Raw genomic sequence first — 56859 nt, forward strand, 5'->3', positions numbered from 1 at the left:
GAAGACGGGACGGGCCTTGGCCGTCTGGCGAGTGGATTGCTCCATGGCTCCGTCTCCTCTGCGGGCGGCGCGAGGCGCTACCCTGATATGCGGAGGTACTACATAGTGAAGTCACTTCACGATATGCCGGAGCGACCCGGTCCCGCCAGAGCTTCGCTCGACCGGCTCTTCGAGCTGACCGAGGTGCTGGGCGCACTGATGCAGCGCGGCATGGCCGATCGCGGGCTGACCCTCGCGCGTGCCGGCGTGCTGTGGGCCCTGTTCCACGACGGTCCGATGACCCAGCGCGCCCTGGCCGCCGCGCGCGGCGTCACGCCCCGCAACGTCACCGGCCTCCTGGACGCCCTGCAGGAGGAGGGCCTCGTCGCTCGCGAGGCGCACCCGACCGACCGCCGCGCGACGCTGGTCTCCCTCACTCCAAAGGGCCGCGAGTTCACCGCCGGCCTACGCGGGGGGCGCGACGAACTGGCCGCCCTGCTGTTCGCGGACCTCCCCCCGGAGCGGCTCGACACCTTCGCCGCAACGCTGGTGCTGGCCATCGAGCGACTCAAGGACGTCGATCCCACCGCTCACGCGTAACGTCCCCGCGAAGCGCTCCCGCTTCCGGGCGCGCTCCCAAGGTTGGGCATGCAATCTCAACACTTCAACTGGCTGGTCCTGTCGATCCCGCTGAACAAGGCCCTGTTCCAGGGCGCCGACAAGGCAGGCACATCGCAGGAGTTGTCGCGCTAGGCGGACGAGGCCGTCCGCGTTTTCCTGGCCGCGTACAGCCGCTAGACGCTGGGGGGAGTGGAACGAACTCGCGCGGGAGGCCGGCATCCGGGCGTCGCGCACCCACGATGCCCGGCACGCGGCGGCGACCCTCATGCACGAGCGGGGAATGGACATCCGCGTCGTGCAGCAGATCCTCCGGCACTCCTCCCTCGCCGTCCCGAAGCGTTACGCGCACGCGACGCGGAAGCTCGCGAAGGATGCCGCGCACCGGGTCGAAAACGCCCTCTGGGGACCGTAACGGCAACTGAGAGTGCTACTGAACTGGGCCTGAAGGGCCGTTCCTGGGATCGACACGGGGGCGGCCCTCCCCCTTTCCGTAGACGAGAAAGGTGCCCGGAACCGGACTCGAACCGGTACGCCCCCGAGGGGCAGCGAGATTCAAGCCAGCTGGAGCGTGATCCTGTTCGATTCGCCGGGGTTCGCGACCTCGAAGTCCGTCCTTGCCGTCCTTACCAGGAGGGCCCTCGGGGCGTCTGCGGGTCTTCAGGGCCGCCCGGGGTGCCCGGGTCGCCCTTCTCGCCCTTGAAGAGGGTCTTGTACTTGGCCGTCTTCTTCGTCAGGAGGGCGTCGAGGTAGCGCTCGAGGTTGTTCTCGAGGCACTCCTCACAGTCCGGGGAGCTCGGTGAAACCACCCATCAGTGAGCCGATGAGCCAAGAGGAGTCACCAAAGAGAGGCATTAGGTGGACCGAGGCGTATATGACGGGTCGTCAGCGGTCACATAGGTCTGCGACCTCCGCCACCTCCGGCGGCAGACCAGCCCTACGTCGAACGAAGGCACCTCATGCACAGAAGCACTCTGGCGGCCCCGCTCGCCGCACTCGTCACCGCGGGCGCGGCCCTGACGCTGGTGTCCGGCGCCCCCGCGGCCGCCGAGCCCAAGCCCGAACCCAAGCCCAAGACCAAGACGGTCGAGAAGATCGAGTGCACCCGGATGGACAACTGCCAGGCCCGCACCGCGGCCGTCCTGGTGAACCGGCACTTCCTGGTGAGCACCGATGCCAAGGGCAGCAAGTACATCTACACCTGCCGCAAGGGCGAGGAGCAGGGCTGCAACTCCCTGCTCTCGGCCCTGGACGTCATCGGCAAGTTCCGCTTCACGAAGGGCAAGAACGAGCACTACTGGTGCCTGCCCACCGATACCTGCCGCGCCCGGTACGTGGCCGCCGCCACCAACCGCAACATCCTGGTCTCCGTGGCCAAGCGCAAGGGCAAGGACGGCAAGATGCACAACGCCTGGGAGATGCGCTGCAAGGAGGGCCGCGAGGACTCCTGCAACCGCACCATGCGGGCCATGGGCTGGCTGTCCCAGTTCCGCTTCGAGGTTCCGGTCCGCTCCAAGGTGAGCTGAGCGAAGCAGTCGGACGGCCCGCCCCCGGGTCCGGGGGCGGGCCGCGGCGTGTTCGGCCTCGGCGGCCGCTCAAGCTCTCGGCAGCATCCCGAGCAGCCCGCCGACCATGATCACGCCGTACACGCAGAACGTGACCACGCCCGTCGTCAGCAGCGTGGCCCTGGGCGGCTGCCGGATGAGCTGGTACGCGATCAGGCCGGGAACGATGTAGCCGAGAGTCTGGTCGGCGAAGAACATCGGGTACTGCTGCTGCATCAGGACGTACACCGTGGTCTGGAGCACCACCCCGCACAGCACGACGGCCGCGAACAGCCGCTTGCCGTACAGGATCGCGAGCTGCTGGAGCACCCGGGAGCTCACGTACGTCAGAGCGGTGACACCGGCGACCATCAGGGCGAGGCGCAGATCCTTGTCCATCGCGAGGGCGAGCCAGCCCGGCGTGATCATGCCGCCGGGGGACAGGTTGGTCACCAGGTAGCAGACGAGGGACAGCAGGAGCCCCACCGCGATACCCACGGCGGCCGCTTCGGGGGCGAGAACTACAGGCATGGTGCGGGTCTCCTGGGAACCTGCCGGGGTCGGTCCGGGGATCGGGGCGCCTCGATGTCGTCGAACGGGGCCCTCGGCGGCGTCACACGGGATCCTCGGCGGCGTCGGCCGGGTCCTTGTCGCGGGGCAGCCGGTCGAGTCGTTCGAGGAGCAGCTCACCCTGGCCGTGGATGTTGCCGATCGCGACCAGCGACACCGGGGCGCCGGCCTCGTCCACACGGGCGATCAGCTCGTCGAGGATCTCGTCGGGATGGCGTGCGCTGCCGCCCAGATCGACCACTTCGCCTCCGTACGCGGCCGGGATGCCGCTGCGGGCGCTCTTGGTGGGATGGCCGATCAGGTAGACGGTGTCGGGTGCGATGTCCGGGACGATGCGGCCCATCTGCACATTGCGTTCGACGCGGTCGGGGCGGCAGTTGATCAGGACGTGCAGCGGACGCCGGATCGCGCCGGCGCCGAGCAGCTGCTCGATGTTCATGAGGGTGGACGCCGGGTCGTTGGCGGCGAAGACGTTGGCGAAGCGGAGTGAAGTGCCCTCGGGAGTACGGAAGTTGAGCACCGTCAGAACGCCTGGGTCCGGCGGTGCCGCGTACATGCCGCGCAGCGCGGCCTCCCGGTCCACGCCAAGCAGTCCGGCGACTTCGAGGGCGATGGCGACGTTCTCCTTGAAGGTGTACCAGTGGAACCCGCCCAGCTCCTCGTCGGTCACGGACTCGGGGTCCGCGACGACGAGCCGGCAGCCGCGGGCCGCCGCTTCCGCGCGCAGGATGGGCAGCCGCTCACGCTCGGCGGTCACGCAGACCCCGCCGACCGGCATGGACCGGCTGAGTGAGCGGGCCACGTCGTCGAGGGTGGGGCCCATCTCGGCGAGATGGTCCTCGCGTACGTTGCAGAGCACCCCGATGTCGGAGCGGATCAGCTTCTCCTGGTTGATCTCCTGGAGGTCCGGCATCACCGCCATGCACTCCACCACCAGGGCGTCCGGCGCGTAGGCGGCGGCCCGCCGCACGATGCCGACCTGCTCGATGATGTTGGCGATCCCGAACTTGCGGTAGACCGGCTCCTCGGTGGCGTCGGGGTGGATGAAGCGGGCGGCGCTCCCGGTGGTCTTGGCGACCGTGACGAGCCCGCCGCCGCGCAGTGCGCCCGCGCACAGACGGGTGATGGAGCTCTTGCCGCGGATCCCGTTGACGAGGACGCGGTGCGGCACCCGCTCCAGGTTTGCGAAGTGCCGCCGCTGTTCGACGATGCCGCCGGCGGCGAGAGCGAGCGCGGAGAGCAGCAGGATCCAGTAGAGGAAGCTCACCCGTCCTCCTGCCTGCTCAAGTCGTGCCCGCTCCGGTCGACCGGTTGCTCCGCTGCGAGCCGACGACGGATGAGATCCAGGTTGCGCATGATCGTTCCCACTTCGTCGGCGTGCCGCGGGTACAGGACGGTGCGCCGGTCCCCACCCGCAAGGGCCACCGCCGCCCGCGCCGCCTCGCGCAGCGGCCGCAGCACCACCAGATGCAGCCAGCCCATGCACAGCAGGACGGCGGCCAGCGCGAGCAACCCGGCCACCACACACCGGCGTTCGGTCTCGTACGAGGGCAGCGCCGACCAGGAAAGCGGCTTCTCGGTGACCACGCGCCAGCCGAGGCGGGCCACGGGGCCGGGGCCGGTGAGCGGTGCGTCGGCCGTGAACGCCGGCGCGTCGGCCCCGCGCAGCAGATCGCCGAGCGAGCTGTCGGTGGACCACTCGGTGAGTGTGCCGACCACGCCCTGGCCGGGCAGTGAGGCGAACGCCGTGAACCCGCGGTTGCCGCCGATGACCTTGGACCGGGCGTCGACCAGCCAGGCCCGCCCGATCCCGGGGTGGTCCAACGGCGCGCTGAGCAGCTCCGGTTCGAGCTCACCGACCAGCATGGCGCCGTTCCCGAGCGGTGCGAGCGCGGCGACCAAGGGCTCTTTGCCGGAGTGGTTGAGCTGCACCGTCGTAGGTTCGGCGAGCGAGGCGAGCAGCGGTCGCCAGTCGTACGCGGTAGGGGAGTCGCCCGCCGTGGCTAGTACAGCGCCCGTGGGGTCGAGCAGGTACAGCGCACGCCAGCGCTGTCCGTCCGCCGCGGCCTGCTCCAGGAGTGCGGACGCCTGCGCCGCATCCCGCCGTACGGCCGGCGCCAGGGAGGACAGGTCGGCTGCCGCCTCGAGGACAAGCCGGCGCAGTCGGTCGGCGGTGGCCTGGGTGCGATAGCCCTGGTCGCGGCCCAGCAGTGTGCGGGCCGCCTGCTCGCGAACCCGGTCCTGGGCGTCCGCGTGGTTGAGCAGCGGAAGGGTCAGCGCCCAGCCCGCGACCAGGGCCGTGCACAGCAGTGCCGTGGCTCGCACGCTGCCGAGCCCCTTACATGCCGGGGCGGCGGCAGCACGCGGAAGAATCGGTTCGCCTGAACGGAGCTCGGCCCGCAGGGACTCCAGCGCCTCCCCGATCCGCAGCGGTTCGCCCCACCCGCGGACCCGTACCGCTTGCGAGGTCTCTCCGCGGGCGAGGCGTCCGGACTCCTCGCCCAGGCGCAGCAGCGGCTGCTGCACCCTGCGACGCAGCAGCCAGGTGGTGAGCGCGGTGATGGCGAGCAGGGCGGCCGCGGCGGCCAGCGCAAGGCGCGCGTCGCCGCGTGCGGCGGTGCCGCGCGGCACGGACACGGCCGTCGTCAGGGTCAGCCCGAAGCCCTCTACGGTCTCGTCGCCTGCCACGGGAGCGCTGCCGAGGGCGAGTTGGCGATCCGGTCCGTCCGTCACGACGGGCGTCCGCCGGGCGCCGGCGGACGCCCGCAGCGCGGGATCGGATGCCCGTTCACCGGCTGCGGCGAGCACCTGACCCGCGGGGTCGGTGACGAGGGTGGTGCGCCCCGCCGCGTCCGGCGGCATCCGGAGAGCCCCAGAGGCGAGCAACAACAGCGGTCGCTTGCCCGGAGGTTGGAAGGTGGCGTGGGTGACGAGGCGCGTCTGCCCGTCGGGCAGACGGGCCAGGGCAGCCGAGGGGGTCGCGGGCAGCGGGCCCGTCGCGGGGATCGCCTCGCCGGTGGCGGCGAGCGTCCGCCCGGTGGCCGGGTCACGCAGCGCCAGACCACGCCATTTCTGATACGAGCCGCTGATGGCCGCGACCATCTCCCGAGGGGGCAGAGCGCCGAACATCCTTGTGGCGTGCGGGAGATCGCGTACCTGCTGGCGGAGTGCCGAACCGACCGTACCGGCCCCGTCCTCGGCGATGAACTGCTGCGCGTCGAGCACGGCCTGGGACACCGGGGTGTCGTCCGCGCGGCCGACGGTCACGGCGGTGAAGACGCAGACGCCGAGCAGCAGCGCCGACAGAAGGACGAGGGGCGGCCGCGCGCCACCGAGCAGCGGTACATCCGCACGACGGCCCAGAACACGTCTGCGCTCCGGGGTCTGGGCCATGGCTCCTGATTTCCGCACCGTCGTTGCGGCCAGAATCATGACCCACGCCCGCTGCGTTCATACGGACCTAATATGGCGTGTTCCGAATTGCAGGAAAGTTCGTCTAGTTGCCGCAGCGTACCGACAGACGAGTGAAACGGCCTACAGTCCGTCAAAAGTTATGAGCGATTTGATTTTGCCGATCTTTGTCATCGATTAGAAGGGGAGGGCCAGCAAGGAGAGGGAAGATCATGCATTGGCGGAAACGGCGTCCACTTCGGATCGCCTTGGCGGCAGGGTTCCTCACTGCTTCCGGGGCCTCGATCACCGGGCCGGCCGCTGCGGCCGCGGCACCCACCATCAATATCGCCGTGAGCGTGGCCAAGGACGGCAACGGCAATTTCACGAGTACGGACGGTCCGGGCCTCGACTCGGGTGCGAACAACGGGATCGTGCGGACCCACAGCACCGTGCAGTACAAGGTGGACGTCAATGTGAAGGGGGGTACCGCCAAGAACGAGACCTTCACGCTCGACGCCCCCGCGGGCACCGAATGGCGGCAGCTTCCCACGATCTGCACCGGTCCCGGCTCGAAGATCGACGGAAAGCAGCTGATCTGCAACCTGGGCGATCTCACGAATGCCTCCCGCAGCGTTCCCGTACTCCTTCATGTGACGGGCGAAGCCAAGAATGGCGACACTCTTCCGCTCTCCGCCACGGTCAGTTCCGACAATGCACCGGGAAAGACGGTGCACGCCAAGCCCGTCACCGTGTCCGCGGCTCCGAAGTTCGACCTGAGCAAACAGGGTGGCAGCCTCACCCGCAATCAGGCGGAAGGCCCGAACGGTGAGCCCGGGATGGTCTACCAGTTCCCGATCCTGGTCGAGACAAAATCCCAGGCCGATCCGGCGCATTCTCCCAAGCTGGGCTCCGAGGCACTGAGTTCACCGGTTTCGTTCACGGACGACATCTCGCAGATCCTGGACGGCAAGGCCTCGGCGGGCGCCCGGCTCTACGACTGGGGTCCGATGGCGGCCTGCGGCCCCTTCCCGGCGAGCCGGCCCGGCAGCCAGCCCGCGGGCCGCGACGGTGGCGCGGCAGGCGTTACCGAGTCCGGCACCTTCGCCTGTACGCAGCCGGCCCCCGGCCAGAACATCGGCGTCACCATCACCGGCGCCGACACCACCGCGGACCACGTGCCGACCCGGGCCACCAACGGCCGCGCGCTGCGCGCGAACTCCTCGTACGTGATCTCCGGCTACATCCGGATCTGGATCCCGCAGGACGAGATCAACGCGGCGGCCGAAGGCAAGCCCGGCGGCGTCGTCGACATCAAGAACACCTACTCCGGCTTCGACCCCAGGAGCGTCTCCGGCCTCAGCAACTACGGTTCCGGCACCGAGCCGACGGGCAACAACAGCGCCGTCACCAATGTCGTGATCAACGGCCGGCTGCTCCTGAACAAGCAGTACGAGGACATGGAGGGCGGCCCGGGCGGCACCGCCACGGACTACAAGACCGGCGACGGCTTCGTCACCCCGGACGAGACCTTCCGCAGCCGGATCCGGATCACCAACTCCGGCGTGACGCCCTACGATCCGGTCATGGCGTGCGACACCTTCGACAACGAGGTGCAGACCCTCAGCCCGGACGCGAACGGCGTCTACGCCTTCTCCCGCAACACCGGAAACCCCGTCAAGATCGAGTACGCCGCCGCCGACTGGGGCAGCCCGCGGGACATCCAGCAGGCCGACTGCAACGACGCCGACGGCCCTTGGTTCGACGATCCCACGAAGGTGCCCGGCGGCATCGCGGCCGTGGGCAAGGTCCGCTTCACCGGCACGCTCCCCGGCAGCCGGCAGGGCTACTACTACACGAACCTCAAGGTCGCCGACGGCGTCGAGGACGGCGCACGGCTGCGTAACTTCGGTGAGGCGAAGGCCCGTCAGCTGTGGGTCCACGACACCGGTGACCCGGACGAGGCACTGGGCCGCGCGGCCGACCGCCTCACGGTCACCTCGGTCCTGACCAGGGTGAAGAAGCGGGTCGTCGAGCCCGGCCAGACGGCCGAGACCGCCGTCGACCGGCCGAGCTTCCTGATCACCGCGGGGCGCACCGCGACCTACGCCCTCTACCCGAGCCTGACCTCCAAGGCCAACGGCACCGGCACCCACGACGTGACAGTCGTCGACACCCTGCCCAAGCACATCCAGTACGCGGGAGACGCCTCCGTCGAGCCGCAGAGCGTGCGGCCCAACCCGGACGGGACCACCACGGTCACCTGGGTCCTGAAGGACCGTAAGGTCAACGAGCCCATCGACCCGATCACGTTCACCGTGCGGGCCAGCTCCACGGCCCCCGAGACCACGGCCGTGAACGAGGTCGTGACCTCCACGCCCGCGGACAAGAGCCCGGAGGAGCAGCGCAAGTCGACCTCCGCGCTGCGTATCGCGCACGGTGCGGCGCTCGCGGTGGAGAAGGAGGCCCCGGTCCCCGTGGAGAAGGTGGGCGACGACCTCCATTACAACCTGACGATCGCGAACCACAGCCCGCGCCCGCTGCGCAATCTCGACATCATCGACGCCCTGCCGTACAACAGCGACGCTCGCAAACCCGCGAGCGATTTCCACGGCACCGTCGGCCTGGCCAAGGCTCCGGGCCCGCTCGGCGACGGCACCGTCTATTACACCCTCGCGGACCCGGCGGACATCGACCTCGACCCGGCGGACCCCACCAACTCCACTGGTGGGGCGACCCGTTGGTGCACGCAGGCCGAGCTCGGCACCACGGGCTGCCCGAAGGACCTGTCCAAGGTCACCGGCTTCCGTATCAAGTGGCCCGGACCGCTGGCGCCGAACGAGACCCACTCGTACGACCTGCTCCTCGCCACTAAGGGTGCGGTGCACGACGACGTCTACACCAACCGCATCGGCGCCCGCGCCGACGGTCTCGCGCTGCCGGTGCAGTCGGGGGACGCGACGGTCAGGGTGGTCGACAACGCACCGCCGCAGCCGCCGGTCCCGGTCACGATCCCGGTGCCGCCGCAGGACCCCGACGACCCGTCGCAGGATCCGGAGGACCCGCCGGCCAAGCCCGAGCCCCCGGCCAAGCCGAAGCCCCCGGCCGACCCGCCGGCCAAGCCGAAGCCCCCGGTCGTGCCTCCGGCCGACCCCGACGAGCCTCCGGCCCCCGGTGACCCGTCCCTGGCGGACACTGGTGCCGACACCAGCACGTACGCTCTCGGCGGCCTGGCCTTCGGCCTGACCGTCGCGGGCACCGCCCTCGTCGTCCGGGCGCGGCGCAGGGAGCGCTGAGATCTGTCGCAGAACATGCCTGTGGGGCCGGTCCGAAACCGGCCCCACAGGCATGTTCGCGTACCCGACGACGCCGCGTTCGGAGGCGATTCAAGGCAACACGCAACCGCGCGGGCTCGGCGAACCTCGACACGGATTCGGTCACAGTGGGAGCGGTGGGGGCGGCATGGTGGCCGGGGAGATCCCAGCACAGTCCGCCTGGGACCTCATGAAACACCGCCCCCCCAACCAGCGCCCTCGAATCTGGCACATTTCGACGTCCGCGTGACCGTCTCCGTCCGGGGTTCGCCTGGCTGCGTGGCCATGGAACCACCCTGCTGCTCTCGGAGGAGGGCCTCATCACCTCGCACCCGGGGGTGGGGTGGGCCGTCCGCGACCCGGAGCAGTCCGCAACCCGACCATTGGGCGAGCGACTGCGGCAGCGACTGCTCGACGGGGGTTTCGCAGTCGATGACCGCTTCCTCTCCGAGCCGGAGGTGTGCTCAGAGTTCGGGACGACTCAACGTACGGGCGGAGCATCGATGCTCCTCCGTGCCGGTCGGCAGGTGACGAGGCTTGCGTACCAGGTGAGTTGATCGCGCCTCGTCGAGCCTGGCCGGCTCGGTGACGATGCGAGCGGATCCCGTCTCCGCGGCGACTCCGACGGCTTGGAGGCCGACGGCCGCGGCCTGCTCCGGTTCGTGGACGCGGGCGCGGGCGCCGGCGAAGGCGACCGCCTTGCGTGCGAGGTAGACCCCGCAGTTGCGGCGGTACGTCGCGGGCCGTGTTGATGTACGCGGCATCGAGCCAGCTGCCCCAGCCGCTGCTGTCGTCGAGACGTTCGCACCCCTCTGGGGACCGTAACTGCAACCAGGAGTGCAACTGGGCAGGGCTGGAAGGATCGCTCCTGGGATCCACACGGGGGCGGCCCTCCCCATTTCCGCAGACAGAAAAGGTGCCCGGAACCGGACTCGAACCGGTACGCCCCCGAGGGGCAGCGAGGTTTAAGCTCGCCGTGTCTGCATTCCACCATCCGGGCAGGCCGCGGGATCGCTTGAGCGGAGTCCGAGCCTATCCGGACACATCCCCCGAACAGCGCAACGACAGACCGATGTTGTCTTATTTTATTGACGACTGACGGGGCGTCAGATGTGACGGGTGGTCGAGTGTGCATGGTGTGTGCGGTCTGTGCTCACCCGGGCGAGGTGCGCCGGCGCGTGCAGGATTGACGGAATTCCGCCCCCTGTCAGGTCGTCTCCGAGGTCGGGGCAGGTCCCCGGCTGGACCCGGCCGGTCTCGGACGGGTCCGAACGAGGCCCCCGGACGGCCCCGGACAAGAGCCCCGGACGGAGCCCGGACGGTCCCGGCCGGTCCCGCGCAGGGCGCCGGAGCGCGCCCCGCCCCGCGGCCGGGAGGACGAAGGACTCAGGGTCCGGACTCATACCTGGGGATGACTGCGGGGTCGGGCCGTCAGCCTGAAGAGGGCGTGCAGAACCGGAGCCAGGGGTGACTTCACGCGCCTTTTACGCGGTGACGATGGAGACATCCGAACACGTCAGATGTCCCCGTCCCGTCAGGAGCACGCCCCCGTGACCACCACCCCCCTCGCCACCCAGGCCACCGCCGTAGCCGCCCGGGCCACCGAGCTGACCAAGGTCTACGGCCAGGGCGAGACCCAGGTGGTCGCCCTGGACCGCGTGACCGTCGAGTTCCAGCAGGCGCAGCTCACCGCGATCATGGGCCCGTCCGGGTCCGGCAAGTCGACCCTGATGCACTGCGTCGCCGGTCTGGACAGCTTCAGCAGCGGTTCCGTGCGCATCGGTGACACCGAGCTCGGGTCGCTCAAGGACAAGCAGCTGACCAAGCTGCGCCGCGACAAGATCGGCTTCATCTTCCAGGCCTTCAACCTGCTGCCGACCCTGACGGCGTACGAGAACATCACGCTGCCCATGGACATCGCCGGCCGCAAGCCCGACAAGCAGTGGGTGCAGCAGGTGATCGACATGGTCGGGCTCAGCGGCCGCCTCTCGCACCGGCCCTCGCAGCTGTCCGGCGGACAGCAGCAGCGGGTGGCGGTGGCGCGGGCGCTCGCGTCCAAGCCCGACATCATCTTCGGGGACGAGCCGACCGGAAACCTCGACTCGCGCTCCGGTGCCGAGGTGCTCGGGTTCCTGCGCAACTCCGTACGCGAACTCGGCCAGACCGTCGTGATGGTCACCCATGACCCGGTGGCCGCCGCGTATGCCGACCGCGTCGTCTTCCTCGCCGACGGACGCATCGTCGACGAGCTGTACGAGCCGACCGCGGACTCCGTGCTCGACCGCATGAAGCGGTTCGACGCCAAGGGCCGCACGAGCTGACCGCCGGCCCGAACCGCCGCAGCCAGCAGTCAACTCCGTACTGAGACAAGAGACTTCCCATGTTCCGTACTGCCTTGCGCAATGTGCTCGCGCACAAGGCCCGGTTGCTGATGACCGTGCTCGCCGTGATGCTCGGCGTGTCCTTCGTGTCCGGCACCCTGGTCTTCACCGACTCGGTCTCCCAGGCCATCAAGAACAACGCGTCGACGAACTACAAGGACGTCGACGTCGTCATCACGCCCAAGGAGGGCAGGAACCACGCCGAGGGCAAGCCCGGACAGGCGCCCAAGCTCACCCAGGACCTGCTCGACAAGGTGCAGGGCACGGCGGGCGTCGAGTCGGCCACCGCGTCGATCTCCGGCTACACCGCCGTCGCCGACAAGAAGGGCAAGCTCGTCGGTGACGGGTGGGCCTCCACCGGCACCAACTACCTCCCGGGCAAGGACGGCAAGGACAGCCGCTACCCGATGGAGTCCGGCCGCGGCCCGCAGAACGGCGACGAGATCGCGCTCGACTCCAAGACCGCCGAGCGGGCCGGCTACAAGGTCGGCGACACCGTGCGGCTGTCCGTGGACGGACCGGTGATCACGCCGAAGATTGTGGGCATCTTCGACGCCGACGACAACGGCTCGGTCTCCGCCGGCGGCACCCTGGTCGCCTTCGACAACGCCACCGCGCAGGACAAGTTCGCGGCGCCCGGCGAGTACGACCAGATCCAGGTCACGGCCGCCCCCGGCACCGGCCAGGCCGAGCTGCGCGACACCCTCGCCGCCACCGTGCCGAAGACCGCCGACCTGGACACCGCGGACCGGCTGATCGCCGACCAGGAGAAGTCCATCGACGCCGAGACCTCGGGCATCAAGACCTTCATGCTGGTCTTCGCCGGAGTCGCGCTGTTCGTCGGCATCTTCATCATCGCCAACACCTTCACCATGCTGGTCGCCCAGCGCTCCAAGGAGATCGCGCTGATGCGCGCGGTGGGTGCGAGCCGCAAGCAGGTCACGCGGTCCGTCCTCGCCGAGGCGTTCTTCGTCGGTCTGGTCGCCGCAGTCGTCGGTCTCGCGGCCGGTATCGGCATCGGCGTCGGCATGCGCGCCGTCCTCGGCACGAACGTCGGCCTGCCCGACGGCCCGACCGTGATCGCCCCGGCCACCGTCGTCTCCGCCTTCGCCGTCGGCATCATCGTCACGATGCTCTCGGCCTGGCTGCCGGGCCGCCGCGCCGCGAAGATCCCGCCGGTCGCCGCGATGAACGCGCTGCACGCCACGCCCACCACCAAGGGCCTGGTCGTACGGAACACCATCGGCGCGGTCTTCAGCGGCCTCGGCATCGCCGCCGTCCTCTACGGCCGCACCATGGCCGCCTCGGACGCCAAGCTCCCGATGGGTCTGGGCGCAGCCCTCCTGGTGATCGGCGTCTTCGTCCTGACGCCGCTGCTCTCCCGCCCGGTCATCGGCGCCGCCGCGCCGCTCCTGAAGGCCTTCGGCGTCTCGGGCAAGCTGTCCCGGCAGAACGCGGTGCGCAACCCGCGCCGCACCGCCGCGACCGCCTCGGCCCTGATGATCGGTCTGACCCTGCTCACCGGCATCACGGTCATCGCCGGCACCCTGCAGAAGTCCATCGACAAGATGGCCACCGAGGCGCTGCGCAGCGACTACGTGGTCTCGATGAGCAACCAGTCGCCGCTGTCCCCCGAGGTCGAGAAGACCCTCGCGAAGACCGAGGGCGTCACCGAGACCTCGCCGCTGCGGATGTCGCCCGCCAAGGTGTTCACCACCGACGGCGGCTCCCGCGCGGACCAGCTGGTCGGCGTGAACGGCAAGACCATCGACAAGCTGGTCCAGCTGGACTTCACCGCCGGCGGCTGGGACCTGACCGGCGACAACGCGGTGGTCGACACCGACACCGCCAAGGCGTACGGCTGGAAGAACGGCCAGAGCGTCGACGCGGTCTTCGAGGACGGCAAGCGCGGCAAGCTGAACATCGTCGGTGTCTACGAGGGCAACGAGATGATCAAGGGCCTCATGGTCGACACCTCGGTGCTCGACCCGCACATGAAGACCCCGGTCGACTTCCAGGTCATGCTGAAGACCTCGGACGGCGTCTCGGAGGCCACGAAGGACAAGCTGGTCAAGGCGCTCGGCGAGAACCCGGCGATCGCGGTCGACGACAAGGCCGACATCTCCAAGGCCATCGGCGGCATCTTCAACATGATCCTGAACATGCTGTACGGGCTGCTCGCGATGGCCGTCCTGGTCGCGGTGATCGGCGTGATCAACACCCTCGCGATGTCGGTGTTCGAGCGCCGCCAGGAGATCGGCATGCTGCGGGCGATCGGCCTGGACCGCAAGGGCATCAAGCGGATGGTCCGCCTCGAGTCCATCGTGATCTCGCTGTTCGGCGGTGTGCTCGGCATCGGGCTCGGCCTGTTCTTCGGCTGGGCCACGGGCGAGCTGCTCAAGTCCCTGATGACCACGTACACGCTGGTCATCCCGTGGGGCCGGATGGGCGTCTTCCTCGCCCTGGCCGGTGTGGTCGGTGTCCTCGCGGCGCTGTGGCCGGCGCGGCGGGCGGCGAAGCTGAACATGCTGGACGCCATCAAGGCGGAGTGACCGCTCCGGTACGCGGGCCAGGGCCCGGCTCCCACCTCGGGAGCCGGGCCCTGCGTCGTATGCGGAGATCAGTCGTACGCGGAGATCCGGGGATCAGTCGTACGCGGGGATCAGAGGTGCCACTGGGGGCGCGGGCGCAGGGGCAGGCCCGAGGCGCCGGACGTCGGGGTGCGGACCGCGAGGACCTGGTTGACGCCGATCCTGTTGCGCTCGAAGGCGAGGGCGCTGGCCGCCATGTAGAGCCGCCAGACGCGGGCGCGGCCCGGGGAGGAGAGGCGGACCGCCTCGGGCCAGGCCGCCTCCAGGTTCGCCACCCAGCGGCGCAGCGTCAGGGCGTAGTGCTCACGGATCGACTCCAGGTCGCGCACCTCGAACCCGGCCGCCTCCAGCTGCGCGACGGTGCTGCCGACCGGGGAGAGCTCGCCGTCGGGGAAGACGTACGCGTCGATGAACGCGTCGATCCGGTACGCCGACTCGTCCTCCTGCGGGCGGCGCGCGATCTGGTGGTTGAGCAGCCGCCCGCCGGGCTTGAGCAGGGCGTACAGGTCGCGGGCGTACTCCAGGTAGCGCGCCGAGCCGACGTGTTCGGCCATCCCGATGGAGGAGATCGCGTCGTACGGGCCGTCGTCGACGTCGCGGTAGTCCTGCACGCGGATCTCGATGCGGTCCGCGAGTCCTTCTTCGGCGATGCGCTTCCTCGCGTACGCGGCCTGCTCGCGCGAGAGCGTGATGCCGACGACCTCCACGCCGTGCTCACGGGCGGCGTGCACCGCCATCGAGCCCCAGCCGCAGCCGACGTCGAGCAAGCGCATGCCAGGCTTCAAGTCGAGCTTGCGGCAGACCAGTTCGAGCTTGTCGCGCTGGGCGTCCTCCAGGGTGCCGTCGGGGGCGGACCAGTACGCGCACGAGTAGACCATCGACGGTCCGAGTACCAGCTCGTAGAAGTCGTTGCCCACGTCGTAGTGGTGGCTGACGGCCTGCCGGTCGCGGACCTTGGTGTGCAGGGCGCCGGTGCGGCGGCGGACCTCCTCGCGCGGCGGGGGCGGGGGCGGCAGCGGGCCCGCGAGCCGCACGAGTTCGCGTACGGCGGCGCGCGTGGCGGGGTCGCGCAGGGGCGGGGCCGGCAGGTCCTCGCGCTCCCAGACGAGACCGGCGATCGCGCCGAGCGCCTCGTACAGATCGCCCTCGACGTCGATCTCCCCGGCCACCCAGGCGCGGGCGAGGCCGAGTTCGCCCGGCTTGAACAGGATGCGGCGCAGAGCCCGGCGGTGGCGGATCACGAGGGTGGGCGGGGCGGGGGTGCCGGGGGTGGTCGGGGGGCCGTACTCGCTGCCGTCCCAGGCGCGCAGCCGCACCGGGAGTCTTGCGCCCAGGAGCTGCTCGGCGAGCGTGGTCAGCCGCTGCGCGGCGTCCGGCATGGTGGATCACCTTCCCTGTCTCGGAACGGTTCCTCACCCACGTCAACACCGCACACCCCGAATTCAAGCCCGGGGGCGCCTTTCGGGGGATGGGCACGCTCCCCGGGACGTGATCCACAGGCCTTCTCGCCCGGTGCCCCGCCTCCGCCGACCCCCCATAAGCGCGGTCTATGACCTCCCCTCCAGATCGCGTCTAGCGGGGGCTTCGTCCCGGGCGCACGCTGGGATCATGGTTCTCATAGGTCCCGAGCGCACCTCGGCCCGCACCACCCCGCGGAGCAGGCGCCTCGTTCTCGTACAGGCCGTCGGGCGGAACATGCCCGGGCTGCTGCTCGCCGTCCTCGCCGTGGCCGTGGCGGCCGGGGTGCATGCGCTGTGGCCCGGGGTTCCGATGCTCACCGCGGCCGTCGTGCTCGGTGTCGTCGCGGCGCATCTGCCCCGCGTCGGCGGGTTCGTGCGCAGTACGGGACGTGCCGGGCTCTCCACGGCCGGGAAGCGGCTGATGCGCGCCGGGATCGTCCTGCTCGGACTCAAGCTGAGCCTGGGCGACGTGGTGGCGCTGGGCTGGGAGAGCCTGGTCATGGTGGTCGGAGTCGTGGCCGCCACCTTCTTCGGCACCCGGTGGCTCGGGCGCCGGATCGGACTCTCCGACGACCAGTCGCTGCTCGTCGCCACCGGTTACGCGATCTGCGGGGCATCGGCGATCGGTGCTGTTTCGAGCGTGCTCGGCAAGAGCGAGCACGACGAGCGGCACGAGGCCGAGGTGGCCTCGTCGGTCGCCCTCGTCACCCTCTGCGGCACGCTCGCCATCGTCGTACTGCCGCTCCTGAAGGGCCCGTTGGGGATGGACGCGGTCGAATTCGGGCGGTGGGTCGGGGCGGGTGTGCACGACGTCGGCCAGGTCGTGGCCACCGCGCAGACCGCGGGTCCCGACGCGCTGACCGAGGGCGTCCTCGTCAAGCTCATACGAGTCGCGATGCTGGCGCCGCTGGTCGCCGGCGTGGCCTTCACCCTCCACCACAGGCGCGCGCAGGGGGCCGGGGGAGAGGCGGAGGCACAGGCAGGAGCGGAGGCGCAGGGGCGCCGGCCCGCGCTCGTGCCGCTGTTCGTCGCCGGGTTCCTGGTGATGGCCGCCCTGCGCAGCACCGGACTCGTCACCCCCGGCCTTCTCGAAGCGGCCGACACCGCCCAGGAACTCCTGCTCGCCGCCGCCCTGTTCGGCCTCGGCAGCGCGGTGTACTTCCCCACCCTCACCCGCTCCGGCGCCAAGCTGGCCACGCTGGGCCTCGGCGCGTGGGTCCTCGTGGGCTCGGCGGCGTACGCGGGCGTGCTGCTCACGAGCTGATGCCGGGCGTGCGGGGTCCGGGCGACCTGAGGTAAAGACGCGGGAAAGCCGGCGCCATGGGGCAAGATCCTCGGTGACCGAGTAAGTGCGTGCGCGATCCGGTGTACGCAGGTGAAGGGGGACGTATGGCCGTCACGCTGGCCGAAGAGATCATGCTGCTGTCGCTGGACGACGAGTCCGGGACCGCCAAGCAGAGGCAGGCCGCCGCCTGGGCGGTGGCGGGCGGGATCCTGCTCGAGCTGGTGCTCGCCGGGCGGGTGACCATCGACGACAAGCACATCGTGCTCGAGGACACGGCCGAGACGGGGGAGCCGCTGCTCGACGAGCGGCTCGCCCAGCTCCCCGGCTGGATCGGCAAGCGCGGGAAGCGGCACGTGAGTTACTGGCTCACCAAGGAGCAGGGCAAGGCCGTGGCCCCGACCGTCGCGCGGCTCTGCGAGCGGGGTGTGCTCGTGGAGGAGAAGCGCAAGACGATGGGGATCTTCCCCGTACGCCGGTATCCGGAGGCGGACGGGGCGGTCGAGACCGAGCTGCGGGAGCGGCTGCGGGCGGTCGTGCTCGAGGGCGCCGAGCCCGATGTGCGCACGGCGGGACTGGTCTCCCTGATCCACGGTGCGGGCCTGCACACGGTGGCCTTCCCCGGCCAGCGCAAGAAGGAGCTCGCGCCGCGCATGGAAGAGGTGGCCGACGGGCAGTGGGCCGGCGAGAGCGTGCGCGCCGCCATCCGCGACATGACCGCGGTGATGGTGGCGATCACGGCGGCCACGGTCGCGACCGCCGTCGGCTGACCCGCGGACCGCCGTCGGCTGACCCGCTGGGCCACGCCGCCGCCGGCCCGCCGCACACACCGCGAAGGACCGCACCCTGCTCCGGGTGCGGTCCTTCGTCCGTCCTCCATGTGGGGGAAGGCGGTGGCTCAGGTGTTGGGGCGCTTGCCGTGGTTGGCCTTCTTCTTCTTGCGGGCCCTGCGCTTGTTGCCTCGGGTGGACATGCGGCCTCCCTGGAATTGCGTCGTATTGCACGGCTACGGGCTGTTTGCCCATGCCCTGACGAGTCTAGGTTCGCGGCCCTGGGTACGCGTCCGGAACAGAGGCGAGTGCCCCGTCGTTCAAGGGGATGGGAAAGATCCTCCCTGAGCACTAGGGTGCATCTTTTGCTAACGCATTACTCTTGACCTAAGGCCGCGCAGGGTGGCCATGGAGGAGTGAGATGAGGAGCAGTAACCCGGTCTTCTCGCGACGGGGGTTCAGCCGCGACAACGGCCACGCGGGCTTCAACGCCGGGCCGCAGGCCGGGGGCCCCGCCGTAGGCACTCAGGGCAACCCGTACGCGGGCGGCAACCCGTACGCGCAGCCCACCGCAGCGCCGACGAACCCTTACGCGCAGAACCCGTACGCGCAGCAGGACCTCCAGCACGGTGCGCCGCAGGCGCCCGTGACCACCGGTAACCGGATGACGATGGACGACGTGGTGGCCCGTACGGGCATCACGCTCGGCCTGGTCATCGCCGGTGCCGCCGTCGCCTGGATCATGGACCTCGCGCTGCCGCTCGCGGTGGGCGCCGGTCTGGTCGCGATGGTGCTCGCGCTCGTGCAGTCCTTCAAGCGCAAGCCCGTCCCCGCGCTGATCCTGGGCTATGCCGCGCTCGAGGGCCTGTTCCTCGGCGCCATCAGCAACTACGTCAACACGTTCGTGGCGGAGGGCGCGGCCATGCAGGCCGTCCTCGGCACGATGGCCGTGTTCGTGACGATGCTCGTGCTGTACAAGACGCGCATCGTCCGGGTCACCGCGCGCTTCACGCGCTACCTGATCATCGCGGCCACCGCGTTCCTGGTCCTGACGGCTGTGAACCTGCTGTTCATGGTCTTCGGCGGCGGCGACGGCCTCGGCTTCCGCAGCGGCGGCCTCGGCATCGTCTTCGGCATCGTCGGCATCCTGCTCGGCGCCTTCTTCCTCGCCCTGGACTTCAAGCAGGTCGAGGACGGCATCGCCTACGGCGCGCCGCGTGAGGAGTCCTGGCTGGCCGCCTTCGGTCTGACCATGACGCTGGTCTGGATCTACCTCGAGATGCTGCGTCTGATCTCGATCCTGCAAGGCAACGACTAGCAGGACCACTGACGGCCAGGCCGTCGGCAGTACGCGAAGGGGCTCCCGGTTTCCGCCGGGAGCCCCTTTCACGTATGCAGGCACATCGTGCGGTCGTCGCCGGGAGGCTTCAACGCAGCCTGCGCGCGGCCCTCCTCATGTCGTACTCGTGGATGATCGCCTTGGCGTGGCCGTACGACAGGTCGTACTCGTGGCGCAGCCAGCTGACCTTCTCCTCGAAGCGGAGGAAGGCGGGGCCGTCGTCGACGGCGCGGAGCCAGTCGGACACTTCGCGGCCCGTGCAGTGGGGGATGCGGGCGAGCAGGTTGCGATGGGTCTCCTCGGAGAAGACTAGGGACATCGGCGCCTCCGGACGCTGGCGTATGGGCGTGTGGGGTCGGAAGTCCTCTTCACGCCACCGTGCCTGAGCGTTCGGTTGTTGGCAATGCCCCGCGAGCGGCGCATAGGGTCGCCTTGTGCTTGATACGACGCCGCTGAACGCCGCCGTGGACCGCTTCGCCGACCGGCTGCGGGCCGCACCGCAGAGCCGCCTCCAGAGGGGCGCCGCAGCCGAAGCGCTCGCTCTGGCCAGGGAGTTGGCACGGCGTGCCCAGATCATCGAGGGCGTCGAGGGCGGGCCGTACGAGATGGCGGACGCCGGGATGTTCGCCGTGGCCGATCAAGTCACGGTCGCCGGACGGGACTTGGCGCTCGTCCTGGAAAATCATGAGGAGCTCGCGGAAGCAGTGGCTCTGGTCGAGGAGGCGCAGAAACGCGCCGGTGTGTGAGTCGTGAAACGGCAGTGCGCCGGGGAGCCCGACAAGGGCTCCCCGGCGCACTGCCGTGTGGGGGTCGACTCTGCCGCGCGCGGGAGCGCGGCGCCTTACGCGGAGGCGATGACGCGGTCCGCGAGGATGTACACGTTCTCCTCGCCGCAGGCGAAGGTCAGCGAGTAGGCGCCGGAGACTCCGGAGCCGCCGAGCAGCACCGGGGTGTCGCCGCCTTCCAGGGCGGCGGCCAGGCGCTCCGCGGTCTCGCGGTGACCCGGGGTCATGCAGAGCGTGGTGCCGTCGGTGAAGACGTAGACGTCGAGGGTGCCGAGCGGGCCCGGACGCACGTCGCACAGGGCGGTACGGGCGTCGGCGAGGGCCGCGAGGCGGGTCACGGTGTGCTCGTGGTCGCCGGAGAGCGCGGCGCTCTCGCGGGCGGGGCCGGCGGCCTGCACCGGGACGAAGTCCGGGTGCGAGGGGTGGCGGCGGCGGGCGGCGGCGAGCTCGGGGGAGTCGCCGGGGTGCTCGTCGGCGGTGGCCAGCTCCTCGGCGGCCTCCGCGAGCTCCAGGTCGCGCTCGAGACCCTCCAGGTCGAGCTCGCCCAGCTCGCGCTCCAGGCCGACGAAGTCGGACTGGCGCGGCAGGAACAGCTCCTCCGCGAGGTGCGGCGGCAGGGTGCCGAGCAGCGAGGGGGCGTCGGCGGCGTCGCGCGCCTCCTGGGCGGCCCAGAACGCGCGGGCCTCGGCGAGCTCGCGCTCGCGCTCCTCGGCCAGGGCCTCGGCGACGGCGCTGCGGATGGCCTCCGTACCGGGGTGCTCCACGGCGCTGCGGGCGGCCGGCACACGGGCCTGGCCTGCGGCGATCTCGGATCGCAGGGCGGATATCTGCTTCTGCAGGCCCCGCACGGTGTGCAGCGCCACGGCGCCGACCATGGCCGTGGCAGCGGCGATGGCGAGCAGCAGGACACTCAAGGTGACACTCACTGACGTACTCCTGGTTTCAAAGTCGACCCCCGACTTCCTACAACAGCTTGTCGTGCGGGCGTAAAGCCTGTCAGTGGAGAAGGTCACGAATCGGACGGGTCGTTTGACCTCACCCGTATGGGTGTACACCGCTGACCTGCGGATATGCCGCTCCCCCAGGACATTGGTCACATCCTGGGGGAGATTGGGTCACGGCCGGGGCTCGGCGCAGCGTGGCCGAAAACGGTCGCGCAGCGCGGCCGTTCGCATCCGTACGGTCAGCTCAGGCGCTCGATGACCATCGCCATGCCCTGGCCGCCGCCGACGCACATGGTCTCCAGACCGAACTGCTTGTCGTGGAACTGGAGGCTGTTGATGAGCGTGCCGGTGATGCGGGCGCCCGTCATGCCGAAGGGGTGGCCGACGGCGATGGCGCCGCCGTTGACGTTCAGCTTGTCGATGTCGATGCCCAGGTCGCGGTACGAGGGGATGACCTGGGCCGCGAAGGCCTCGTTGATCTCGACCAGGTCGATGTCGTCGATGGTCAGGCCCGCGCGCTTGAGGGCCTGCTTGCTCGCCTCGACCGGGCCGAGGCCCATGATCTCGGGGGACAGGCCGGTCACGCCGGTGGAGACGATGCGGGCGAGCGGGGTCAGGCCCAGCTCGCGGGCCTTGGTGTCGCTCATGATGACCACGGCCGCGGCGCCGTCGTTCAGCGGGCAGCAGTTGCCGGCCGTGATCAGGCCGTCGGGGCGGAAGACCGGCTTGAGACCGGAGACGCCCTCCATGGTGACGCCGGCGCGCGGGCCGTCGTCCTTGGAGACGACCGTGCCGTCGGGCAGCGTGACCGGGGTGATCTCGCGCTCCCAGAAGCCGTTCTTGATGGCTTCCTCGGCGAGGTTCTGCGAGCGGACGCCGAACTCGTCCATGTCCTGACGCGTCACGCCCTTGATACGGGCCAGGTTCTCGGCGGTCTGGCCCATCGCGATGTAGGCGTCGGGCAGCAGGCCGTCCTCGCGCGGGTCGTGCCAGGAGGCGCCGGTGGACTGGGCGACCTCGGCGGTACGGGCCTCGGCCTCGGCGAAGATCGGGTTGTGCGTGCCCGGCATGCCGTCCGAGGAGCCGTTGACGAAGCGCGAGACGGTCTCGACGCCGGCCGAGATGAACACGTCGCCCTCGCCGGCCTTGATGGCGTGCAGTGCCATCCGGGTCGTCTGGAGCGAGCTGGAGCAGTACCGGGTGACCGTGCAGCCCGGCAGGTGGTCCATGCCCATCTGGATCGCGACGATGCGGCCCAGGTTGTGGCCCTGCTCGCCGCCCGGCAGACCGCAGCCGAGCATCAGGTCGTCGATGTCCTTCGGGTCCAGCTCGGGGACCTTGGCCAGGGCGGCCTGGATGATCGTGGCGGTGAGGTCGTCGGGCCGCAGCTCCTTGAGGGAGCCCTTGCCGGCGCGGCCGATGGGGGAGCGGGCGGTGGAGACGATCACGGCTTCGGGCATCACGGGCTCCGGTTCTCGGGGGGCGGCTGAGGTGGGCGTCCGGCTTCGGCTCGGCCGGCCGGGAGGTCCGCGGCACGGCCGAATCGGAAGTTACCCGTACGTACGGTCAAGGTCACCGGGTACGGACTGTGACGCCCGCCTCTTTCTGAGCGTGCGCTTAGTCGTGCGGTCCTAAGCGTACGCTCAGTAGGCCTCACTCCGGAAGCGTGAAGGTGTTCTGGTTCGCCGTGAGCAGCCAGCGGCCGTCCTCCTTGGCCATCACATACAGGGGTGAGGTCGGGTGGCCCGTGGGCTCGCCGTCGAGCGTCAGGTACTGGCCGCGCGCCTTGACCGCCGCCACGTCGGGGCGGATGAACAGCACGTCCACCAGCTCGTAGCTGACCGAGCCGTCCGTCATGGCCCCGGGCAGCGTCCTGCGCGTGAACGCGGCGATCTCGTCGAGCCCGGTGAGCAGCTTGCCGTGTGCCGTGGTCCAGATCGCGTCCGCGCGGAACAGGCCGAGGAATTCCTCCACGTCCTCGTTCACCTGGGCGTGCTCCAGCGTGGCGATGACCTGCTCGATGGCTTCGAGGTCGGCCCGGACGTCCTGCTGCGAAGTCGTTGTCGTCGTGTTCATGCGCACCACCCTCGGACCTCAAGCAAGCTTGAGGTCAAGGGGGTTGAGGAATTTCGCCCCGCGGCAGGTGCGCGCGTCTCAGGGCGCCGCACGCTCCGTCGGCTCGGACGGCGCCGAAGCCGCCGGGGCGGGCGCAGCCGGCTCCGGCTCCTCGATCCGCTGCCGGCGCCGGCGCTTGAGCAGCGCCCACGGTCCGCGCGGCCCGGTCGGCATCGCGGCCGTGACCTCCGTACCGCCCTCGGAAGCCGCCTGGGCCGCGGCGCGGGCCACCGGCAGGAAGCCCTCGTTGCGGGTCGCGTCCGGGCGCTCCTCCTCCGCCGGCCAGAGGCCGAGCGAGGCGCAGACCGTCGGAAGCACCGCCATCGCGGCTGTCGCGTAGCCCTCCGCGGACGGGTGGTAGTTGTCCAGCGAGAACATCTCGCGCGGATTCGCCGAGAACTCGGGGCCGAGCAGATCGCCCAGCGACACGGTGCGGCCGCCCTGTTCGACGACACCGATCGTCTGGGCGGCCGCGAGCTGGCGGGAGACCCGGCGGGCCAGCCACCGCAGCGGCTGGTACACCTGCTCCACCGAGCCCAGGTCGGGGCAGGTGCCCACCACCACCTCACAGCCCGCCGTACGGAGCCTGCGCACCGCGGCGGAGAGGTAGCGGACCGACTTCGTGGGCGGCATCCGGTGCGTCACGTCGTTCGCACCGATCATGATCACGCAGACGTCGGGGACCGGGCCGCTGTTCGCGAGCACCAGCGTGACCTGGCGGTCCAAGTCGTCGGACTGGGCCCCGGGCAGCGCCACGTTGAGCAGCTCCACCGGGCGCTCCGCCACCGCCGCGAGTCCCTGCGCGAGCAGGGCGCCCGGGGTCTGCCGCGCCCTGCGCACGCCCTGTCCCGCCGCCGTGGAGTCGCCGAGCATCGTGAGCCGCAGCGGCGGGGAGCCGTCCGCGTACGACCGTCCGTACAGTCCGTTGGCGCGGGGCGGGATGGGAGCGATCCCGTTGCCCACCGAACGCTTCGCCAGCTGCACCTCCGCCAGCACCAGACCCACCGCGGCCGCGCCCGCAAGCCCGATCCCTCCGCCGCCGAACGCCGCTCCCGCGGCGATCCGCCGTGCCACCCTCGCCCTCGACATGGACCGCAGCCACCTCCCGTTCACACCGCGGCGTATGCGGCGCCGTCCACGCCGCGGCGTCACGCGGCGCCGTACACCAACTGCTTGCCCCGTCGCGCAGGTCATCCAATCTCTCTGCACCGGAGTGGCCCCCGCCTTGTGCGCGGAGTGGCCGTCCTGTTGTGCGCAGAGTGGCCGTCCTCGCGCATGCCGCACCCTTAAGCTGACGGCCGTCCCAGGCAAAGACCGGAGAACCCGGAGACAACGGTGCAATTCCACGACTCGATGATCAGTCTCGTCGGCAACACCCCGCTGGTGAGGCTCAACAAGGTGACCGAAGGGATCAGGGCGACCGTCCTGGCCAAGGTCGAGTACTTCAACCCGGGCGGCTCCGTGAAGGACCGCATCGCCGTACGGATGATCGAGGCGGCCGAGAAGAGCGGGGAGCTGAAGCCCGGCGGCACGATCGTCGAGCCCACCTCCGGCAACACCGGCGTCGGACTCGCCATCGTGGCCCAGCAGAAGGGCTACAAGTGCATCTTCGTCTGCCCGGACAAGGTCTCCACGGACAAGATCAACGTGCTGCGCGCGTACGGGGCTGAGGTCGTGGTCTGCCCGACGGCCGTCGACCCCGAGCACCCCGACTCGTACTACAACGTCTCCGACCGGCTCGTCCGTGAGACCCCCGGCGCCTGGAAGCCCGACCAGTACTCCAACCCCAACAACCCGCGCTCGCACTACGAGACCACCGGTCCCGAGCTGTGGACGCAGACGGAGGGGAAGATCACCCACTTCGTCGCGGGCGTCGGCACCGGCGGCACCATCTCCGGCACGGGCCGCTACCTCAAGGAGATCAGCGAGGGCGGCGTGCAGATCGTCGGCGCCGACCCCGAGGGCTCCGTCTACTCGGGCGGCTCGGGCCGCCCCTACCTGGTCGAGGGCGTCGGCGAGGACTTCTGGCCGAGCGCGTACGACCAGAACGTCACGGACCGGATCGTCGCCGTGTCCGACAAGGACTCCTTCCAGATGACCCGCCGCCTTGCCAAGGAGGAGGGCCTGCTCGTGGGCGGCTCCTGCGGCATGGCGGTCGTGGCGGCGCTGGAGGTCGCGAAGGACCTGGGCGAGGACGACGTGGTGGTCGTGCTGCTGCCGGACTCCGGCCGCGGCTACCTCTCGAAGATCTTCAACGACGAGTGGATGGCGGACTACGGGTTCCTCGAGGACTCCGGCTCCTCCGCGAGCGTCGGCGACGTGCTGCGCTTCAAGGAGGGCGCGCTGCCGCACCTCGTCCACATGCACCCCGAGGAGACGGTCGGCCAGGCGATCGAGGTCCTTCGCGAGTACGGCGTCTCGCAGATGCCCATCGTGAAGCCGGGCGCGGGCCACCCCGACGTCATGGCCGCGGAGATCGTCGGCTCGGTGGTCGAGCGCGAACTGCTCGACGCCCTCTTCGCCCAGCGCGCCTCGCTCGACGACCCGCTGGAGAAGCACATGTCGGCCCCGCTGCCGCAGGTCGGCTCCGGCGAGCCCGTCGGCGACCTGATGGCGGTGCTCGGTGCGGCGGCCGGCGCGGACGCGGCGATCGTCCTGGTGGAGGGCAAGCCGAAGGGCGTGGTCAGCCGCCAGGACCTGCTCGCGTTCCTGGCCGGCGGCAAGTAGCCCCAGCCGCCTGCCCGTTGTGCCGTGCGGGCTCCGAAGGCCGCGAGTGCCTCACGGCTTCGCGGCCTTCGTGCAAACGGTACGTACGCGACACGTCCGCGCAGCACCCGCTTAACACACGTCCGGCATTGTTCTGGGTGTCGGCAGGAACGGGAGCGGCTCCCCGGACCGGCCGGCACCGAGCGGCGCAGGACCTCCGGAGCGGCTCCCGGACCTCCTCGACGCCACGGACGCACCACGCCGGCCCTGACCCGGCCCGCGTCCACTCGCGGGGCCGCCGTCGTCCCGCCCCCCGTCACACGGGGGTGCGGCGGCCCCGCGAGAAGCTCACCCTCTGCTCCGCGGGCTGGGGACAGCGGCCCTCAGTCCTCCCAGTCCGATTCCCGCCCCCGCTGCCCCCGCCCGAACCCCGGGAGCTTGTGCAGTGCGTGGACCGCGTTGACGCCGACGATGCCGAGCCAGGCGACGATCAGGCCCGGGAGGTCCGCGTTGACCGCTGCGATGGCCGACAAGGGGATCGCGAGGATCAGGGAGACGATCGCGAAGCCGAAGCGTTCGCCCCAGGCGTCCACCGGGCCGCGCGGGGTGCGGGCCTCGCGGGCGACCGCCATCTGCTGCTCCGCCATCAGGCGGCGCATGCGGCGGTCCACCGTCGCGTCGAGACGGGTCTCGACCTTTTCGAGGAACGACTCGACCAGCGCGGGTTCGTAGTCCTCGCCGAGCTCCCTGCGGGTGTGCAGGGTCGCTTGGAGTTCCTTCTTGAGCTCAGCGTCTCGGGCTTCCATACCTACGAACGGTACGAAGCGGCGGTCCGCGGCGCAGTGGGGCTAGCCCCCGGATCCGGGGTCGGGCAGGCCCGCCGTCGGGGGCGGCGGCGGCTTCTCCCTTGCCGTGACTGCATACCCTCATGCAGAGTTCATGGTCACTGAATAGCCTCGTGGGAGGCCAGGGCGCCGCGGGACGCGAGCGGCGCGAGACCGAGCGATGCGGGAGACCGAGTGATGACCGACAGCCCGGCCACCCGGCTGCAACAGCTCTTCGAGGGGCACCGGCTGACCCCGACCCAGCGCCGTATCGCGCACTGCATGGTGCGGCGCGCGGCCGACGTGCCGTTCCTGTCCTCCGTGGAGCTCGCCGAACTCGCCGGGGTGAGCCAGCCGTCCGTGACCCGGTTCGCGGTCGCCCTCGGCTTCGACGGCTACCCGGCGCTGCGCAGGCACCTGCGCGAGGTCGCCCCGGCGGCCGCGGACGCGCCCGCCGAGCTCAACGAGTACCAGCAGGCCGTCGAGGCCGAGATCGAGAACCTGCGCCACCTCGCCTCCGTGCTCGCCGACCCCTCGCCCGTGGAGCAGGCCGGCGCCCTGCTCGCCGCGTCCCGCCCGCTGCCGGTGCTCGGGCTGCGGGCGGCGGCCTCGCAGGCGTACGGCTTCGCGTACTTCGCCGCCAAGGTGCACCCGGACGTCCGGCTGCTGCACGAGGGCGGCACGATGCTCGCTGACCGTCTGGACGCCGCGGCCCGCGCGGGCGCCACGGCCCTGATGTGCTTCGCGCTGCCGCGCCATCCGCGCGAGGTGGTCGAGGCCCTGACGTACGCCAAGTCCCTCGGGCTGACCGTCGTCACGGTCGCCGACTCGGCCTTCGCCCCGGTCGCCAAGGTCTCCGACCTGCTGCTGCCCGCGGCCGTCGGCACCGGCCTCGCCTTCGACACGGTGTGCGCGCCGATGCTGCTCGGCCGGGTCCTCCTGGAGGCCATGTGCGACGGCCTCCCGGAGGCCCAGGCCCGGTTGGAGGCCTTCGATGTGCGGGCCGCGGAGCGCGGGTTGTTCGTGGAGTGAGGGGGAGGGGGACAGCCGCTCCGGTTATACGCGGGCCGGTCTGCGTGCCCCGCCCGGCGCCGCGTCCCCCGCGGCGATCCCCGTCCTGCGGTACGGGCCCACCGGCCTGCCCGCGAGTCCCTTCGCCGCCCGGTCGACCGGTACCCACAGCAGCGCGTCCGCGTCCCGTTCGAGCCGGCCCAGCCAGGCGGCCTTCGCCCACAGGCCGGCGCCCGCGCCCGCGAGCAGCAGCCCGCCCGCCGTCGGCAGGACGAAAGAGGTGCACACGGCCGCGAGGAAGGCGCCGGCCAGCCACCAGCGGTGGGCGCGGCGCCAGTTCGCGAGCGTGACCCGCCGGTCCTGGAGCACGTCGTGCCGGGCGGCCCGGGTCGCGGCCCGCGCCGACGCGGCGTAGCGCCCGCGCCGTACGGCGAAGACGGCGGCCAGGGCGATCAGGAACAGCGCCCCGCCCGCCATGACCCCGATCCGCCGCCCGGTCAGCCCCGGCACGAGGACGCCGACGCCCGCCGCGACCACGCCGAGCCACCACAAGGGGGCGGCCCCGGCCCTTACGGACACGGCAACCCGGGCCAGTACGTGCGTGTGTGCCCCGGAACCAGCTCCAGCTCCAGCTCCCGCTCCTGCTCTTGCCACGTGTTCTCTCCCTTCTGCCTGGCCGGGCCCCGCTCCGGCGAACAGGGCCCCGGCCGCCCGCTCCGGCCTGCTGACCAGCCGGTCGGCTGGTCGGCTGGTCGGCCGGAGAGGTTAGCGGCAGGAGATGAGAGCCGTCTGAGCGACCGGCCGCTCTCAACGCCCCGTCGTTCAGGCCCCCTTGGGCGTGTCCTCCTCGCCCCGCGCCTTCATGACCGCCTTGTTCACCGCCCACAGCGCGATGCCGATCGCGAGCAGCACGCCGGCGCGGATGTAGACGTCCGCGGGACGGTCGGCGAGCGGGCTGGCCAGGATCAGCGCCGTGATCGCACCGAGCACGGGCAGGACCGTCGGCGTACGGAAATGGGCGTGGTCCACCGGGTCGCGGCGCAGCACGAGCACCGCGATGTTGACCACCGCGAACACGCAGAGCAGCAGGAACGCCGTGGTGTCGCCGAGCCCTTCGATCTCACCCGTCGACACGAGACCGATCGCGAGCAGCGAGACGAAGACGATGCCGACCACGGGGGTGCGGCGCTTGGCGAGCACGCGGCCCATGCCGCGCGGCAGGATGCGCTCGTTGGCCATCCCGTAGCAGAGCCGCGAGGCCATCATGATGTTGATCAGCGCCGAGTTGGTGACCGCGAACAGGGCGATCAGGGCGAAGAGTTTGTGCGGGAAGTCCACCCCGCCGGCCTTCACGACCTCCAGCAGCGGGCCGCTCGAACCGGCGAGGGTCTTGTGGTCGACCATCAGCGAGGACACCAGCGCCACGAGCACGTAGATCGTGCCGGTGATCGCCACGCCCAGGAAGATCGCCCGCGGGAAGTTGCGGTGCGGCTCCTTGGTCTCCTCGACCATGTTCACCGAGTCCTCGAAGCCCACGAAGGCGAAGAAGCCCAGGGCCGTCGCGCCGAGTACGCCGGTGATCAGCGCGTATCCGGTGCCGGTCGCCTCGAAGTCGGTGAGCCGGGAGGGCTCGCCGTCGCCGGTCAGGACCGCCCAGGCGCCGATCGCCAGGATGATGACCAGGCCGGTCAGCTCGACGAGGGTCAGGACCACGTTGGTCTTCACCGACTCCGACACCCCGCGCAGGTTCAGCGCGGCGAGCACCAGGATGAAGGCGATCGCGACCAGCGTGGGCGGCAGCAGGTCGCCGGTGAGCTCGCTCAGGTAGTCCCCGCTGAACGCCCGGGCCGCCGCGCTCGCCGAGGAGAGGCCCGAGCACATCACCATGAAGGCCACGATGAAGGTGATGAAGGGGACCTTGAAGGCCTTCTGCGTGTAGAGCGCCGCACCGGCCGCGCGCGGGTACTTCCCGACGAGTTCGACATACGAGGCGGCCGTCAGGATCGCGACGACGAACCCGATCACGAACGGCAGCCAGAGGGCCCCGCCCACCTTTCCCGCGACCTTCCCGGTGGTCGCGTAGATCCCCGTCCCGAGAATGTCCCCGATCACGAAGAGGATCAGGAGACCCGGGCCGATGGCGCGTTTGAGCGTGGGTTCCTCCTGCGGAACGGTGCTGTGCGGCTCAGTGACGGACACGGTTGACCTCCCCCGACAGCGGATACGTCGGGTCGGCTCATGCCCGGTGTGGCGCCGGTCACACGCAACTCGTGCGGGATCAGAGGTTCTTCAGAGGTTCGCCCGCGTGCCCGGCGCCGTTCGGCCCGCCGTCACATCCCGTCCAGCGCCCGCAGCTGTTCGCCGCCCGACTCCGCCACGATCTCCGCCACCGTCTGCGCCTCGCGGACCAGCGCGAAGCGCACCGTGCCGTCGGCCTCCGCCGCGAAGCCGTGAATCGCGGGCCGGGCAAGGGAGTTGTACGCGTAGGGGTGGGCGAAGTAGTACGCGCCCGTGTCCAGGGCCGCCACCCAGTCGTCCTGTTCGAGGAGCGGCAGCGGGCGGTCGGCGGCGAGCAGGTCGCCGGCGAAGCAGGCCGGGCCCGCCACGTCCTGGGCGGTCTCGGGGCCCGTCTTCGGGCGGCCCTTCGGGTCGTACGCGGCGATCCGCAGCGGCCAGGAGTGCGGGGCGTAGACCGTGCGCGTCGCCACCTGGGCGCCCGCGTGCGTCACCGCGATGGGGCGGCCGCCGGAGGTCTTCGTGTACTCCACGCGCGCCAGGATCGTGCCGTGCTTGGCGAGCAGCGACCGGCCGAACTCCGTGACCAGGCCGTACGACCCGGTGAACAGGCCGGGCACGCTGCGCTGCAAGGCCCGTACGAACTCGGCGTAGGTCGGGGTCTCCTCGTCCGAGGTGAAGTTCACCGAGAGGCCGCCGCCGATGTCGAGGGTGTCGATCTGCCGGCGGCCGGCCCGCGCGTTGATCTCCTCGGCGAGCTCGTACAGCGCGCGGATGCCCTGGACGTGCAGGTCGAGCGGGATGCCCTGGGAGCCGGAGTGGATGTGCAGCCGGGTCAGCCAGGGGCGGTCGAGGTACGCGCGGATCAGCCAGTCGCGGGCGCCTTCGTCCCGTAGCGCCACACCGAACTTCGAGGTCGAGGTCGCGGTGGACAGGGCCTCGATGGAACCGCCGCCCGTCTGCGGGTTCACGCGGATGCCCAGCGGAGAACCGCTCGGCGCCGAGCGGACCAGGGCGTCGAGGCGGGCGAGCTCCTGCGGATTGTCGGCGTTGACCGCGATGCCGAGCGCGAGCGCCTCGCGGAGTTCGGCGGGGGTCTTCGCGGGGGAGTCGAGGACCGTCTGTGCGGGGCGGATCCCGGCCGCGCGGGCGAGGGCCAGCTCGCCGGGGCTCGCCACCTCGGCGCCCAAGCCCTCTTCGCGCAGCAGCCGCAGGACGGGCACGAGCGGGGCGGCCTTCACGGCGAAGGCGTGCAGGACGGGGGCCGAAGTCGCCGCCGCGAAGGCCGACTTGAGGGCGGCGGCGGAGGCGCGGATGCCGGTGATGTCGAGGAAGGCGGCGATCGGGATGTCGCGCCCTACGAGGCCTTGCTCGACGGCGGCGCGGACGGCGGCGTCACGGCGCTCGGCCGAAGGGCTCCCCGCGCTGTCCGCGCGCCCCGTGCTCTCTGCGTCCCCCGCGCTGTCCGCGCCCTCTGCGTTCCCCGCGCTCTCTGCGTTCTCCCGTATCCCCATGTGGTCCAGACAACCACCCCCACCCGTGCCGCGCAGAGGGACGAGGGGATTGACTAGTTCTATTCAGCTGGACAGGATGTGAATAACGACATCACGCAGCATCGACCCTCATGACGTCTCGAGGAGGCCCCCATGTCCGGACCCCGTCCCGTCCGAGCGCCCCGCGGCACCGGGCTCAGCGCCCTGGGGTGGCAGCAGGAGGCCGCCCTCCGGATGCTCCAGAACAACCTGGACCCCGAGGTCGCCGAGCACCCCGACAAGCTCGTGGTCTACGGCGGCACCGGCAAGGCGGCCCGCGACTGGCGCTCCTTCGACGCGATGGTCCGCACCCTGAAGACCCTCAAGCAGGACGAGACGATGCTCGTGCAGTCGGGCCGTCCGGTCGGCGTGATGCAGACCCACGAGTGGGCGCCGCGGGTCCTGATCGCCAACTCGAACCTGGTGGGCGACTGGGCGAACTGGGAGGAGTTCCGGCGTCTGGAGCAGCTGGGTCTGACCATGTACGGGCAGATGACGGCCGGTTCCTGGATCTACATCGGCACCCAGGGCATCCTCCAGGGCACGTACGAGACCTTCGCCGCGGTGGCCGCGAAGAAGTTCGGCGGCACCCTCGCGGGCACGATCACGCTGACCGCCGGACTCGGCGGCATGGGCGGCGCCCAGCCGCTGGCCGTGACGATGAACGACGGCGTCGCGATCTGCATCGACGTGGACCCGCGCGCCATCGAGCGCCGTATCGAGCACCGCTACCTGGACGTGCAGGCCGACAACCTGGCCCACGCCCTCCAGCTCGCCACCGAGGCCCGGGACGCCCGGCGCCCGCTCTCCATCGGCCTGCTCGGCAACGCGGCCGACCTGCTGCCGCAGATGCTCGCCGAGGGCGCCCCGATCGACATCGTCACGGACCAGACCTCCGCGCACGACCCGCTCTCGTACCTGCCGAGCGGTGTGGCCTTCGAGGACATGGCGGACGCGGTGGCCAAGGACCCCGCCGGGTTCACGACGCGGGCCCGTGAGTCGATGGCCAGGCACGTCGAGGCCATGGTCGGCTTCATGGACGCGGGCGCCGAGGTCTTCGACTACGGCAACTCCATCCGCGGCGAGGCCCAACTGGCCGGATACGAGCGGGCGTTCGCCTTCCCCGGCTTCGTGCCCGCGTACATCCGCCCCCTCTTCTGCGAGGGCAAGGGCCCGTTCCGCTGGGCCGCGCTCTCGGGCGAGGCGAGCGACATCCACAAGACCGACAAGGCGATCCTCGAGCTCTTCCCCGAGAACGAGTCCCTGCACCGCTGGATCAAGATGGCCGGCGAGCGCGTCCACTTCCAGGGCCTGCCCGCCCGTATCTGCTGGCTCGGCTACGGCGAGCGCGACAAGGCCGGCGAGCGCTTCAACGACATGGTGGCGAGCGGCGAACTCCAGGCACCCCTGGCCATCGGCCGCGACCACCTCGACTGCGGCTCGGTGGCCTCCCCGTACCGCGAGACCGAGGCGATGCTCGACGGCTCGGACGCCATCGCCGACTGGCCGCTGCTCAACGCCATGGTGAACGTGGCCTCCGGCGCCTCCTGGGTCTCACTGCACCACGGCGGCGGCGTGGGCATGGGCCGCTCCATCCACGCCGGCCAGGTCTCGGTGGCCGACGGCACCAAGCTCGCGGGCGAGAAGATCCGCCGCGTGCTCACCAACGACCCGGGTATGGGCGTCATCCGCCATGTCGACGCCGGTTACGACATCGCGGAGTCGGTGGCGGACGCCAAGGGCGTACGGGTCCCGATGCGCGAGGGCGAGCAGGCGTGACCTCGTCCTTCCAGGAGATGTGGGCGGATCTCGCGCCCATCGGGCGGGACGCCGGCAGCGGCGGCTACCGGCGTTTCGCCTGGACCGAGGCGGACCGCGACTGCCGTGCGTGGTTCCGGTCCGAGGCCGAGGCCCGCGGCCTGACCTACGAGCTGGACCGCAACGGCAACCAGTGGGCCTGGCTCGGCGACCCCGCGGCCGGCGACGCGGTCGTCACCGGCTCGCACCTCGACTCCGTACCGGACGGCGGGGCCTTCGACGGCCCGCTCGGTGTCGTGAGCGCGTTCGCGGCACTGGATGAACTCCGCCACAGGGGAGTGGAGTTCACCAGGCCGCTCGCGCTCACCAACTTCGGCGACGAGGAAGGCGCCCGCTTCGGGCTCGCGTGTGTGGGCTCGCGGCTGACCGCCGGGCAGCTGTCGAAGGAGCAGGCGTACGCGCTGAAGGACGGCGACGGGGTATCGCTGCCCGCGGCCATGGAGGCGGCGGGGCACGACCCTTCGAGCCTCGGCCGCGACGACGAGCGGCTCTCCCGCATCGGTGCGTACGTGGAACTCCACGTGGAGCAGGGCCGCGCGCTCGACCTGTCCGGGGACGCGGTCGGCATCGCGAGCGCCATCTGGCCGCACGGCCGCTGGCGCTTCGACTTCCGCGGCGAGGCCAACCACGCGGGCACCACGCGGCTCGTGGACCGGCGCGACCCGATGCTGCCGTACGCCGAGACGGTCCTTGCCGCCCGCCGCGAGGCCGAACTCGCGGGCGCGGTGGCCACGTTCGGGAAGATCGCGGTGGAGCCCAACGGCGTCAACGCGATCCCTTCGCTCGTACGCGGCTGGCTGGACTCGCGCGCGCCCTCGCCGGACGACCTGGACGCCACGGTCACGGCGATCGAGAAGGCGGCGCGCGAGTACGCCGACCGGCACGGCGTGGACCTGGACGTGGTCCGGGAGTCCTTCACGCCGGTCATCGAGTTCGAGCACGCGCTGCGCGACGAGCTCGGGCGGCTCCTGGGCGGTTCCGTGCCGGTACTCGGCACGGGCGCGGGACACGACGCGGGAATCCTCTCGTCGGTGATCCCGACGGCCATGCTGTTCGTACGCAACCCCACGGGCGTCTCGCACTCCCCGGCCGAGCACGCGGCCGAGGACGACTGCGTGGCCGGGGTGCGCGCACTGGCGGACGTACTGGAGGGCTTGGCGTGTCGGTGACGTATTGGGCGCAGTACGCGTGGCTCGACCCGGTGGTGGAGCCCGGCGTCGTCCTGGAGGTCTCGGCGGAGGGCCTGCTCTCCGCCGTACGCAAGGGAGTCGAGGAGCCGCCCCCCGGTTCCGTCGTCCTGCGCGGCCTGACCCTCCCCGGCCTCGCGAACGCCCACTCGCACGCCTTCCACCGGGCGCTGCGCGGCACGGTGCAGGTCGGCTCCGGCACCTTCTGGACCTGGCGCGAGGTCATGTACCAGGTCGCGTCCCGGCTCACCCCCGAGTCGTACTTCCGGCTCGCGCGGGCCGTGTACGCGGAGATGGCGCTCGCGGGCGTGACGGTGGTGGGCGAGTTCCACTATCTGCACCACCAGCCGGGCGGACGGCCGTACGACGACCCCAACGCGATGGGGGAGGCGCTGCTCGCGGCGGCGGGCGAGGCGGGGGTCCGTCTGACGCTGCTCGACACGGCGTACCTGTCCTCCGGCTTCGGCGCCGCCCCCTCCGCGCACCAGCTGCGGTTCTCGGACGGCTCCGCGGAGGACTGGGCCGCGCGGGTGTCCGGCCTGAAGCCGCGGGACGGCGTGCGCATCGGTGCGGCGATCCATTCCGTACGGGCCGTTCCCGCGGGCGAGTTGGGGACGGTGGCGGACTGGGCGCGGGCACAGGGCGCACCCCTGCACGTGCACCTGTCGGAACAGACCGCCGAGAACGAGGCCTGCCTGGCGGCGCACGGCTGCACGCCGACGCGGCTGCTCGCGGACCACGGGGTGCTCGGCCCCTCGACGACGGGTGTGCACAACACGCACCTGACGCCTGAGGACATCGCACTCCTCGGCTCGTCCGGCACGGGCACGTGCATGTGCCCGACGACGGAACGCGACCTGGCGGACGGCATCGGTCCGGCGGCCGCGCTCCAGCGCGCGGGCTCGCCCCTGTCGCTCGGCTCGGATTCCCACGCGGTGATCGACCTCTTCGAGGAGGCGCGCGCGATGGAGCTCAACGAGCGGCTGCGGACGCGGACGCGGGGGCACTGGACCGCGGCGGCGCTGCTGCGGGCGGCGTCGGCGGACGGGTACGCGGCGCTGGGCTGGTCGTCGGGTGGCGTCCTCGAGCCGGGTGCGCTGGCCGACTTCACGTGTGTGGCGCTGGATTCGGTGCGTACGGCTGGGCCGTTGCCGCGGTTGGGTGCGGAGACTGCGGTGTTCGCGGCGGCTGCTTGTGATGTGCGGGACACGGTGGTCGGCGGCCGTCAGGTGGTCCGGGACGGGGCCCATGTCTCGGTCCCGGATGTCGCGGGCGAGCTCGCCGCCGCGGTGGCTGAGCTGCGCGGCTGAGATTTCCCCTACCCGCCCCTTCCCGAAACCGGGGCTCCGCCCCGGACCCCGCATCCGAGCTTCGCTCGGATCTGCTCAAGCGCCGCAGGGGCTGAACCTTCAGCCCGTCCGGCGTTTGAGGACGAGCGCGTTCAGCGCGAAAAGGGGGTCTGGGGGCGGAGCCCCAGTTTCGGGAAGGGGCGGGGTGGGGGAGAAGAACGAATCCCACGGAGAGGGACACATGACGACCACCGTCATCACCAACATCGGGAACCTGGTCACCAACGACCCCGACCGCGGCACCGGCCCCCTGGGCCAGATCCAGGACGCCGCCGTCGTGGTCGACGACGCGACCGGGACCGTCGCCTGGGTGGGCCCCGCGGCCGAGGCCCCCGCCGCCGACGCCGCCCACGACGCCGAGGGCCGCGCGGCCATCCCCGGCTTCGTGGACTCCCACTCCCACCTCGTCTTCGCGGGCGACCGCACCCAGGAGTTCAACGCCCGTATGGAGGGCCGGAGTTACGAGGCGGGCGGCATCCGGACGACCGTCCGCGCCACCCGCGCCGCCACCGACGAGGAGCTCGAGGCCAACCTCGTACGCCATCTCGACGAGGCCCTGCGCCAGGGCACCACCACCTTCGAGACCAAGTCCGGCTACGGGCTCACCACCGAGGACGAAGCCCGCGCCCTGCGCATCGCGAGCGCGCACACCGACGAGGTCACCTACCTCGGGGCGCACATCGTCAGCCCCGACTACGCCGAGGACCCCGCCGCCTACGTGGACCTCGTCACCGGCGAGATGCTCGACGCCTGTGCCCCGTACGCCCGTTGGGTAGATGTCTTCTGCGAGAACGGCGCCTTCGACGGCGACCAGGCCCGCGCCATCCTCACCGCGGGCCAGGCCAAGGGCCTCATGGCGCGCGTGCACGCCAACCAGCTCACGTACGGCCCCGGCGTACAGCTGGCCGTCGAGCTCGACGCCGCGAGCGCCGACCACTGCACCCACCTCACCGACGAGGACGTGGCCGCGCTCGCGAGCGGCAACACCGTCGCGACGCTGCTGCCGGGCGCCGAGTTCTCCACGCGCGCCCAGTGGCCCGACGCCCGCCGCCTCCTCGACGCCGGGGTCACGGTCGCGCTGTCCACGGACTGCAACCCCGGCTCCTCGTACACCTCCTCGATGCCGTTCTGCCTCGCCCTCGCGGTGCGCGACATGCGGATGACCCCGGACGAGGCGCTCTGGTCCGCGACCGCGGGCGGCGCACAGGCCCTGCGCCGCACGGACGTGGGCCGCCTGGCCCCGGGAGCCCGCGCGGACCTGGCGCTCCTCGACGCCCCCAGCCACGTCCACCTCGCCTACCGCCCCGGCGTACCGCTGGTGTCGCGGGTGTGGCGGCGCGGGCGGGCCGTCCGGGGGCGGCGCCTGGGCTAGTCCCGGCCGTCCGGGCCCGGCGGTGGTCCCGCACGCGTCACACGGGCTCCAGGCCCGCCCGCCACCGCTGGTCCGCCGCGCCCGAGACCGGCTCCAGGCTCACCTGCGAGCCGTGCGCCGTGACCGCGTGGTCGAGCTGAATGACCGGGCGGATCGTGCCGCTCGCGTCCACCGTGAACCACAGGTTGCGCGTGCCCCGGTCCAGGGAGGAGCACTTCCAGATGCCCACGCCGCTGTAGGTGTCGCCGCGGGTGTCCAGGCAGTAGTCCGGGTCCGCGTGCGAGACGATCACGCCGCGGTTGGCGTCCAGGCGCCAGCGCTGGGTGTCGGAGGGGCCGCAGGGCTCGGCGACGACATCGGTGTCGTTGCGGAAGTCCCCGTCCTCGACGGTGAGGCAGCGGCCGTTGCCCGCGCTCACCACCTGGGTGAACCGGCCGTCCTGCAAGGCCGGTTGAGGTGCGGGGGGCTTCCTGGTCGGCGAAGGCGCCGGCTTCTTCGGGGACTTCGAGGACTTCGTGGGAGAGGGGGTCGGCGAGGGCGACGCGCTCGGCGACGCGGTGACCGTGACCGTGGCGGAGGGGACGGGTGCGGGCGGCAGCGCGACGTCGTCGCGACCGTGCCCCTCGTCCGGATCACCACTGGTGAGAGCGAAGAGCAGCAGCGGGGCGACGGCGATCCCGAGCGCGGCGGAGCCGAGCATCACGCGGCGTGAGGGCAGCCAACTCGGTGGCGGGGTCGAGGAGTTGACCGAGGCGTTACGGGTGCGGAGGGGCTGCGCCGCAGAATCCGGGGCCGGGGCACGGTGTGCGGCCCGCCCTCGTACAGCACGTGCCGCGGGCCCCCGAGCCTCCGGCCGCACCCCCGCGTACCCCGCACCCACCTGGGGCAGCAGCCCTTGCGCCAGCGTCTCGCGGGGCGCGCCGGCCAGGCTTCGCAGCTGGGTGTGGGCGCGGCGGCAGCAGGGGCAGTCGGCGAGGTGCTGCTCCAGGTCGGCGCTGTGGCGCGGGTTCTCAGGGCTCGTCGCGTTCTCGATCAGGCGCGCGTAGCCCTGGCACTGCGCCTCGCCGTGCCGGGCGAGGTACGTGCGCAGGAACGCGCGGCGCAGCGCGCCCAGGCAGGTGTCGCGTGCGGCGCGGACATCGCCCGCCGAGGCGCCGAGGAACACCGCCACCCGGTCGTCCGGCTCCCCGTCCACCAACGCGTACCAGAGCACCGCCTGCGTGCGGACCGGCAGTGTGCGCAGGGCGCCGAGCAGCACCGGCGGCTCGTCCTCGCCCGGCGTGAACTGCGCGGAGAGCCGGGCGGCGCGCTCGTCGCCCGCCCAGGCGCGCGCAGCCCGGTGGACCAGGAGCAGCAGATGGTGCCGTAACGCCCCCGGAGCCGCGACCCCGCGCGCCGCCTCCTCGGCGGCGAGGGAGAGCGCCTGGCTCACCAGCCGGCGGGCCGCCGCGTCGTCGGTGGTGCACAGCCGGGCGTACGGCGTGAGGAACGCGCCGTGCCGCAGCCGGAGTTCGCGCAGTGCGGGGTACGCCGTGGCGGTGTCGCGGCCGAGCAAGGCGGTGAGCTCCGCGTCCGACAGCCCTGCGTGCGGCGGGAGTTGGGCGTCGGCGCCCAGGGTGCCCTCCGGCGCCCCGCCGTCTCCCGCGCGGCTCTCGTGCTGCGACATCCGCTGCCCTCCTCGGCTGCTGCGGTCACCGGCGGCACCAGGACATACGCCCGCCCAGCGGCGGCGTACCGGCGAGTATGCGAGCGTCCATCGTAGGGAGGAGTGGCGGTTGCGAAAGATGTTTCCCGGGGTAACTGCCAGTGGATCATGGCGAGTTGGGCACCGCTCGGCCGAGCGGACCGAAGGGGGGCGTCCTCGAACGGCCGGAGGCGCCCCCCGCCGAGCTCGGGGAGCGCCTCCGGAAAGCCTGGAAGTGCGCGCGTCACTCCTCGACCGTGAGCCCCTTGCGCAGCCGTACGAGCGTGCGCGAGAGCAGCCGGGAGACGTGCATCTGGGAGATGCCGAGCTCCTCGCCGATCTCGGACTGCGTCATGTTGGCCACGAAGCGCAGCGAGAGGATCTTGCGGTCGCGCGCGGGCAGCGAAGCGATCAGCGGCTTCAGGGACTCGACGTACTCGATGCCTTCGAGTCCGTGGTCCTCGTAGCCGATGCGGTCCGCGAGCGCACCCTCGGAGTCGTCCTCCTCGGGCTGGGCGTCGAGCGAGCTCGCGGTGTACGCGTTGCTGGCCGCCATGCCCTCGACGACCTCGTCCTTGCCGATGCCGAGCCGCTCGGCCAGCTCGCCCACGGTGGGCGCGCGGTCGAGCTCCTGGGCGAGCGCGTCCCCGGCCTTGGCGAGGTCGAGACGCAGCTCCTGCAGCCGGCGCGGTACGCGCACGGACCAGGAGGTGTCGCGGAAGAAGCGCTTGATCTCGCCGACGATGGTAGGCATCGCGAAAGTCGGGAACTCGACTCCGCGGCTGAGCTCGAACCGGTCGATCGCCTTGATCAGGCCGATGGTGCCGACCTGGATGATGTCCTCCATCGGTTCGCTGCGCGAACGGAACCGGGCGGCGGCGAACTTCACGAGGGCGAGGTTGAGTTCCACGAGCGTGTTGCGGACGTACGCGTACTCGTGGGTGCCTTCCTCGAGGGTCTCGAGGCGGGCGAAGAGAGTCTTGGACAGGGCCCGCGCATCCTGCGGGGCCACCTCGTCGTAGGGCGGGATCTCGGGCAGGTCCAGGAGATCCGCGAGCTCCTCACCGGTCTCCGCGGCGGTCGTGGGGTCCGCCGTGGCCCGGGGGGCAGGTACATGGGGGTCGGTGTCGAACTGGTCCGGTGGGGGTGTCGACGTCGCATTACGGGTAGGCGATGCGTCGAGCCGGGGTGACATGGTGTCCTCCATCGTTCTCGGCATATGGCTGCCGATGCCAATACGTGCACTGCGGTGTGCGGCGCCTCCGAAGCCGGCCGTCGTGAACAGGTCTTCTTCTAGGCCTACCCGTTTCCCTCACCCCGTTGCAAGTGCGGTTTAGACCAATTTGCCCGGTTCCGCGAGGAACTTCGGGTACCCCGGCGCGTACGGAAGGCGTATGTTCAGAGGGGTCATCCACCAGCTAGGGACAGCGGAAGAGGAGCGGCATGGACCGCGGCACGGTCGGCAGCGCACACAGGGGCCGGCTTCAGGTCGGCGTGCGGCGCGAGGGTGCGAGCGCCGTCTTCTCGCCTGCGGGTGAGCTCGATCACCACACCGCGGATCTGCTGCGCGAGCCGCTGGAGCAGGCCGTCGACGAGGGTGTGACCAGGCTCGTCGTGGACTGCTCGCGCTTGGAGTTCTGCGACTCCACCGGGCTCAATGTGCTGCTCGGCGCCCGTCTGAAGGCCGAGGCCGAAGGGGGCGGGGTGCACCTCGCCGGGATGCAGCCGGTGGTGGCCAGGGTCTTCGAGATCACGGGAGCGGAGGCGGTCTTCACCGTGCATCCCACCCTCGAGGAAGCGCTCGTGGAGTGACGCGTCACAGCCGCCGTTATCTCTGTGTGGCCACGCTGTGACCATTGCGTAACCGGGGTCACACTTTCCGCGCACAGAAAGCGGGTGTTCGTCCGGTCCGGGCGGGCAGGAGACGCATCGGAACCGTTGGATGCGGCGCGATGTCACAACAAGCGCGATGACAGAACAAGAACGGTCGGGGCCCAGGCCCCGCAGGAACTACGACTGGTGAATCGGTGAGGTGAAGCGCTGATGAGCACCACCCGGCCCCTCTCGCCGGGCGACCGCGGTCCGGAGTCCGGTGCCGCCGGCCCGGGCCCGGATGCTGCGCCCGCCTCCCGTCAGGTGCGCCGGCTGAGCCTCGTGGGCCAGAGCGGCGTCGTGCCCCTTGCGCGCGACTTCACCCGGCAGGCGCTGCACGAGTGGGGCTGGCTGCCAGCGGCCACCGCCGACCGCCGTGCCGCCGCCGAGGACGTGCTCCTGGTCGTCTCCGAGCTGGTCACCAACGCGTGCCTGCACGCCGAGGGCGCGCGCGAGCTGTGGATCGGCTCCGACGGCAAGGTCCTGCGCCTTGAGGTCTCGGACCAGGGTGCGGGCAATCCCGCGCCGCGCACCCCGCACCGCGCCGGCCGCCCCGGTGGCCACGGCATGTTCATCGTCCAACGCCTCTGCCTCGACTGGGGAGTTGTCCGTACGCCGGGTGCGGCGGGCAAGACGGTGTGGGCGGAACTCGCCGCGCCTGCCTAGCGAAGTGCTTCGTCCCGCGTCGCTGCTACACGTCGTCCCGCCTCGCGCTACGTATCGTCCCGCCCCGCCGAATCACCTCATCCGCATCACGCCCCCCGCCCGCGCGTACGTCCGGGCGGTGTCCTCCGGTGCGCGAATCGAACCCTTTTCCGTCCGAAATCTCCCGTCGGCGAGCCCGTTTGCGCAGGTCGGAGACCTCCATCAAACCGCCTCGTTGTTTGTCTTCCCATGTCTTGGCCCCGGGCGTACCTTGAGCGCCCAATCTGATGTGCCGTCAGTAACCTTCAGGGGCCTGGCCCTTGGAGCCGGCGGCCTTCACTCCCGGCATGAGGGGAACTCGAGGTGTCGTACCAGAAAAGCGCCGCCGCGCTTCTAGCCGCGGCCTTGGCCGGCTCGGCGGTACTGCTGGCCGCCCCCGCAGCCCACGCCACCGTGGTGGACGTCAATTACGACTGCAAGACGCCGATCGGACCGAAGAGCGCGGTCTCGCCGGTCGACATCAAGGCCGAGAAGAGCGGCAGCGGCTACAAGCTCACGGTGACCTTCAACAAGGGCGTCTCGTCCAGCCCGGTCGCCCTGCCCAAGGGCGTCATGAAGCCCAGCATCGACATCAAGCTCGGCGGTGCGGAGAGCGGCACCGTCAAGGCCACGGCGGGCGGCAACCCGGCGGACATCCCCGCCAACTCGCCGATCAAGATCCACCCGATGACGGCCACGTACACGCCGAAGGGCAGCGGCAAGGTCACCTTCAGCGCGGGCACGCTCACCATCTCGGCGATGCAGACCACCACGACCTGCACGCCCAAGAACAACCCCAAGCCCTCCCTCGAACTCGACGTCAAGGGCTCGGGCGGCGGCGCGGGATCGGCCACCGACGGCGGCACGGGCGGGGACGCGGCGGCCGCGCCGGACGGCGGCTCCGAGCTGCCGCAGACCGGCCCCGAGGACTCCGCGCTCGCCCTCGGCACCCTCGGCGGCACGGTGCTGCTCGTCGGCGCGGGCGGTGTGCTGTGGCTGACCCGGCGCAACCAAGCGGTGCGCCGGTAGGTCTGATCGGTACGCCCGGTCCGTCCGATCGGCACGTCCGGTCGGCCGGACCGGTCCGCCCGGTCAACGCGCCCGCACAGCACCGCACTTGGAGCCGCCGATGCACCCCGGTCACCGTTTCGCCGCCGTATGCCTGCTCGCAGCCGTGGGCCTCGCCGGCCTGCCCGCGGGCGGCGCGGCGGCGTACGCGGCCGACGACGACCCTTCCTGGTCCGTGGCCCCGTCCTCCGGCAGCGGCACGCGCCCCGCGGAGGACGGCCGCCCGTACTTCTACATGGAGGGGGCGCCGGGCGCCGTCCTGGAGGACACCGTCGCGGTGACCAACCCGGGCGACAAGCCGGCCACGGTGAAGCTGCGCGCCGCGGAGGCGTACAACCGCGCCGACGGCTCCTTCGCCGTACGGGACTCCCGCGGGGAGGCCCGGCCGCACGGCGCCGGCGGCTGGCTGAGCTTCGCCGACGACGAGGTGCGGATACCGGCGCGCACCCGGGCCGAGGTGCCGTTCACCGTGGCGGTGCCGGACGGCGCGACGCCCGGCGACCATCCGGCCGCGCTCATCGCCGAGATGGACGGCAGGAAGGCGGGCGTGCGGGTGCATCTGCGGGTGAGCGGCCCGACGCTGTCGGCGGTGACGGTCGAGGACGTGACGATCGAGGGCGACTCCATCTCGTACGCCCTGGTCAACCGCGGCAATACGGTGCTCACGCCGAAGCTCGCCGTGCGCGCCGACGGCCTCTTCGGCGAGGTGCTCGACCGCGCGGCGCGGACGCTGCCGGTGGAGCTGCTGCCCGGCCGCAAGGTGACGCTGCGCGAGCCCTGGACCGACCGCCCGGCCTTCGATTCGGTACGGGTGGAGCTCACCGTCTCCGCGGACGGCGCCGCCGCCGACAGCGAGGCGGCCGAGCTGCGCATCGTGCCCTGGGCGGCCGTGGCGGGCGGCGGCGCGCTCTTCGCGGGCTTCGCCGGGCTCGCGGTCTTCACCGTACGGCGCAGACGCGCGGCCGCCGCGTTCGCGGCAGAGCTCCAACCGCAGGACGGAGAGCGGGAGTTGGTTTCCGCAGGGACGGGAGAGAAGCAGTGAACGTCGACCGTTACCGTTCGAAGTGGCCGAGCCTTGTGCTGGCCGCACTCCTCGCGGCCGTGGCGTTCGTCCTGCTCCCGGCAGCGGGCGCCGTCGCCGCCGAGAACCCGTCCGTGACCGTCGACAAGGAGGAGGCGGGCAAGGGCGGGGAGGTCACCGTCACCGGCAAGGGCTGGCGGCCCGGCGCCCTGGTGATGATCCTGATCTGCGGGCAGAACATGATCGGCGGCACCAACAGCTGCGCCAACCCCGAGGGCGTCGCCCTCAACACCGACGACAAGGGCGGGTTCAAGAAGAAGATCCCGGTGGCCGAGCCGCCGAAGGCCTGCCCGTGCGTCATCAACGTGGCGACGGTGACGGGGGCCAAGGCCACGGCCCAGGTCCCGTTCAAGGTAGCGGGCCACCCCGTCAAGCCGCTGCCCGACCGGACCGGCGGCGGCAAGCTCGCCGTGCTCGCGGCCACCCGCCTGGAGGGCGACAGCGGCCTGCTCAACTGGTTCGGCTCCCCGCAGAGCCGCAAACTCGTCGTGACCATGGGCAACTTGGGCTCCGCACCCGTCAAGGACCCCGTGTTCAAGGTCGGCACCTCGCACGGCGTCTTCGCGCCGCAGTGGGAGGAGCAGCAGTGGAAGGGCACGATCGCGCCGGGGCAGAAGGCCCAGGTCGAGCTCACCGTGCAGCTCGACGCCGGGGCGCACGGCGACTACCTGGTCTCCCTCCAGTACGGGGGCAAGGTGCTCGCCGAGCAGCCCTGGGGCGTGCCGCGGCCGTGGGGCGTGACGCTGTTCTGGATCCTGCTCTGCATCGTCGTGCCGGCCGCCGTGTTCCGTATCGGCATGGCCGTCGTCGACCGGGTGCGCCCGCGCCGCAAGGGCAACAAGCCGCGCCGGTTCACCGACGTCACGGCGAAACTGCCGAAGGTGCTCAAGCCGACCACGGGCGTCGGCGGCGAGCACAAGAAGCCGCGCATCCCGCGGCGACCGGGAGCCGATCCGGACGCGACGGCACCCGTACCCACCCAGAACTCCGGGGCGACCGCGAACGGGAGCGGCGCCAGCTCGACCGCCACCCTGCCATGGTTCACCCCGGACACCGCGCCGGCCGCGCCGGCACAGCATTCCGCACCGCAAGAGAACCGCCCCGATCCCACAGGAACATCCGAGAGGAAGGGCACTACGTGAACACACGACGGAGAGTGAGCGCGCTGGGCGTCGCGCTCATGCTCGGCGGCGCGGGAATCCTGCTGACCGCAGCACCTGCCCAGGCGGCCGAGTCCACCTGGAAGGCCAAGTGCACACCGAGCATGGGCTCGGACCCGATCGAAGGCACGTCGATCGCCGACATCACGGCTCCGGCCGAGGCGAAGGTGGGCGACGAGATCGAGGTGACCTGGAAGTTCGTCCAGGCCGCGTCGAAGAACCCGGACATCGTGGACCTGCCCGCGGACTCGCTGCTGCCGACCGGCACGGTGAAGGCCGCCGGTGCGCAGACGGCCGACATCAAGCTCGAAGGGCCGCGCAAGAACCCGGCCATCCCCAAGGGCGGCGACATGAAACTCGCCGACATGAAGGGCAAGTTGAAGCTGACGGCACCGGGCGATCTGACCCTGACGCCGGACGAGTACAACATCAACGCCAAGGTCATGGGCTTCGACGTGAACACCAAGTGTGTGCCGCTCGAGAAGGTGCCCACGGCGGTCACGATCAAGGTCACCGGCGACGCCGCGCCCACGACCGGCGGCGGCAACAACGGCGGTACGACGACCACGGGCGGCACCGACGGCGGTACGACCACCGGCGGCACGGCCACGGGTGGTGACACCGGCGGCACCGCGACCGGTGGCGACACCGGCGGTTCGGCGAGCGGCGGCGCGGCGGCCGGCGGCAGCACGGGCGGTGGCGGCGGCAGCGACTTTCCGGGCAAGGAGGTCGCCACGACCTTCGAGTGCACCTCGCCGGGCCCGGCGAAGATCGACGGCAAGGCGACCGTCAGCGCCAAGAAGAACGGTGAGAACTACGACCTCACGGTGAGCACCGCCAAGGGCGTGATGGACAGCCCGGCCGCCCTGCCGGCCGGTGCGATGAAGTCGTCCATGCAGGTCAGGGTGGGCGGCGACGACAAGGGCACGGTCAAGGTCGAGGGCGCCGCGAACAAGGCGCCGATCAAGGCCGGTGACCCGGTCTCCCTCGAGCCCATGACCGGCACGTACAAGCCGGGCGCCGAGGGCAAGGCGGAGCTGAGCCCCGGTGACCTCACGATCAGCGTGACGCTCGGCGGCAACCCGATCACCATCCCGTGCAAGGCCACGAAGACGTCCACCTCGCTGACGCTCGACGTCACCGACCAGGGCGGCGTGGCCGGTGGCGGCGACGGCGGTGCGGCGGCCGGTGGCTCCCCGGCCACGGGCGGCGGCCTCGCCGAGACCGGTGCCGAGTCCGACGGCGCGCTGCGTGCCCTCGGTCTGGTGGCCGGCACGGTGATCCTGCTCGGCGGCGCGGTCTTCACGTTCATGCCGCGGCGCCGCACGCAGTAAGCGGCTCGAAGGCGGTAACCGGCTCAAGGCGGTAACCGGCTTCACGGTGCCGGGTGTTGCTCCCCTCGGGGGCGGCACCCGGCACCTTCGCGTTCCCGGGACGCCCCGACGCGAGGCGGCGGCTTCAGTCGTGCGCCCGCAGCCACCGCAGCACCGCGTCACGCACCGCCGGCGTGAGCAGCGCCGCCCCGTGCGCGGACCCGCGCTCGGTCCGTACGGTCACATCCCGAAGTCCCTTGTCCCGTACGGCAGTCGACAGCGCGCGCGAGTGCGCGGGCGGCACGAAGTCGCCGGCCGAGTGGATCAGGAACAGCGGCGCGTCCCCGGCGCCCGAGGCGTACGAGGCCGCCGACAGCGACCGCCACTGCGCGGGGCAGCCCGCGGGAGCACAGCCCGCGAGCCGCTGCGCCTCCGCCCGCAGCCGCCGCTGCCGCTTCGAGGCCTCCGTCCGCTCGCCGTCCATCCAGGCCCGCAGCGGGGAGGCCACGGGCGAGAGCGCCACGACACCCCGTACGCGCGAGGCACCCTCGCCGTACCCGCCCGTGACCGTCGCGATGTGGCCGCCCGCCGAGGAGCCGAGCACCAGCGGCCGGGTGCCGCTGTGCCGGGCCGCCCAGTCGACCGCGGCCAGGGCGTCGACGCGCTGGGCGGGCCAGTGCGCGTCGGAGTTGAGCCGGTAGTCCGTGTCGTACACCCGGAAGCCGCGCGCGGCGAACCAGCGCGCCCAGCGGCTCCAGTCGGTGTCGTCGGCCCAGTAGCCGCCGTGCAGGATGACCAGCGCGGGCCCGCGGCTGCCGTACACGGAGACCGTCTGCCGCGGGTGCGGGCCGTACGCGTACGTCCGTACGGAAGGCCCGGCGGCCGCGGCCCGCGGGGCGTCCGCGTGGGAGACCGCCGGGTCGGAGGCGGCCGGCGCCGTCGAGGAGGACAGCAGGCCGGCGGAGGCGAGCAGCGCGAGCAGGGCGCGGCGCACGGAGAGGCGCGAGGTGGGGCGCATGTCCCGCATCGTCCACGGGACGCGCCGCCCGGCACGGGAGAAACACGAAGGGCCACCGCACCGAGTGGTGCGGCGGCCCTTCGTTCGAGCTGCGTACGAAGCGTCAGCCTCGGGTGAGCCGGGTCAGCGGACCTCGCCCATCAGGGACTTGACCTTCTTGCGCGCCATGTAGATCGCGAAGCCGGCCAGGACCGCGGCGGCGGCCTCCAGGGCGACGACGCCCTGACCGTTGAGGTCGACACCGGCGATGGAGAGCATGCCGGTCACGGAGTCACCGGCGGTGACCGCGAGGAAGAAGACACCCATCATCTGGGAGGCGTACTTCGCGGGGGCCAGCTTGGTGGTCAGGGACAGACCCACCGGGGACAGGCACAGCTCACCGAAGGTGTGCATCAGGAAGATCAGCACCAGCCACCACATGGTGACCTTGCCGTCGCCCGCCATGCCCATGGGGATCAGGAAGACGAAGAACGAGGCGCCGATGATGACCAGACCCATCGAGAACTTCACGATGGTGTCGGGCTCGCGGTTGCGGCGGGCCAGGGCCAGCCAGATCGCGGCGACGATCGGCGCGAAGATCATGACGAACATCGGGTTCAGGGACTGGAAGAGCGTGTTGGGCATCTCCCAGCCGAAGATCGCGCGCTCGGTGGAGGTGTCACCGAAGAGCGACAGGGTCGAACCACCCTGGTCGAAGATCATCCAGAACACGGCGGCGGCCACGAAGAACCAGACGAAGGCGTTCATCTTCGTCTGCTCCTCGCCCGTCAGGTCCTTGTCGGACTTGATACGGGCGATCACGGCGATCGGGATCAGCAGACCGACGACGGTGATCGGGAGCAGCGCCCAGTTGAGGGTCAGGTCCCAGACACCGGTGAAGGCGACGACCAGGTAGAAGGCGGCGACCACGGCGACGGTGGCCAGCGTCTTGGTGACGACGGCGCGCTTCTCGGGGGCGGTCAGCGGGTTCGGGACCTCGCTGGAGGCCGCGGCCAGGTGCTTGGAGCCGACCATGAACTGGATGGCGCCGAGCGCCATGCCGACGGCCGCGAGACCGAAGCCGAGGTGCCAGTTGACCTTCTCGCCGAGGATGCCGATCGCGAACGGGGCGGCGAAGGCACCGAGGTTGATGCCCATGTAGAAGATCGTGAAGCCACCGTCGCGGCGCACGTCCTTCGGGTCGGTGTACAGCTGGCCGACCATCGTGGAGATGTTGGCCTTCAGCAGACCCGAGCCGACGGCCACGAGGGCCAGACCGACGAAGAACATCGCCTGCGTGGGCAGGGCCAGGCTGACGTGACCGGCGACGATCACGACGCTCGCGATGGCGACCGTCTTGCGGGCGCCCCAGACGCGGTCACCGAACCAGCCGCCGGGCAGCGTGAAGAGGTACACCAGCGACACGTAGACCGAGTAGATCGCGGTGGCCGCAGCCGCCGTGTAGGCGAGGCCGCCGCCCTGGGAGCCGGTCGCGGCATCGGCGCCACCGGAGACCAGGTAGAGCACGAGCAGTGCGCGCATGCCGTAGTAGGAGAAGCGCTCCCACATCTCGGTCATGAAGAGTGTGGCCAGGCCGCGGGGGTGGCCGAAGAAGGTCTTCTCGCCGGCGGCGGAAGGCTTCGTCAGGCTGGACGCCATGGTCGTTCCTTGTTCTGTCGGGACGCGCTTCATGAGCGTGACGCGCGCCCGGTGGGGGGTGGCCGGCACCGGGCACACCACAGCTCTCCCCACGCCCGGGGGTCTCGTTCCACAGGGATACGAAGAAGTGAGCGGTGCGCTCCGGGATCCACGCCCCGTGCGCTTCGTCGCGTCCGGGGCCCGGCCCATAGGTCAATCACTAACGCAAGGCTGACAGTGCAACCTTGCCCGCATAAGGGACTTTCGGCTGATACGCCAGGCCATTGGTCCCATCTGCGGTTATAGGCGTTCGGACACCATAAAGAGATGAAGGCCGCGTATGGAAGGATTTGAGAGCTGGATCACAAGCCCTGATGGAACCGAACCGGTAATTCGAAGGTAACTCATGGAAAAGTCCCGCAGACTCGCAGGGTGAGCCGGAGAATTTTCAGAGTGCCGCTCTTCAGTAGATTTCGGGTTACGTCCGCTATGTGAACCGGCGGCGGCCGCTGGGCCGGAAGCACCCCCTCCGCCGGCCTGTGGCCTGCGGGATGCCCGGCGGCCCACGGCCTTCGACGACTACCATCAGGGCCATGACCCGTGTACTGCTCGCCGAGGACGACGCGTCCATCTCGGAGCCGCTGGCCCGCGCACTGCGCAGGGAGGGTTACGAGGTCGAGGTCCGCGAGGACGGACCGACCGCACTCGACGCGGGGCTTCAGGGCGGTATCGACCTGGTGGTGCTCGACCTGGGCCTGCCCGGCATGGACGGCCTCGAGGTCGCCCGCCGGCTGCGCGCCGACGGACACGCCATCCCGATCCTCATCCTGACCGCCCGCGCCGACGAGGTGGACACGGTGGTCGGCCTGGACGCCGGCGCCGACGACTACGTCACCAAGCCCTTCCGCCTCGCCGAACTCCTCGCCCGCGTCCGCGCCCTGCTGCGGCGCGGCTCCGCCGAGGTCAAGGAGGCCCCCGCCACCCACGGCGTACGGATCGACGTCGAGTCGCACCGCGCGTGGATGGGCGAGGAGGAACTTCAGCTCACCGCCAAGGAGTTCGACCTCCTGCGGGTCCTGGTGCGCGACGCGGGCCGGGTCGTCACGCGCGACCAGCTGATGCGCGAGGTCTGGGACACCACGTGGTGGTCCTCGACCAAGACCCTCGACATGCACATCTCGTGGCTGCGCAAGAAGCTCGGCGACGACGCGGCCAACCCGCGCTACATCGCCACGGTGCGCGGGGTGGGCTTCCGCTTCGAGAAGAGCTGAGCTCTGTCGATCCGTCCGGGCCGGGCAGCCGCCCGTGCTTCGGCGGCGACGCGCACCGGGGTATCGGGGCGGAGCCCCGCAAGGGGGGCACGGGGGCGTCAGCCCCCGGAAACCCACCCGCCGCGGAGCGGCGGAGCACAGCACCCTGAACAGGGTGGGCGCCCCACACGCGTAAGGAAACAACGTTGCGTCGCCGCTTGATCAACTCCACGCTCGCCGTCGTGCTCGTGGTCATCGCCGTCTTCGGCGTCTCCCTCGTCATCGTGGAGACCCGGACGATCACCACCAGCGCCCAGGAGCGCGTGGAGTCCGAGGCGGTGCGGCTCACCTCCATCATCGACGCGCGGCTCATCGGCCAAGAGGAGATCACGCCCAAGGTCCTGCGCGACCAGGTCGACGGCGAGCGCTTCGCCCTGATCGAGATCCCCGGCCGCGCCCCCATCGAGATCGGCAAGCGCCCGGCCGGCGATGTGATCGAGGCGGAGCGGAAGGGCGAGCAGGGCGAGACCGTCACCGTCCAGGAGCCCCGCTCCTCGGTGACCAACGAGGTCTGGCGCACCCTCCTGATGATCCTCGCGGTGGCCACCCTCGCCGTGATCGCCGCGGTGCTGCTCGCCGTACGCCAGGCCAACCGTCTCGCGTCCCCGCTCACCGACCTCGCCGAGACCGCCGAGCGCCTCGGCTCCGGCGACCCGCGGCCGCGCCACAAGCGTTACGGCGTCCCCGAGCTCGACCGCGTCGCCGACGTCCTCGACGCCTCCGCCGAGCGCATCGCGCGCATGCTGACCGCCGAACGCCGCCTTGCCGCCGACGCCTCCCACCAGCTCCGCACGCCGCTGACCGCGCTCTCCATGCGGCTGGAGGAGATCACGCTCACCGACGACCCGGACACGGTGAAGGAGGAGGCCACCATCGCGCTCACGCAGGTGGAGCGGCTCACCGACGTGGTGGAGCGGCTGCTCACCAACTCCCGTGATCCGCGCACCGGTTCGGCCGTCTCCTTCGACCTCGACGAGGTGGTCAAACAGCAGCTGGAGGAGTGGCGCCCCGCCTACCGCAGCGCGGGCCGCGCCATCGTGCACTCCGGCAAGCAGAACCTCCAGGCGGTCGGCACCCCGGGCGCGGTGGCCCAGGTGCTCGCCGCGCTCATCGAGAACTCCCTGATGCACGGCGGCGGCACGGTCGCGCTGCGCACCCGCGTCGCCGGCAACCAGGTGGTCATCGAGGTCACGGACGAGGGCCCCGGCGTCCCCTCCGACCTCGGCCCCCGGATCTTCGAGCGGGCCATCAGCGGCCGCAACTCCACGGGCATCGGCCTCGCGGTGGCCCGCGACCTGGCGGAGGCCGACGGCGGCCGCCTCGAGCTGCTCCAGGCCCAGCCGCCGGTCTTCGGCCTGTTCCTGTCGAGCTCCCCGCGCGCGGCGGACAGGGATGAGGAGCACCGCACGGTCAGGTGAGCCCCGCCGCCGGGTGCCCGCCTGCGAGTCCCGGCACCGGGCGGCCGTCGTCTGCCGGGCCCGCCGCCAGGCAGCCGTCGCTTGCCGGCGCCGCCGCCGGGTGGTCTTCCCACGTCGGGCCCGCCGCCCGCGAGTTCCGCGGCCGGGTGCCCGCCGCCTGCCGGGCCCTGGCGTCGTCCCGTGCGACGGCGTTCGCCGCCCGTGCCTTCGTGCACCGCCCTATGATGCGATCCCGGCCCTCCTCCCGCTTGGAGAAGACGCATGACGGACGCCAGCTCGACGGACGCGGGCACGACGGAAGGCGGCGGCACGACGGAAGCCGGCGCGACAGCCCCCGGCAGCGGTGCGGCGGCCGGCGGCAAGGTGGTCGTGAACCGGGTGATGTCCCTGGACGGGTACATCGCCGGGCCCGGCGACTCGATGGACTGGATCTTCGAGCACATGACCTCGGCTACGTTCCCCGAGGTCATGGCCGCCACGGGCGCCATGCTCATCGGACGGGGCACGTACGAGGTCGGCAAGCGCATGGCCGCGGAGAACCCCGAGAACCCGGAGTACGACGGCGGGGCGCAGTTCGTCCTCACCCACCGCCCGCCCGCGGAGCCCGACCCCCACGTCACCTTCCTCACCTGCGGTATCGAGGAGGCCGTGGCCACGGCACGCCGCGCGGCGGGCGACCGGAACCTGGAGATCCTCGGCGCCGACGTGGCTGCCCAGTGCCTGGAGCACGGCCTCGTCGACGAGATCCTGGTGTACGTCCTGCCGGTGCTGCTCGGCGACGGCGTCCGCTTCACGCCGCCCGGACTCGACCGGATCGACCTGGAGCCCTTCGCCCATCTCCACTCGGGCGGGGTCACCCTGCTGCGCTTCCGGGTGCGCAAGTAGCCGCGCAGGACTCGGGTGCGAGCGCGCTAGCGCTCCGCCCGCTCGGGCCGCGGGTCGTCCAGGAACGATTCCGCGCTGGCCACGGCCTCGCGGGCGGGCAGGGTGCGGAACACCCACGTGCGGTAGGACCAGAACCGGAACATCGTCGCGATCCCGATGCCCACGAACTTGAAGATGTTGGACTGGAGCCTGCTGTCCCAGCCGAACCAGTACGTGGCCGCGTAGAGCACCCCGTTCTCGATCACGAGCCCGACGATCGAGAACAGCAGGAAGAGCGTCATCTCTTTGGTGCGGCTGCTCTTGTCGCGGTCACGGTACGTGAAGTACCGGAACCCGATGTAGTTGCAGCAGATCGCGACGGCCGTCGCGAGAATCGAGGCGCGCACGACCGGGATGTCGGTGGTGTGCCGCAGCAGGTTGAAGACGCCCAGGTTGACCAGCATCCCGACGCCGCCCACGGCACCGAACTTCGCGATCTCCCGCCAGAGCTGATCCAGTTGTGCGCGCAGTGCGCCACGCTCACTCATGGTGATCGCTCAGCCCCGTTCCGTGGTTTCCCCCGCCTGGTCGTTCAAGCCATGCTAACCAGACTGTGAGATGTGACGCAGGACTCGTAGGTCTTTACGTATCCGGGGGCCCCTTACCCTGGAGGATGTGACGTTCCCCGTAGTCGGCATGGTCGGCGGTGGGCAGCTCGCGCGCATGACGCACGAAGCAGGCATCCCGCTCGGCATCAGGTTCAAGCTCCTCAGTGACACCCCCACGGATTCCGCGGCGCAGGTGGTCGGCGATGTCGTCGTCGGCGACTACCGCGACCTGGAGACGCTGCGCGCGTTCGCCCGCGGCTGCGACGTGATCACCTTCGACCACGAGCACGTACCGCTCGAGCACCTGCGCGCCCTGGAGGCGGACGGCATCGCCGTACGTCCGGGCCCGGCGGCGCTCCGGTACGCGCAGGACAAGGGCGCGATGCGCGAGCGCCTCACCGCGCTCGGCGCGCCCTGCCCGCGCCACCGCATCGTGGCCGACGCGGCCGACGTGGTCGCCTTCGCCGAGGAGGGCGACGGCTTCCCCGTCATCCTCAAGACGGTGCGCGGCGGTTACGACGGCAAGGGCGTGTGGTTCGTACGCTCCGAGGCGGACGCCGCCGAGCCGTTCAAGGCCGGCGTCCCCGTGCTCGCCGAGGAGAAGGTGGACTTCGTACGGGAGCTCGCGGCCAACGTCGTGCGCTCGCCGCACGGGCAGGCCGTCGCCTACCCGGTCGTGGAGTCCCGCCAGGTCGACGGCGTCTGCGACACCGTGATCGCACCCGCGCCCGCCCTCGCGGAGGAACTGGCGGGCGAGGCCCAGGAGTTGGCGCTCCGTATCGCCGACGAACTCGGCGTGGTCGGCCACCTCGCCGTCGAGCTCTTCGAGACGCGCGACGGCCGGATCCTGGTCAACGAGCTGGCGATGCGCCCGCACAACTCCGGGCACTGGACGATGGACGGCGCGGTGACCTCGCAGTTCGCCAACCACGTCCGCGCCGTGCTCGACCTGCCCCTCGGCGACCCGCGCCCGCGTGCGACCTGGACCGTGATGGCCAACGTGCTCGGCGGGGACTACCCCGACATGTACTCCGCGTATCTGCACTGCATGGCACGCGACCCGCAGCTCAAGATCCACATGTACGGCAAGGACGTGAAGCCCGGCCGCAAGGTCGGTCATGTGAACACCTACGGCGACGACTTGGACGATGTGCTGGAGCGCGCATCGCACGCCGCCGGCTACCTGCGAGGAACAATCGTCGAGTGAGCAACGCGAACGGAACAAGCGGGATGAGCACGGCACCTGTCGTCGGCATCGTCATGGGCTCCGACTCCGACTGGCCCGTGATGGAGGCGGCCGCGCAGGCGCTCGCCGAGTTCGAGATCCCGTACGAGGTCGACGTCGTCTCCGCGCACCGGATGCCGCGCGAAATGATCGCGTACGGCGAGGAAGCCGCGGACCGCGGCCTCAAGGCGATCATCGCGGGCGCCGGGGGAGCGGCCCACCTGCCCGGCATGCTCGCGTCGGTGACGCCGCTGCCGGTGATCGGTGTGCCCGTACCGCTGAAGTACCTCGACGGCATGGACTCCCTGATGTCCATCGTGCAGATGCCGGCCGGCGTCCCCGTCGCCACGGTCTCCGTCGGCGGCGCGCGCAACGCCGGGCTGCTCGCGGCCCGCATCCTCGCCGCGCACGACGCCGAACTCCTCGGCCGCATGCGGGAGTTCCAGCAGGAGCTGAACGACCAGGCCACCGAGAAGGGCCGCCGGCTGCGCGCGAAGGCCGAGGGCAACAAGTCCTTCGGCTTCGCCAAGTAGCGATCCCCAGGTCAGGCTCATGGTGAGGGTCGTGCCCCCGGCGGTTACGTTGGGGGCATGACTTCCTCGCCGGACACCGACCTCGCGCCCTACCTCGCCGAAGCCCTCGACCTGCTCGCCGAGCACCCGGTCGTCGACGGGCACAACGACCTGCCGTGGGCGCTGCGCCAGCACGCGCGCTACGACCTCGCGCAGTTCGACATCGCGGGCGATCTGCGCGGCCGGCTGCACACCGACATCCCGCGGCTGCGGGCGGGCGGCGTGGGCGCGCAGTTCTGGTCGGTGTACGTGCGCAGCGACATGGCGGGCGAGGACGCGGTCAGCGCCACCCTCGAACAGATCGACTGCGTCGACCAGTTGCTGGCCGCGTACCCGAAGGACCTCGTCCGCGCGCTGACCGCCGACGACATGGAGAAGGCGCGCGGCGAGGGCCGTATCGCCTCGCTCAAGGGCGCCGAGGGCGGCCACTCCATCAACAACTCGCTGGCCACGCTGCGGGCGCTGCACGCGCTCGGCGTGCGCTACATGACGCTCACGCACAACGACAACATCGCGTGGGCGGACTCGGCCACGGACGAGCCGGGCGTGGGCGGGCTCTCGGCCTTCGGCCGCGAGGTGGTCCGCGAGATGAACCGCACCGGCATGCTCGTCGACCTCTCGCACGTCGCCGCCTCCACGATGCGCGACGCCCTGGACGAGTCGGCGGCCCCGGTGATCTTCTCCCACTCGTCCTCGCGCGCGGTCTGCGACCACCCGCGCAACATCCCGGACGACGTGCTCGCGCAGCTCCCCGCCAACGGCGGTGTGGCCATGGCCACCTTCGTCCCGAAGTTCATCCTGCCCGCGGCCGTCGCGTGGACCCAGGCCGCCGACGAGAACATGCGCGCCCACGGCCGCCACCACCTCGACACCACCCCCGAGGCGATGGAGATCCACCGCGCCTTCGAGGCCGCCAACCCGCGCCCCATTGCGACCGTCGCCACGGTCGCCGACCACCTCGACCACATGCGCGAGGTGGCGGGCATCGACCACATCGGCATCGGCGGCGACTACGACGGCACCGCGTTCACGCCCTCCGGCCTGGACGACGTGGCGGGCTACCCCAACTTGATCGCCGAGCTCCTGCGCCGCGGCTGGTCCACCGCCGACCTCGCCAAGCTCACCTGGTCGAACGCGGTACGGGCGCTGCGCGATGCGGAGGACGTGGCCCGGGACCTCCAGTCCCGGCGCGGCCCGTCGAACGCGACGATCGACCAGCTGGACGGTCCGGCCACTTCCTAGCGTGCGCCGGGGTCCGGGGGTGGGTGCGTGCGTGTGACGCCGTACCCCCGGACGCACCACTCACCAGGTCGCACGCGCGGGGCCGTGTCACGGTGGGCGATACGCGCAGCCCCCCGCACCCCACGTGACCGGAGCCCCCGATGGCGGATCTGCAGGAAGAGTCGCTGGCCCCAGGAGAAGTCGGCAAGCTGGACGAGCCCACGGCGCCGGTCCACGGCGGCGACGCCGTCCCACCGGAATACGACGAGCCGGCCGTCCCGCAGGACGACCCTGCGCCCACGGAAGCAGACGGCGACACCACCCGCGCCTGCGACCTCTCCCGCGCCCGCGACCTCCTGGCCCGCCACCCGGTGGCCGACGGTCACAGCGGGCTGCCCTGGGCGCTGCACCAACTCAGCTGGTACGACTTGGAGTTGGGTGAGAGTGCGCTGCGCACCGACATCCCGCGGCTGCGCGAGGGGGCGGTGGGCGCGCAGTTCTGGTCGCTCGCCCTGCCCGCCGAGGTGCGCGGCGAGCGGGCCGTCTCCGCCACGCTGGACCTCATCGACCTCGCGGGCCGGGTCATCGCCTCGCACCCCGAGGCGCTGCGGCTGACCCGTACGCCCTCGGACGCCGCCGACGCCCGCTCCCACGGCCGGATCGCCTGCCTGCTCGGCCCCGCCGAGGCCCGCGCGCTCGGCGACTCGCTCGGCGCCCTGCGCGCCCTGCACGCACTCGGCGTCCGCAGCCTCGCCCTGCACTCGACGAGTTGGGCCGCGGGGGCGGGCCTGACCCGCTTCGGCGAGGAGGTCGTACGGGAGTGCAACCGCCTCGGCGTCCTGCTCGACCTCAGCGGCAGCTCACCGCGCACCGTCGAGCGCACCCTGGCCGTCACGAAGGCCCCGGTGGTCTTCTCGCGCTCGGGTGCCGCCGCCCTCACCCCGCACCCGGCGAACGTGGACGACGGGGTGCTGGCCGCGCTGCGCGCGAACAAGGGCCTGTGCATGGTCCCGTGCGCCGCCGAGCGC

Annotated in this window: 49 protein-coding genes, 1 tRNA gene and 1 pseudogene (1 of these 51 only partly in view); 29 read left to right on the forward strand and 22 right to left on the reverse strand. The window is 71.3% G+C overall.

Features of this window, described 5'->3' with window-relative positions; genetic code table 11:
• Positions 1-123: 123 nt before the first annotated feature.
• Together BLT97_RS32900 and BLT97_RS39135 are read left to right on the forward strand one after the other, a co-directional pair.
• A complete protein-coding gene (locus BLT97_RS32900) occupies positions 124-579 on the forward strand; it encodes a MarR family winged helix-turn-helix transcriptional regulator (RefSeq protein ID WP_093616918.1) in 456 nt (151 codons plus the stop codon).
• 211 nt (positions 580-790) lie between these two features.
• Positions 791-1012, forward strand: a pseudogene (locus BLT97_RS39135) (tyrosine-type recombinase/integrase); the annotation flags it as partial.
• Between the two features lie 211 nt (positions 1013-1223).
• On the opposite strand, the gene BLT97_RS32910 reads toward BLT97_RS39135, so the two are convergent.
• Positions 1224-1406, reverse strand: coding sequence for a hypothetical protein (locus BLT97_RS32910; RefSeq protein WP_093616922.1), 183 nt, complete (start codon positions 1404-1406; stop codon positions 1224-1226).
• Between the two features lie 150 nt (positions 1407-1556).
• Here BLT97_RS32910 and BLT97_RS32915 point away from each other — a divergent pair, with 150 nt between their 5' ends.
• The gene (locus tag BLT97_RS32915) at positions 1557-2123 is read left to right on the forward strand and encodes a hypothetical protein (RefSeq protein ID WP_093616924.1); all 567 of its coding nucleotides are present in this window, start codon (positions 1557-1559) and stop codon (positions 2121-2123) included.
• 69 nt (positions 2124-2192) lie between these two features.
• Here BLT97_RS32915 and BLT97_RS32920 read toward each other — a convergent pair whose 3' ends face one another.
• The 3 genes from BLT97_RS32920 to BLT97_RS32930 form a co-directional block, all read right to left on the reverse strand.
• Complete coding sequence (locus tag BLT97_RS32920) at positions 2193-2672, reverse strand: poly-gamma-glutamate biosynthesis protein PgsC/CapC (protein ID WP_093616927.1); 480 nt, start codon at positions 2670-2672, stop codon at positions 2193-2195.
• 82 nt (positions 2673-2754) lie between these two features.
• On the reverse strand, positions 2755-3978 hold the full coding sequence (pgsB, locus tag BLT97_RS32925; RefSeq protein ID WP_093616929.1) for a poly-gamma-glutamate synthase PgsB: 1224 nt from the start codon (positions 3976-3978) through the stop codon (positions 2755-2757).
• Positions 3975-6104, reverse strand: coding sequence for a HAMP domain-containing protein (locus BLT97_RS32930; RefSeq protein ID WP_176953978.1), 2130 nt, complete (start codon positions 6102-6104; stop codon positions 3975-3977). The genes pgsB and BLT97_RS32930 overlap by 4 nt, the downstream gene beginning before the upstream one ends.
• Positions 6105-6454: 350 nt before the next feature.
• On the opposite strand from BLT97_RS32930, the gene BLT97_RS32935 reads away from it, so the two are divergent.
• Positions 6455-9397, forward strand: coding sequence for a hypothetical protein (locus tag BLT97_RS32935; RefSeq protein WP_143041424.1), 2943 nt, complete (start codon positions 6455-6457; stop codon positions 9395-9397).
• 482 nt (positions 9398-9879) lie between these two features.
• On the opposite strand, the gene BLT97_RS38130 is transcribed toward BLT97_RS32935, so the two are convergent.
• Together BLT97_RS38130 and BLT97_RS32940 are read right to left on the reverse strand one after the other, a co-directional pair.
• The gene (locus tag BLT97_RS38130) at positions 9880-10179 is read right to left on the reverse strand and encodes a hypothetical protein (RefSeq protein WP_176953979.1); all 300 of its coding nucleotides are present in this window, start codon (positions 10177-10179) and stop codon (positions 9880-9882) included.
• 153 nt (positions 10180-10332) lie between these two features.
• Positions 10333-10415: transfer RNA gene (locus BLT97_RS32940), tRNA-Leu, on the reverse strand.
• Positions 10416-10935: 520 nt separating this feature from the next.
• Here BLT97_RS32940 and BLT97_RS32945 point away from each other — a divergent pair.
• The gene (locus BLT97_RS32945; protein ID WP_425442802.1) at positions 10936-11736 is read left to right on the forward strand and encodes an ABC transporter ATP-binding protein; all 801 of its coding nucleotides are present in this window, start codon (positions 10936-10938) and stop codon (positions 11734-11736) included.
• Between the two features lie 59 nt (positions 11737-11795).
• Positions 11796-14348 (forward strand): ABC transporter permease, encoded by a 2553-nt coding sequence (locus BLT97_RS32950; RefSeq protein ID WP_093616937.1) that lies wholly within the window; start codon positions 11796-11798, stop codon positions 14346-14348.
• Positions 14349-14458: 110 nt separating this feature from the next.
• Here BLT97_RS32950 and BLT97_RS32955 read toward each other — a convergent pair whose 3' ends face one another.
• Positions 14459-15766, reverse strand: a complete 1308-nt coding sequence (locus tag BLT97_RS32955; protein ID WP_093616939.1) for an SAM-dependent methyltransferase — start codon at positions 15764-15766, stop codon at positions 14459-14461.
• 229 nt (positions 15767-15995) lie between these two features.
• Between BLT97_RS32955 and BLT97_RS32960 the strand changes: the two genes are divergently transcribed.
• Positions 15996-17111: a YeiH family protein gene (locus tag BLT97_RS32960; protein WP_093616941.1), complete on the forward strand. Its 1116-nt coding sequence runs from the start codon at positions 15996-15998 to the stop codon at positions 17109-17111.
• 125 nt (positions 17112-17236) lie between these two features.
• Complete coding sequence (locus BLT97_RS32965) at positions 17237-17899, forward strand: GOLPH3/VPS74 family protein (protein WP_093616943.1); 663 nt, start codon at positions 17237-17239, stop codon at positions 17897-17899.
• Positions 17900-18027: 128 nt separating this feature from the next.
• Here BLT97_RS32965 and BLT97_RS39140 read toward each other — a convergent pair whose 3' ends face one another.
• Positions 18028-18102 (reverse strand): 50S ribosomal protein bL37, encoded by a 75-nt coding sequence (locus tag BLT97_RS39140; protein ID WP_381671703.1) that lies wholly within the window; start codon positions 18100-18102, stop codon positions 18028-18030.
• A gap of 218 nt (positions 18103-18320) precedes the next feature.
• On the opposite strand from BLT97_RS39140, the gene BLT97_RS32970 reads away from it, so the two are divergent.
• Positions 18321-19217 carry a Bax inhibitor-1/YccA family protein gene (locus BLT97_RS32970; RefSeq protein ID WP_093616945.1) on the forward strand — a complete coding sequence of 299 codons (897 nt, stop codon included), beginning with the start codon at positions 18321-18323 and terminating at the stop codon, positions 19215-19217.
• 109 nt (positions 19218-19326) lie between these two features.
• On the opposite strand, the gene BLT97_RS32975 is transcribed toward BLT97_RS32970, so the two are convergent.
• The gene (locus BLT97_RS32975; RefSeq protein ID WP_093616947.1) at positions 19327-19557 is read right to left on the reverse strand and encodes a DUF4287 domain-containing protein; all 231 of its coding nucleotides are present in this window, start codon (positions 19555-19557) and stop codon (positions 19327-19329) included.
• 145 nt (positions 19558-19702) lie between these two features.
• Between BLT97_RS32975 and BLT97_RS32980 the strand changes: the two genes are divergently transcribed.
• Complete coding sequence (locus BLT97_RS32980; RefSeq protein ID WP_093616949.1) at positions 19703-19984, forward strand: hypothetical protein; 282 nt, start codon at positions 19703-19705, stop codon at positions 19982-19984.
• A 95-nt stretch (positions 19985-20079) separates the two neighbouring features.
• Here the strand turns inward: BLT97_RS32980 and BLT97_RS32985 are convergent, their stop codons facing one another.
• The 4 genes from BLT97_RS32985 to BLT97_RS33000 form a co-directional block, all read right to left on the reverse strand.
• Complete coding sequence (locus BLT97_RS32985) at positions 20080-20949, reverse strand: hypothetical protein (RefSeq protein WP_425442803.1); 870 nt, start codon at positions 20947-20949, stop codon at positions 20080-20082.
• A gap of 257 nt (positions 20950-21206) precedes the next feature.
• A complete protein-coding gene (locus BLT97_RS32990) occupies positions 21207-22427 on the reverse strand; it encodes an acetyl-CoA C-acetyltransferase (RefSeq protein ID WP_093616951.1) in 1221 nt (406 codons plus the stop codon).
• 193 nt (positions 22428-22620) lie between these two features.
• On the reverse strand, positions 22621-23043 hold the full coding sequence (locus BLT97_RS32995; protein ID WP_093617063.1) for an SgcJ/EcaC family oxidoreductase: 423 nt from the start codon (positions 23041-23043) through the stop codon (positions 22621-22623).
• Between the two features lie 78 nt (positions 23044-23121).
• A complete protein-coding gene (locus BLT97_RS33000; protein ID WP_093617065.1) occupies positions 23122-24180 on the reverse strand; it encodes an SGNH/GDSL hydrolase family protein in 1059 nt (352 codons plus the stop codon).
• Between the two features lie 237 nt (positions 24181-24417).
• Here BLT97_RS33000 and BLT97_RS33005 point away from each other — a divergent pair, with 237 nt between their 5' ends.
• Positions 24418-25809 (forward strand): cystathionine beta-synthase, encoded by a 1392-nt coding sequence (locus BLT97_RS33005; protein ID WP_093616953.1) that lies wholly within the window; start codon positions 24418-24420, stop codon positions 25807-25809.
• Positions 25810-26171: 362 nt separating this feature from the next.
• Here the strand turns inward: BLT97_RS33005 and BLT97_RS33010 are convergent, their stop codons facing one another.
• Positions 26172-26594, reverse strand: a complete 423-nt coding sequence (locus BLT97_RS33010) for a hypothetical protein (RefSeq protein ID WP_093616955.1) — start codon at positions 26592-26594, stop codon at positions 26172-26174.
• 216 nt (positions 26595-26810) lie between these two features.
• Between BLT97_RS33010 and BLT97_RS33015 the strand changes: the two genes are divergently transcribed.
• Entirely contained in the window at positions 26811-27644 is an 834-nt protein-coding gene (locus BLT97_RS33015) for a MurR/RpiR family transcriptional regulator (protein ID WP_093616957.1), read from the forward strand.
• A gap of 24 nt (positions 27645-27668) precedes the next feature.
• On the opposite strand, the gene BLT97_RS33020 is transcribed toward BLT97_RS33015, so the two are convergent.
• From BLT97_RS33020 to BLT97_RS33030, 3 genes are all read right to left on the reverse strand, one after another.
• The gene (locus tag BLT97_RS33020; RefSeq protein ID WP_245769681.1) at positions 27669-28202 is read right to left on the reverse strand and encodes a hypothetical protein; all 534 of its coding nucleotides are present in this window, start codon (positions 28200-28202) and stop codon (positions 27669-27671) included.
• Between the two features lie 243 nt (positions 28203-28445).
• Positions 28446-29822 (reverse strand): APC family permease, encoded by a 1377-nt coding sequence (locus BLT97_RS33025; RefSeq protein WP_093616959.1) that lies wholly within the window; start codon positions 29820-29822, stop codon positions 28446-28448.
• 131 nt (positions 29823-29953) lie between these two features.
• On the reverse strand, positions 29954-31372 hold the full coding sequence (locus BLT97_RS33030) for a type III PLP-dependent enzyme domain-containing protein (RefSeq protein WP_093616961.1): 1419 nt from the start codon (positions 31370-31372) through the stop codon (positions 29954-29956).
• Positions 31373-31504: 132 nt separating this feature from the next.
• Between BLT97_RS33030 and hutU the strand changes: the two genes are divergently transcribed.
• The 4 genes from hutU (at position 31505) to hutI (ending at position 37116) form a co-directional block, all read left to right on the forward strand.
• Positions 31505-33169, forward strand: coding sequence for a urocanate hydratase (hutU, locus tag BLT97_RS33035; RefSeq protein ID WP_093616963.1), 1665 nt, complete (start codon positions 31505-31507; stop codon positions 33167-33169).
• Between the two features lie 17 nt (positions 33170-33186).
• Positions 33187-34377 carry an allantoate amidohydrolase gene (locus tag BLT97_RS33040; protein ID WP_093617069.1) on the forward strand — a complete coding sequence of 397 codons (1191 nt, stop codon included), beginning with the start codon at positions 33187-33189 and terminating at the stop codon, positions 34375-34377.
• Complete coding sequence (locus BLT97_RS33045; RefSeq protein ID WP_093616965.1) at positions 34368-35705, forward strand: formimidoylglutamate deiminase; 1338 nt, start codon at positions 34368-34370, stop codon at positions 35703-35705. Before BLT97_RS33040 ends, BLT97_RS33045 begins: the two co-directional genes overlap by 10 nt.
• 220 nt (positions 35706-35925) lie before the next feature.
• A complete protein-coding gene (hutI, locus tag BLT97_RS33050) occupies positions 35926-37116 on the forward strand; it encodes an imidazolonepropionase (protein ID WP_093616967.1) in 1191 nt (396 codons plus the stop codon).
• 37 nt (positions 37117-37153) lie between these two features.
• On the opposite strand, the gene BLT97_RS33055 is transcribed toward hutI, so the two are convergent.
• Both BLT97_RS33055 and BLT97_RS33060 read right to left on the reverse strand, forming a co-directional pair.
• On the reverse strand, positions 37154-38782 hold the full coding sequence (locus BLT97_RS33055) for an RICIN domain-containing protein (protein WP_093616969.1): 1629 nt from the start codon (positions 38780-38782) through the stop codon (positions 37154-37156).
• Between the two features lie 262 nt (positions 38783-39044).
• Entirely contained in the window at positions 39045-40007 is a 963-nt protein-coding gene (locus BLT97_RS33060) for an RNA polymerase sigma factor SigF (protein WP_093616971.1), read from the reverse strand.
• Between the two features lie 236 nt (positions 40008-40243).
• On the opposite strand from BLT97_RS33060, the gene BLT97_RS33065 reads away from it, so the two are divergent.
• The 6 genes from BLT97_RS33065 to BLT97_RS33090 all read left to right on the forward strand — a co-directional run bounded on the left by BLT97_RS33065 (position 40244) and on the right by BLT97_RS33090 (position 45999).
• Positions 40244-40612 (forward strand): STAS domain-containing protein, encoded by a 369-nt coding sequence (locus BLT97_RS33065; RefSeq protein ID WP_093616973.1) that lies wholly within the window; start codon positions 40244-40246, stop codon positions 40610-40612.
• A 231-nt stretch (positions 40613-40843) separates the two neighbouring features.
• Positions 40844-41338, forward strand: coding sequence for an ATP-binding protein (locus BLT97_RS33070; RefSeq protein ID WP_093616975.1), 495 nt, complete (start codon positions 40844-40846; stop codon positions 41336-41338).
• Between the two features lie 342 nt (positions 41339-41680).
• On the forward strand, positions 41681-42385 hold the full coding sequence (locus BLT97_RS33075; RefSeq protein ID WP_093616977.1) for an LPXTG cell wall anchor domain-containing protein: 705 nt from the start codon (positions 41681-41683) through the stop codon (positions 42383-42385).
• Between the two features lie 100 nt (positions 42386-42485).
• Entirely contained in the window at positions 42486-43466 is a 981-nt protein-coding gene (locus BLT97_RS33080) for a COG1470 family protein (protein ID WP_093616979.1), read from the forward strand.
• Positions 43463-44647: a hypothetical protein gene (locus BLT97_RS33085; protein WP_093616981.1), complete on the forward strand. Its 1185-nt coding sequence runs from the start codon at positions 43463-43465 to the stop codon at positions 44645-44647. Before BLT97_RS33080 ends, BLT97_RS33085 begins: the two co-directional genes overlap by 4 nt.
• Positions 44648-44661: 14 nt before the next feature.
• Positions 44662-45999, forward strand: a complete 1338-nt coding sequence (locus BLT97_RS33090) for a hypothetical protein (protein ID WP_093616983.1) — start codon at positions 44662-44664, stop codon at positions 45997-45999.
• 124 nt (positions 46000-46123) lie between these two features.
• Here BLT97_RS33090 and BLT97_RS33095 read toward each other — a convergent pair whose 3' ends face one another.
• Together BLT97_RS33095 and BLT97_RS33100 are read right to left on the reverse strand one after the other, a co-directional pair.
• Entirely contained in the window at positions 46124-46996 is an 873-nt protein-coding gene (locus BLT97_RS33095; protein ID WP_093616985.1) for an alpha/beta hydrolase family protein, read from the reverse strand.
• A gap of 123 nt (positions 46997-47119) precedes the next feature.
• Positions 47120-48634, reverse strand: a complete 1515-nt coding sequence (locus tag BLT97_RS33100) for a peptide MFS transporter (protein WP_093616987.1) — start codon at positions 48632-48634, stop codon at positions 47120-47122.
• A gap of 572 nt (positions 48635-49206) precedes the next feature.
• Between BLT97_RS33100 and BLT97_RS33105 the strand changes: the two genes are divergently transcribed.
• The 3 genes from BLT97_RS33105 (at position 49207) to BLT97_RS33115 (ending at position 52226) form a co-directional block, all read left to right on the forward strand.
• A complete protein-coding gene (locus BLT97_RS33105) occupies positions 49207-49884 on the forward strand; it encodes a response regulator transcription factor (protein ID WP_093616989.1) in 678 nt (225 codons plus the stop codon).
• A gap of 185 nt (positions 49885-50069) precedes the next feature.
• A complete protein-coding gene (locus BLT97_RS33110; RefSeq protein ID WP_093616991.1) occupies positions 50070-51341 on the forward strand; it encodes an ATP-binding protein in 1272 nt (423 codons plus the stop codon).
• 261 nt (positions 51342-51602) lie between these two features.
• A complete protein-coding gene (locus BLT97_RS33115; RefSeq protein WP_093616993.1) occupies positions 51603-52226 on the forward strand; it encodes a dihydrofolate reductase family protein in 624 nt (207 codons plus the stop codon).
• A 26-nt stretch (positions 52227-52252) separates the two neighbouring features.
• Here BLT97_RS33115 and BLT97_RS33120 read toward each other — a convergent pair whose 3' ends face one another.
• Positions 52253-52753, reverse strand: a complete 501-nt coding sequence (locus tag BLT97_RS33120; protein WP_093616995.1) for a GtrA family protein — start codon at positions 52751-52753, stop codon at positions 52253-52255.
• A 127-nt stretch (positions 52754-52880) separates the two neighbouring features.
• On the opposite strand from BLT97_RS33120, the gene BLT97_RS33125 reads away from it, so the two are divergent.
• From BLT97_RS33125 to BLT97_RS33140, 4 genes are all read left to right on the forward strand, one after another.
• Positions 52881-54020, forward strand: a complete 1140-nt coding sequence (locus BLT97_RS33125) for a 5-(carboxyamino)imidazole ribonucleotide synthase (RefSeq protein WP_093616997.1) — start codon at positions 52881-52883, stop codon at positions 54018-54020.
• 23 nt (positions 54021-54043) lie between these two features.
• Positions 54044-54571 carry a 5-(carboxyamino)imidazole ribonucleotide mutase gene (gene purE, locus BLT97_RS33130; RefSeq protein WP_093616999.1) on the forward strand — a complete coding sequence of 176 codons (528 nt, stop codon included), beginning with the start codon at positions 54044-54046 and terminating at the stop codon, positions 54569-54571.
• A gap of 57 nt (positions 54572-54628) precedes the next feature.
• The gene (locus BLT97_RS33135; protein ID WP_093617001.1) at positions 54629-55852 is read left to right on the forward strand and encodes a dipeptidase; all 1224 of its coding nucleotides are present in this window, start codon (positions 54629-54631) and stop codon (positions 55850-55852) included.
• Between the two features lie 140 nt (positions 55853-55992).
• Positions 55993-56859: the 5' portion of a dipeptidase gene (locus BLT97_RS33140; RefSeq protein WP_093617003.1), read on the forward strand. The gene runs 306 nt beyond the window's last position; only the first 867 of its 1173 coding nucleotides appear in the window; the start codon lies at positions 55993-55995; the stop codon falls past the right edge of the window.

The sequence above is a fragment of the Streptomyces indicus genome, assembly GCF_900100315.1.
GTDB lineage: Bacteria > Actinomycetota > Actinomycetes > Streptomycetales > Streptomycetaceae > Streptomyces > Streptomyces indicus.

Bases quoted from the DNA above. Each gene is read 5' to 3' on its own strand.
- BLT97_RS33095 (WP_093616985.1), bottom strand. From the start codon at position 46,996: ATGCGCCCCACCTCGCGCCTCTCCGTGCGCCGCGCCCTGCTCGCGCTG.
- BLT97_RS32915 (WP_093616924.1), top strand. From the start codon at position 1,557: ATGCACAGAAGCACTCTGGCGGCCCCGCTCGCCGCACTCGTCACCGCG.
- BLT97_RS33010 (WP_093616955.1), bottom strand. From the start codon at position 26,594: ATGGAAGCCCGAGACGCTGAGCTCAAGAAGGAACTCCAAGCGACCCTG.
- BLT97_RS38130 (WP_176953979.1), bottom strand. From the start codon at position 10,179: ATGCCGCGTACATCAACACGGCCCGCGACGTACCGCCGCAACTGCGGG.
- BLT97_RS33040 (WP_093617069.1), top strand. From the start codon at position 33,187: ATGTGGGCGGATCTCGCGCCCATCGGGCGGGACGCCGGCAGCGGCGGC.
- BLT97_RS32960 (WP_093616941.1), top strand. From the start codon at position 15,996: ATGGTTCTCATAGGTCCCGAGCGCACCTCGGCCCGCACCACCCCGCGG.
- hutI (WP_093616967.1), top strand. From the start codon at position 35,926: ATGACGACCACCGTCATCACCAACATCGGGAACCTGGTCACCAACGAC.
- BLT97_RS33065 (WP_093616973.1), top strand. From the start codon at position 40,244: ATGGACCGCGGCACGGTCGGCAGCGCACACAGGGGCCGGCTTCAGGTC.
- BLT97_RS33080 (WP_093616979.1), top strand. From the start codon at position 42,486: ATGCACCCCGGTCACCGTTTCGCCGCCGTATGCCTGCTCGCAGCCGTG.
- BLT97_RS32930 (WP_176953978.1), bottom strand. From the start codon at position 6,104: ATGGCCCAGACCCCGGAGCGCAGACGTGTTCTGGGCCGTCGTGCGGAT.
- BLT97_RS33100 (WP_093616987.1), bottom strand. From the start codon at position 48,634: ATGGCGTCCAGCCTGACGAAGCCTTCCGCCGCCGGCGAGAAGACCTTC.
- BLT97_RS32920 (WP_093616927.1), bottom strand. From the start codon at position 2,672: ATGCCTGTAGTTCTCGCCCCCGAAGCGGCCGCCGTGGGTATCGCGGTG.
- BLT97_RS32955 (WP_093616939.1), bottom strand. From the start codon at position 15,766: ATGCCGGACGCCGCGCAGCGGCTGACCACGCTCGCCGAGCAGCTCCTG.
- BLT97_RS33060 (WP_093616971.1), bottom strand. From the start codon at position 40,007: ATGGAGGACACCATGTCACCCCGGCTCGACGCATCGCCTACCCGTAAT.
- BLT97_RS32900 (WP_093616918.1), top strand. From the start codon at position 124: ATGCCGGAGCGACCCGGTCCCGCCAGAGCTTCGCTCGACCGGCTCTTC.
- BLT97_RS32945 (WP_425442802.1), top strand. From the start codon at position 10,936: ATGTCCCCGTCCCGTCAGGAGCACGCCCCCGTGACCACCACCCCCCTC.
- BLT97_RS32995 (WP_093617063.1), bottom strand. From the start codon at position 23,043: ATGAACACGACGACAACGACTTCGCAGCAGGACGTCCGGGCCGACCTC.
- BLT97_RS33105 (WP_093616989.1), top strand. From the start codon at position 49,207: ATGACCCGTGTACTGCTCGCCGAGGACGACGCGTCCATCTCGGAGCCG.
- BLT97_RS33030 (WP_093616961.1), bottom strand. From the start codon at position 31,372: ATGGGGATACGGGAGAACGCAGAGAGCGCGGGGAACGCAGAGGGCGCG.
- BLT97_RS32965 (WP_093616943.1), top strand. From the start codon at position 17,237: ATGGCCGTCACGCTGGCCGAAGAGATCATGCTGCTGTCGCTGGACGAC.
- BLT97_RS32970 (WP_093616945.1), top strand. From the start codon at position 18,321: ATGAGGAGCAGTAACCCGGTCTTCTCGCGACGGGGGTTCAGCCGCGAC.
- BLT97_RS33135 (WP_093617001.1), top strand. From the start codon at position 54,629: ATGACTTCCTCGCCGGACACCGACCTCGCGCCCTACCTCGCCGAAGCC.
- purE (WP_093616999.1), top strand. From the start codon at position 54,044: ATGAGCACGGCACCTGTCGTCGGCATCGTCATGGGCTCCGACTCCGAC.
- BLT97_RS32950 (WP_093616937.1), top strand. From the start codon at position 11,796: ATGTTCCGTACTGCCTTGCGCAATGTGCTCGCGCACAAGGCCCGGTTG.
- BLT97_RS33070 (WP_093616975.1), top strand. From the start codon at position 40,844: ATGAGCACCACCCGGCCCCTCTCGCCGGGCGACCGCGGTCCGGAGTCC.
- BLT97_RS33055 (WP_093616969.1), bottom strand. From the start codon at position 38,782: ATGTCGCAGCACGAGAGCCGCGCGGGAGACGGCGGGGCGCCGGAGGGC.
- BLT97_RS33120 (WP_093616995.1), bottom strand. From the start codon at position 52,753: ATGAGTGAGCGTGGCGCACTGCGCGCACAACTGGATCAGCTCTGGCGG.
- BLT97_RS32975 (WP_093616947.1), bottom strand. From the start codon at position 19,557: ATGTCCCTAGTCTTCTCCGAGGAGACCCATCGCAACCTGCTCGCCCGC.
- BLT97_RS33015 (WP_093616957.1), top strand. From the start codon at position 26,811: ATGACCGACAGCCCGGCCACCCGGCTGCAACAGCTCTTCGAGGGGCAC.
- hutU (WP_093616963.1), top strand. From the start codon at position 31,505: ATGTCCGGACCCCGTCCCGTCCGAGCGCCCCGCGGCACCGGGCTCAGC.
- BLT97_RS33115 (WP_093616993.1), top strand. From the start codon at position 51,603: ATGACGGACGCCAGCTCGACGGACGCGGGCACGACGGAAGGCGGCGGC.
- BLT97_RS32990 (WP_093616951.1), bottom strand. From the start codon at position 22,427: ATGCCCGAAGCCGTGATCGTCTCCACCGCCCGCTCCCCCATCGGCCGC.